This window comes from Pseudomonas sp. NFACC24-1, from assembly GCF_900115235.1.
In the GTDB taxonomy this organism is placed as follows: domain Bacteria; phylum Pseudomonadota; class Gammaproteobacteria; order Pseudomonadales; family Pseudomonadaceae; genus Aquipseudomonas; species Aquipseudomonas fluorescens_AA.
Window position 1 is genome coordinate 1 of sequence record NZ_FOVS01000022.1, and the last position, 57,671, is coordinate 57,671.

Sequence of the window (57,671 nt, forward strand, 5' to 3'; positions counted from 1 at the left end):
AGGTATTGCGCAGTGGGCACCTCGGCATGGATGCCGAGGTAGCCGCGCTGGGCCATGGATGGCCCTTCGCGGCGGCCCACGGAGTAATGCCGGAGTGAGGGCACACCGAGCCTAGGCGAGGTGCCGAGTGGTGGGGCAAAGACCTTTTGGTTACTTTTGGGGCGTTTGCCAAAAGTGACCCGCTGTAAGAGCGGAACCGTCAGCAGCCGTTACCGCAGAAATGGATATGTACTCAATCAGACCGCCATCGCGAGCAAGCTCGCTCCCACAGTTGGGCCGAACTCAGTACCCGTTGGACTCATAGTCCGGGGTAAACGCAAACCCAACCACCCGCTCAACCCCCGTCTCCAACCGCCCATCCGGCAAGAGCCGCAACCACCGATACCCCGGCGCCTGCGAGCCCACCGCAAAATCCTCACTGCCCGGCTCAAACTGAATACAGGTCGAAGGCGAAGCCAACAACCGAACCCCCTCACGGACCCGGTCAACCTCCTGGTGCACATGCCCCCACAACACCGCCCGCACCTGTGGAAACCGATCCAACACCGCAAACAAAGCCTCCGGATTACGCAACCCAATAGGCTCCATCCACGCACACCCAATCGAAACAGGATGATGATGCAGACACACCAGATGATGCCGCTCAGGCGCCTCGCTCAACGCATTGGCCAACAGAATCAGCTGCTCCTCGGCCAAAAACCCCGGCACCGAACCCGGCACGGCCGAGTCCAGCATCGTCACCCGCCAATTGCCGATGTCCACCACCGGATCGAGCAACGTGCTCTTGACCGCCGCCTCGAGCATCACCCGCGGCTCGTCATGGTTGCCGGGGATCCACCGCGCCGGCGCATCGATTCGGGCGGTCAACTGCCGAAACGCCGCGTAGGACTCCAGCGTGCCATCCTGGGACAGATCCCCCGTGGCGAGCATCAGGTCAATGCCCGGCTGCTGCTTGAGCACCAGATCGATGACCGCCCGCAAACTGTCACGGGTATTCATGCCCAGCAACGAGGCATCGGCCTCGGCGAACAAATGGCTATCGGACAGTTGGACCAACAACGCCGCATCGGCAGTGGTCAAGCTGGATACGCTCGGCAAATCGCTTTCTCCCAGGCGCAATCACGCCGTTGCATGAAGCCGCAATTATGCTGGGGGACGATCGAAAGGGGAAACCCGCGAACCGGAACCGGTTCACAACTACCGAACGACTTCGAACTCGTGGCCCAGCGCCAGGCAATGACTCAGCCACTCGCCCAGGAACAGGTTCAACTGGGCCTTTTCGTCCGGCTGGTGCATCGAGGCATTGGGGTAAGGATAGATGCCACGGAAGCGTCGTGCATGCTCGGCACTGACGACTTCGGCCATGCGCGCATCGTGATAGACCTGAACCTCCAGCTGCGGCACCGGCAACCAGGGCAGGCTGTGTTCCTGGCGCACCTGCAAGGTGGTGGTGTAGGGACAGGTCTGCAGCACTTCCAGGGCCAGTACGCCGAGCATCTGGTCGCCGTGGGTCACGGCGATGCGGCGCGGCAAGGGGTCGTTGCGCATGTCCGGCAACAAGCGCATCAGGCGGGCGTAGTTGGCCTCGCAGGCGGCCTGCAACCCCACCAGATCGACGCGATAGCGGTCGCGCAGCTTGTTCAGGACCATAGCCCCCTCACTTCATCGCGATTCAAGGCCAGCCATTGCAAGGCAATGATGCTGGCCGCGTTGCAGATACGCCCGTCGCGCACGGCTTGCAAGGCATCTTCGTAGGCCCAGACCTTCACCCGAATGTCTTCGGCTTCTTCCAGAAGGCCATGCAGGCCGCCTGCCCCCGTGCTGTCGCAACGCCCCAAGAACAAATGTACGAATTCGTTGCTGCCGCCTGGCGATGGAAAATACTGAGTCATCGGCCAAAGCGCAGCGAAGACAAGCCCAGCTTCCTCCTGCGCTTCGCGATGAGCAACTTCTTCCGGTTGCTCATCCTTGTCGATCAGGCCGGCCACCAGTTCCACCAGCCAGGGGTTGGTGGTCTTGCCAATGGCTCCCACGCGAAACTGCTCGATCAACACCACTTCATCGCGCTGCGGGTCGTAGGGCAGCACACACACCGCGTCATGACGCACGAACAATTCACGGCTGATCTCACGGCTCATGCCACCGGCAAACAACTCGTGGCGCAAGACGAGGCGGTCGAGCTTATAGAAACCCTTGAAGCAGGTTTCACGCTTGACGATGTCCACGGTGTTCGGTGCGGCGTTGGCGAAGTCGGTCATGACAATCCTCGTGTGCAATGGATCAATACGAGGTTCCAACCTCGGCTTCGCGCCATCCTAACGCGCCCGTACCCTTTGATGCAGCCCCTTTCCGGTGATCGGGATGGACGGCTGCGCTGAAAATCACTCTAATGAGCTTAGTGGCGAACTGATTGCCTTGCCGACAGTCGAAGCGGGTAACTTTTTGCCTTTCCGTGTTTCATGAAGGACGCCCATGTCGCTTTTCAAAACCGCCTCCGTGGCTGCCATTGCCCTGACCCTGGGCGCTTGCCAAAGCCTGTTCCAACCCAACTATCGCGCACCGCTGGAGACCACCCGCGACGCTTCGGAACAACTGCAACCCGGCTGTGCCAGCGCCGACTGCCCATTGGTGAACATCGATACCCTGCACTTTCCCACCGAGCCTGCCTTGGACGGCATCGTCGAAAAACGCCTGCTGCAAATGACCCGCACCCAGGACGCACCGGTGGCACCGACGCTGGCGGCCTATCGCGAACAGTTTTTGCGCAACGCCGCACCGCGCAACAGCAGCTATTTGCAGGCCAAGGTACGCGAGCAACATGACGGCCTGGTGATCATCGAATTGTCCAGCTACCTGGACACCGGCGGTGCCCACGGCACGCCAGGGCGCGGCTTCATCAACTATTCGCGCCAGCAGCACAAGGTACTGACCCTGTCGGACATGCTGCTGCCAGGCCAGGAAGAAGCCTTCTGGAAAGCTGCGCAAGTCGCCCACAACAGCTGGCTGATCAGCACCAAGCTGGATCAGGAGCCCGAGTTCCTGAAACAGTGGTCATTCCAGAAAACCCCGCACGTGGCGCTGACCTACGGCGGGGTGATCCTCAAGTACGAAGTGAGCACCATCGCGCCGTACGCCCTGGGTCACATCGAACTGAAGATCGCCTATCCTCGCCTCAATGGCATCCTCAAGCCCGAGCTGTTCCCCGGCCGTAGCTGAAAGCCCGACCCAACAGCAGTTGCAGCAACCCTGCCAGAACCAGCGACGGCAGGGTTGCACCGACATCCGGATAGAGGTTGGCCAGCACGTGATAAGTGCTCACCCCACCCAGCCACGCCAACAGGGCCGGCCAGCGCAACGCGGCTGACACCACTTGGCTGCTGCGTTTGCGCAGGATGAAGTGGTCCACCAGCACCACGCCGAACAGCGGCGCGAACACCGAGCCGATCAGCAACAGGAAGTTCTGGTATTGCGCCAACGGTGCGAAGCAGGCGATCAAGGTGCAGATGACGCCAATCGCCAAGGCCAGGTGCTCGACCTTCAACCCCGACAGCATGCCGCTGGACACTGCCGCCGAGTGGATGTCGGCGAAGGCATTTTCCGACTCATCCAGCAGAATCAGCAGCAACGGAATGCCCAGCCCGGCACCGGCCAGGGCCAGCAGCAACGCATTGACTTCACCGCTCGGCGCGAAGGCCAGGGTGTAGGCCACGCCCAGGCTCATCAGCCAGAAATTACCGATGAAGAAACCCACGGCAGTGCCGCCAAAGACATTTTTGGCGCGCTGGCCGAAACGTGAGTAGTCGGCGATCAGCGGCAACCACGACAGCGGCATGGCAATGGCGATGTCAAACCCTACCGCCAGCGGCATCGAACCATCGCCCGCCTGGGCCCACAGCGCCGCCAGGTCGGCCTTGGCAAACAGGTTCCAGGTCAACCAGATGCAGGCCGCCAGCAGCAGCCAGATGCCCCATTTGCGCAGGACCTTGCGCACGAAGGTCAACGGCCCACTCACGGCAAGCAGGGTCGCCAGGGCGCCGAAGAACAACGTCCACAGCAGCGGGTTGGAGCCCAGGCTGCCTTCGTTGAAGGCTCGCGCGCCGAGCAGGCTGGCGGCATCGCGCATGACGATGATTTCGAACGAGCCCCAGCCGATCAATTGCAGCAAGTTCAACACCGCCGGCACGCTCGCGCCCTTGCCGCCCAGGCTGAGCTTGAGGGCGGCCATGGCCGACAGGCCTGTGTCACTGCCGATCACCCCGACCGCCGCCAGCAACAGGACGCCCACCAGCGTGCCGAGGAAAATCGCCAGCAACGAATCGCTCAGGCCCAGGCCCGGTGCGAGCAAGGCGCCGACTTGCAGGACCATCAGGCCGATGCCGAGGGAGAACCACAGGGAAAACAGATCGCGGGCGCCGAAGACGCGTTTGTCGGTGGGGATCGCGATGTCGGGGGAATAGGTGTTCAAGAGAAGTATCTCGGTGAAAAGGGGTTGCAAGCTTCAAGCTGCAAGCATCAAGAAAAAGCGGATTGCGCTTTTGCTTCTAACTTGCAGCTTGCCGCTTGGAGCTTGCCGCTTAAACTTTCTTATAAAGCTGACTACCTTCCTTCTTGAACCGCTCCGCCTGCTCCGCCAAGCCTTGGGCAACGTCGACATCCACCGCTTCAATGCGCTGGTTGGCGGCGTACTCGCGCACTTCCTGGGTGATTTTCATCGAGCAGAATTTCGGCCCGCACATCGAACAGAAATGCGCCACCTTGGCCGAGTCCTTCGGCAGGGTTTCGTCGTGGTACGAACGGGCAGTGTCCGGGTCCAGGCCGAGGTTGAACTGGTCTTCCCAGCGGAACTCGAAACGCGCCTTGCTCAAGGCGTTGTCGCGGATCTGCGCACCCGGGTGGCCCTTGGCAAGGTCGGCCGCGTGGGCGGCGATCTTGTAGGTGATGATCCCGGTCTTCACGTCATCCTTGTTCGGCAAGCCGAGGTGTTCCTTCGGTGTGACGTAGCAGAGCATGGCGCAACCGAACCAGCCGATCATCGCCGCACCGATACCGGAGGTGATGTGGTCGTAACCCGGCGCGATGTCGGTGGTCAGTGGGCCGAGGGTGTAGAACGGCGCCTCGTCGCAGCACTCGAGCTGCTTGTCCATGTTCTCCTTGATCAACTGCATCGGCACGTGGCCGGGGCCTTCGATCATGCATTGCACATCGTGCTTCCAGGCGATCTTGGTCAGCTCGCCGAGGGTTTCCAGCTCGCCGAACTGCGCTTCGTCGTTGGCGTCGGCAATCGAGCCCGGACGCAGGCCATCGCCCAGCGAGAAGCTGACGTCGTAGGCCTTCATGATTTCGCAGATGTCTTCGAAGTGGGTGTAGAGGAAGTTTTCCTTATGGTGCGCCAGGCACCACTTGGCCATGATCGAACCGCCACGGCTGACGATCCCGGTGACGCGCTTGGCGGTCATCGGCACATAGCGCAGCAACACGCCGGCGTGGATGGTGAAGTAGTCGACGCCCTGCTCGGCCTGCTCGATCAACGTGTCGCGGAACAGCTCCCAGGTCAGGTCTTCGGCCACGCCGCCGACTTTTTCCAAGGCCTGGTAGATCGGCACGGTGCCGATCGGCACGGGCGAGTTGCGGATGATCCATTCGCGGGTTTCATGGATGTGCTTGCCGGTGGACAGGTCCATGACCGTGTCCGAACCCCAGCGTATGCCCCAGGTCAGCTTCGCCACTTCTTCTTCGATGGACGAACCCAGCGCGCTGTTGCCGATGTTGCCGTTGATCTTCACCAGGAAGTTACGGCCGATGATCATCGGTTCCAGTTCGGTGTGGTTGATGTTGGCCGGGATGATCGCGCGGCCACGGGCGATTTCATCGCGCACGAATTCCGGGGTGATGACTTTCGGCACGCTGGCGCCGAAGCTGTGGCCGGCGTGTTGTTGGTCCAGCAGGCCGGCGGCGCGGGCCACTTCCAGCTTCATGTTTTCGCGGATGGCGACGTATTCCATCTCGGCGGTGATGATGCCTTTGCGCGCGTAGTGCATCTGGCTGACGTTGGCACCGGGCTTGGCCCGACGTGGGTTGTTCACGTGGGCGAAGCGCAGCTTGGTCAGCTCGGGATCGGCCAGGCGCTCCTGGCCAAAGTTGGAACTCAGGCCCGCCAGGCGTTCGGTGTCGCCACGGGCTTCGATCCACGAAGAACGCACGTCGGCCAGGCCCTTGCGCACGTCAATGATCACGTTCGGGTCGGTGTACGGGCCCGACGTGTCGTACACCACAACCGGCGCGTTGATTTCGCCGCCGAAGTCGGTGGGGGTCACGTCGAGGCTGATTTCGCGCATGGGTACGCGGATATCCGGGCGGCTGCCCTGGACATAGATTTTTTGCGAGCGGGTAAAGGGCTGGACCGATTGCTCATCGACCTTGGCCGAATCGCTGAGGTTGGTCGCGTTTTTTGCTTTTGTCGTCATCACGGGCTCTCCAGACACACATCCAGGCAGTGGATTTTTGTCGGAGCGAACCTGTAGCGAATGGACACGTCCCTGCACGAAAGTGCGGACGCTGTGCTTGCTGCTCGAGTGCGTTCAATGGTCGAACGACATCCCGGACGAAGCACAAGAGGACTCGCCGGGTGACGAGAAATCTTGTTCCCTACGCAGGCGTTAACCTGATCAGGTTCAACGGGATCCGAAATTATTCGATCTCAGCCTCATAGCAAGGCACCCCGACAAGAACCCGGCCAGTCTAGACACAACCACCACAGAACGCCATCACCCGGGTAAAAGCCGTGATGAATGGCGCATATACAGGATTGTTGCCGTGCCTGTGCGCAACTACACTCGCTACGCCGCGCCTCTTGTGCGCAAACATTCGAGAAGTAGGGATCGCCTCATGCTGCGCAAACTTTCACTGGCCCTCGCCGTGTCTTGTGCGTCCAACGGAATGGCCTGGGCTGCCGAAGCGCCCCTGACCACCAAAACCGATCTGGTGAGCGTCTATCAGGAAGCGGTGGACAATAACGCCGACCTGGCGGCCGCCCGCGCCCAGTATGGTGCCCAGAAGGAAGTGGTGCCCCAGGCCCGTGCCGGGTTGCTGCCGAACCTGTCCGGCGGTGCGGAAGTCGCCAATGTGCGCACCGATATCGACCAGCCTGCCGCGGTCGCCAACCGCAGCGCCCGCTCCTACCAGGCCACGCTGTCCCAACCCTTGTTCCGTGCCGATCGCTGGTTCCAGTTCCAGGCCGCCAAGTCGGTGAATGAACAGGCCGCACTGCAACTGTCGGCCACCGAGCAGAACATGATCCTGCAAAGCGCCGAGAGCTACTTCAACGTGCTGCGCAGCCAGGACAACCTGGCTTCGACCAAGGCCGAGGAAGCCGCGTTCAAGCGCCAGCTCGACCAGTCCAACGAACGCTTCGACGTCGGCCTGTCGGACAAGACCGACGTGCTGCAATCCCAGGCCAGCTACGACACCGCACGCGCCAACCGGATCCTCGCCCAGCGCCAGGTCGAGGACGCGTTCGAAGCGCTGATCACCCTGACCAACCGCCAGTACAACTCGCTTCAGGGCATCGTCCACACCCTGCCGATCCTGCCGCCGACGCCGAACGACGCCAAGGCCTGGGTCGATACCGCGGCCAAGCAGAACCTCAACCTGCTGGCCAGCAACTACGCGGTCGATGCCGCCGAAGACACTTTGCGCCAACGCAAGGCCGGGCATGCGCCGACCCTGGACGCCGTGGCGAGATATGAAAAAGGTGACAACGACGCCCTGGGCTTCAGCAACCCGAACGCATTCGGTCGCGCCTACAGCGGCGACGTAGAGCAACGCACGCTGGCCCTGCAATTGAACATACCGATTTTCAGCGGCGGGCTGACCAGCTCCCAGGTGCGCGAGTCCTACTCGCAGCTCACCCAGACCGAACAGCAGCGCGAAGGCCTGCGCCGGCAGGTGGTGGAGAACACCCGGAACCTGCACCGTGCGGTCAACACGGACGTGGAGCAGGTCCAGGCCCGGCGCCAGTCGATCATCTCCAACCAGAGCGCGGTGGAAGCCACGGAAATCGGCTATCAGGTGGGTACCCGCAACATCGTCGATGTGCTCGATGCCCAGCGCCAGCTGTACACCTCGGTGCGCAACTACAACAACGCCCGCTACGACTACATCCTCGACAACCTGCGTCTGAAGCAAGCGGCCGGGACGTTGAGCCCGGCGGACCTGCAGGACCTGTCGCGCTACCTCAAGCCCGACTACAACCCCGACCGCGACTTCCTGCCGCCGGACCTGGCCCAGGCAGCGTCGCAGCAGTTGCGCTCGCGGCCGGCGCAATAACGACGATAGCCTTGATGCTGATCGTTCCCACGCTCTGCGTGGGAATGCCTCCACGGACGCTCCGCGTTCGGCTCTGAAAGGGACGCAGAGCGTCCCGGGCTGCATTCCCACGCAGAGCGTGGGAACGATCACCGTCCAGCGAGCAACCGCCCCAACCCCTCCAGCAACCGCTGCAACGCGCCCTGGTTGCTGCGCATCACCTTCAACCCCGCCTCGGCCATGCGCTGGGCATCCCGGGGCAGTTCGAACAGACGCTGCACCGCCAGGGCCAGGCTTTCGGCATCTTCCACTTCCGCCAGCGCTCCGGCAGCGCGTAGTTGCGCGGCGATTTCGAGGAAGTTGAACAGGTGCGGCCCGCTGAGCACCGGTTTCGCCAGGGCCGCCGGTTCGAGCAGGTTGTGCCCACCGTTGGGCACCAGGCTGCCCCCGACGAACGCGCTGTCGGCCAACGCATAGAGAAACAGCAGTTCGCCCATGGTGTCGCCGAGCAGCACCGAAGCCTGGGCGGTAACCGGTTGGCCGCTGGAGCGCCGCACCGTGACCAGGCCTTCGTTTTCACACAACTGGTGCACCGAGTCGAAACGCTCGGGATGACGCGGCACCAGGATAAGCAGCGCATCGGGATAACTGTCGAGCAACCGGCGGTGAGCCGCCAGTACCACTTCGTCTTCACCCTCATGGGTGCTGGCGGCGATCCACACCGGGCGTTCGGTTGCTTGCCACTGGCGGCGCAAGGCGCTGGCGTCTTCGAGCAACTGCGGGTCGATGGTCAGGTCGAATTTGATGGAGCCGGTGACCTCGACGGTTTCCACCCGGGCGCCCAACTGGCGAAAACGCTCGGCTTCGGCTTCGGTCTGCACGGCGAACAGGCTCATCTCGGCGAGCATGGGCCGGGTGAGCTTGGGAAAGCGTGCATAACCCCGGGCCGAGCGCTCCGACAACCGCGCGTTGGCCAGGGCCACCGGAATGCCGCGCCTGGCGCATTGGTGAATATGATTGGGCCACAGCTCGGTTTCCATGATCACCGCCAGGACCGGGCGGGCCCGGTCGAGAAAACGCTTGGCGGCACAGGGCAAGTCGTATGGCAGATAACAGTGCTGGATGCGCGGCTCGCTGGCGAACATCGCCTGGATCCTTTCCGAGCCGGTGGGCGTCATGCAGGTGACGGTGATGGGCAACTGTGGATAACGTTGCAGCAAGGCGCGGATCATCGGCGCGGCGGCAATGCTCTCGCCCACCGACACCGAATGCACCCAGATACCCCCCGGCACCAGGGTCGGCAGGCCCCAGGAAAAACGCTCGCCGATGCGCCGGGCATACGCTGGCGCCTTGCGGGCCCGCAACCACAGCCGAATCGCTACCAGTGGCAGCCCCAGATAAAACAACGCGCTATAGAGAGTTCTGTTCATGGCGGCGGAGTTTATCGGTTTTTCAGCCGATCGCCTGCAACTGCACGGCAAAACGTTCCGCCAGCCAACGGGCCGCCGGCCCCAGGGGTTCGTCGCGGCGCCAGACCAGTTCCACCACCAGGGCCGGCGGGGTCCATTCGCTGCTGAGTTCGACCATGTCCCCCAGGTACGCCGGGTACTGCACCACGTGCCGTGGCAGCCAGGCCCAGCCCAGGCCACTCCTCAACCACTCGGCCAACACATAGAAACTGTCGGCCCGCCAGACCTGCGGGCTGGCCTGCTCGCTGCCGGGATAGACGCTGGACTGGGTCGCCATCAACAACTGGCGGTGCCGGGCCATTTCCCGGCAGGTCACATAGCCATGGTTCGCCAAGGGATGGTCCCGGCCGCACACCGTGACCATTTCGACGCTGCCCAGTACCCGGCGCTCCAGCGCCTCAGGGATCTGGTCGTGATAGAACAGCAAGCCGAGGTCGGCGCGCCGCTCCACCAGTTTGCGCGCCACGTCGCCCTGGGCGGCGCTGGCCAGTTGCACTTCGAGGGTAGGAAATTGCTCGGCCAGGGCCGCCAGACTGTCGATGACCGGTTGATAGGGCATGGCTTCATCCTGGGCCAGGCGCAGCGACGGCTCCTGCCCGCGCATCAAGGCCAGGGCCCGACCGTTGAGGCGCTCGCACTGGCGCAGCACTTCCCTGGCTTCTTCGAGCAGGGCTTCACCCGCGTCGGTGAGCCTGGGCTGGCGGCCGCTGCTGCGCTCGAACAGGCTCACCCCCAAGTCGTCTTCCAGCATGGCGATCGCGCTGCTGATGGCCGATTGCGCCTTGCGCTGGTCCCGGGCCACGGCGGAAAACGAACGTTTCTCGGCGACCCCGACAAACAGCCGCAATTGCTCCAGGTTCCACTGTACGTTCATGGCTCAACCTATCTCCATTACAGATAGGTAATGACTTTACCGCATCTGGGCGATCTCTAGAATGACCCCATCGAAAGACGCCACCGTCAAAGAGGAACCGCCCATGAACGCCTACTACTACCTGGCCATCGCCATCTGCGCCGAAGTGATCGCCACCGTTTCGATGAAAGCGATCAAGGGCCTGACCACACCCCTGCCCTTGCTGCTGGTCGTTGTAGGCTACGGCACCGCGTTCTGGATGCTGACGCTGGTGGTGCGCACCGTACCGGTGGGCGTGGCCTATGCGGTCTGGGCCGGGCTGGGGATCGTCATGGTCAGCGTGGCGGCGCTGTTCATCTACGGGCAGAAACTGGACGTACCAGCGATGCTGGGGATGGCGCTGATTGTGTTGGGGGTGGTGGTGATCCAGCTGTTTTCCAAGACGGCCGGGCACTGAAAACACACCGGTCATTAAACTGGAATACTTTGTGGAGAGGGGATTTATCCCCGCTGGGGTGCGAAGCGCCCCCTTTTTCAAGGCAACTGGCATATCGTGCTGTCAGGTTCTGGGGCTGCTGCGCAGCCCAGCGGGGATAAATCCCCTCGCCACAGTTGGACTGACCTTGAACAGGGGGATCAGACGCATCTCATCGAGTCTGTATACTGCGCCCTCGTCTTGAACACTGAGGTCGCTGCATGCCATCCGTTATTTCCACCGACATCCTGATTGTCGGCGCCGGAGTCGCCGGCCTCTGGCTGAACGCGCGCTTGCGCCGCCTGGGGTTTTCAACCGTGCTGGTGGAAAGCGCCAGCCTCGGTGGCGGGCAGAGTGTCAAATCCCAGGGCATCATCCATGGCGGCGCCAAATATGCCTTGCATGGCGCCCTGACCGGGGCCTCGGAAGCCATCGCCGACATGCCGCGCCGCTGGCGCGAAGCCCTGAACGGTGATGGTGAACTGGACCTGTCCGGCGTGCGCATGCTGTCCGATGCCCATTACCTCTGGTCCCCCGGCACCCTGGCCGGCAACCTCACCAGTTTCTTTGCCAGCAAGGCCGTGCGCGGACGGGTCGACCAGGTCAAGGGCGACCAATTGCCGCCGGCCCTGCAAGACAAGCGCTTCAAAGGCAAGGTCTATCGCCTGGCCGAGTTGGTGGTGGATGTTCCCAGCCTGATCGAGCGCCTGGCGGAACTGGCCGGCGACAGCCTGCTGGCCGGGCAGCGCATCGAGCCACTGCGCGAAGCAGGTGAATGGGTCGGACTGAAGGTCGACGACCGTGAGATTCGGGCCCAGCGCATTGTCTTCAGCGCGGGCGCGGGCACCGCTGACCTGCTCAAAGCCCTGGGCCTGGACAAACCGGCCATGCAGACCCGGCCGTTGCACATGGTCCTGGCCAAGGGGCCGAGCCTCAAGCCGCTTTACGCCCATTGCCTGGGCGGCGGACCGAAGCCACGCGTCACCGTCACCACCCACCCGGCCGCCAATGGCCAATGGGTCTGGTACCTGGGGGGCGACCTCGCCGAAGGCGATGCCATCGCCCGCGAGCCTGCCGAGCAGATCGCCGTCGCGCAGAAAGAACTGGGCCAATTGCTGCCGTGGATCGACCTCAGCACCGCGCAATGGGCCACGTTGCGGGTTGACCGCGCCGAACCGTTGCAGTCGGGCCTGACCCGCCCGGATAACGCCTTCCTCGCCGAGCAGGATCGCCTGCTGGTGGGCTGGCCGACCAAACTGGCCCTGGCCCCGGACTTCGCCGATCGGGTGATCAACGCGCTGCAACGCGATGGCATCCAGCCCAGTCACCCGGCTCCGCTGCCGGACCTGCCGAAGCCGCCCATGGGCGTGCCTGCCTGGGAGCAACTGCTGCCATGAGCCAAGCGACCCTGCATGACCTCTATCGCCCTCTGGGCCATGACGGCCCGCGGGTTTCGCCCTTGGGCCTGGGCACCGTCAAGCTGGGCCGCGACCAGGGCGTCAAATACCCCAACGGTTTTCAGATCCCCGATGACGACGAAGCGCGCATGTTGCTCAAGCTCGCGCGCGACCTGGGGATCAATCTGATCGACACCGCACCGGCCTATGGTCGCAGCGAAGAACGCCTCGGCCCGCTGCTGCGCGGCCAACGTCACGACTGGGTGATTGTCAGCAAGGTCGGCGAAGAATTCAGTGACGGCCAGTCACGCCACGACTTCAGTGCAGCCCATACCCGATTCTCGGTGGAGCGCAGCCTCAAGCGCCTGGAAACCGACTACATCGACCTGGTCCTGGTGCATTCCGACGGCAACGACCTGGCGATCCTCAACGACAGCGAGGTCTACCCGACCCTGGCGGCGCTCAAGCGCGAAGGCAAGATCGGCGGCTTCGGCTTTTCCGGCAAGACCGTCGACGGCGGCTTGAAGGCCCTGGAGCAAGGCGATTGCGCAATGGTCACCTACAATCTGAACGAACGAGGCGAAAAGGCGGTCATTGACTACGCCAACGAGCACGGCAAAGCGATCCTGGTGAAAAAAGCCCTGGCCAGCGGCCACGCCTGCCTGAGCCCTGGGGTAGACCCGGTTCGTGCCAGTTTCGAACTGTTGTTTGAGCATCCTGGGGTCGCCAGTGCTATTGTCGGCACCATCAATCCGCTGCACCTCGCCCATAACGTCGCGACCGTAGCCACGGTCCTGCGTAAACACTGACGCCGCCCTACGCGGCCTGAAGGAAGGAGCCGACATGCCGCGTACGCTCATCAGAAAGAATCCGAGTAACTTCAAGACCCTGCCCCTGTTCGTCGAAGCGACCCCCGAAGGCCTGACTTACCAGAGCGTCGGGATGCCGCTGAATTTTGCCCAGACCTTGCAGCGCCGCCGTCCTGTCGCGGTGGCCGATGCCGAGCGTTTTTCCCTGGAGCTGGCGAATCTGGGCGTCTCGGTGCGCCTGACCCTGCATTGGCAGAACCGCGACTATTGGGTGCTGGTACGCCAGCGTCGGCAGGATCGCGGCGACGTGGTGCTCAAGCTGATTTCCGGCTACGTCCCGGCCCACGAACTGAACCTGCCGCTGCTCACCGCCATCAGCGAGATCGCCGAAGAATGCCTGCTGGAAACCCCTGAAGGCTGGCTGGGCGGGCGCTTCAACGACACCTGGCTGCCAGCCCCCTACGCCACGGCCTTGCACTACCGCGAGGCCTTGCCGTTTCGCCTGACGCCCCTGTCGGGCTCGGCCCGCCCGGTGCGCAGCGCCAATCTGCAACTGATCGAACGGCCACGGGCCTACGTGCACCTGCCGACGGCATCGCTGCAATTGATCTATGACTTGCGCCTGGACGTGCCCAAGGAAGCCAAGTCCCTGAGCCTGTTTCACGTCGATGAGCGCCTGGAGGGCGACCAGTTGGTGGCACGCCTGGACCGCAAGCGACCGGACCTGTACCTGATGCCGCTGCAGGATGGGCAACCCTTGCCCGAGCTGTATACCTTGAAAAAGGATCAGCTACACCCGGCCAGCACCCGTGGGCTGTACCTGGCGGAAAGTTTCGCCCGGCAGGACGGCTGGCTGGTGCGTGACGAGCGGATTCGCTGGAAGGACTGGCTGCGCCAGCAAGGGCTGACGCCACCGGGCAAGGAGTCGGGCCTGACCCGACTCAAGGGCAAGGCCCGGCAGTTGCTCAAGAAGATCGTGCCGCGCAAGGTGGCTCGTTAGGCCTGCTGCCCATTTCCTGGCTGGACAGTGGGCCCTGTGGGAGCGAGCTTGCTCGCGATGGCGTTGGATCACTCAGCCTCGATTTGGCTGACACACCGCTATCGCGAGCAAGCTCGCTCCCACAGGTTCTGCGCTTTGCCTGACACATCAGTTATTGCGGATCTTCTCCACAATCGCCGTCGTCGAGCTGTTTTCCACCAGCCCCAACACCTTCACGGTGCCGCCGTAGGCCGTGACGATGTCCGCGCCGACGACCTGGTCGATCCCATAGTCACCGCCCTTGACCAGCACATCCGGCTTGACCTGGCGCAACAGGTTTTCCGGCGTGCCCTCGCTGAAGCTGATCACCCAGTCCACCGCGCCCAGGCCGGCCAGGACCGCCATGCGCCGGTCGACGCTGTTGATCGGACGGCCCGGCCCTTTGAGACGGCTCACGGAGGCATCGTCATTGACCGCGACGATCAAGCGATCACCCTGGGCCCTGGCCTGCTCGAGGTAGGTCACATGGCCGGCGTGCAGGATGTCGAAGCAACCGTTGGTGAAGACGATGCTTTCGTTGTGGGCACGGGCATCGTCAACGGCCAGCAGCAGTTGCTCCAGGCCCAGCACGCCCCGCTCGGAGCCTTCCTCGCGCTGGATGGCGCGGCGCAGCTCGGGGGCGCTGATGGCTGCCGTGCCGAGCTTGCCGACGACAATGCCCGCCGCCAGGTTAGCCAGGGCGACCGCATGGGGCAGTTCCTCGCCGGCAGCGATCGCCGCGGCCAGCGTGGAAATCACGGTGTCGCCGGCACCCGTCACGTCGAATACTTCACGGGCACGGGCCGGCAGGTGCAACGCAGGGTGACCGGGGCGCAGCAAGGTCATGCCATGCTCGCCACGGGTCACCAGCAAGGCGCCAAGGTCGAGGTCTTGCATCAGCTGCGCGCCTTTGCTCACCAATTCGTGCTCATCGACGCAGCCGCCGACGATGGTTTCGAATTCGCTGAGGTTCGGCGTGATCAGGCTGGCGCCACGGTAGATGGAAAAATCCTTGCCCTTGGGATCGGCCAGGACTGGAATGCCACGGGCACGGGCGGCCTGGATCAGCGCCTGGTGATTCTTCAACGCGCCTTTGCCGTAGTCCGACAACACCAGGACCTTGACGCCTTCGAGCAAGTTGTCGACCTCGGCACCGAGGGCCAGGGGGTCGGTGGCGAAAGGTTCTTCGAAGTCGATGCGCAGCAGTTGCTGGTGACGGCTCATGACCCGCAGCTTGACGATGGTCGGCTGGTGCGCAACGCGCTGGAATATCGCACGGACGCCTGCGCCCTTGAGACTGTTGGTCAGGCTGTCGGCGGCCTCGTCGTCACCGGTCACGCCCACCAAGGAGGCCGGTGCGCCGAGGGCAGCGATGTTCAAGGCAACGTTGGCGGCACCGCCGGGGCGATCCTCGATGTGCTCGACCTTGACCACCGGTACCGGCGCCTCAGGGGAAATCCGTGAGGTTCCGCCATGCCAGTAGCGGTCGAGCATGACATCGCCGACCACCAATACAGGGGCTTGATCGAATCGCGGCATGGACAACTTCATGGAGCATCCCACATACAAAATGAACAGGGCCGCGATATTAGCACAGGGTTGGCGAAGGCTTGTCCATGGCTGCAACGCGAAGCCAGGACGTTCGCTCCATCAGATTTGCAACAACGCCGAGAGCTGCGCACAGGCCTGGGCCAGCTCCACCTCGCTGGTATCGATCGCGCAGTCTGGCGCAAGGGGGGCCTCGTAGGGGCTGTCGAGCCCGGTGAAGTTCTTGATCCGCCCGGCACAGGCCTCGCGGTACAACCCCTTGGGGTCACGCCGGGCGCAGACGTCAAAAGGTGTACTCACATAAACCTCCACGAAGGTGCCCTCGGGAAACAGCTGCCTGGCAGCTTCCCGGTCGGCACGAAACGGGGAGATGGCCGCAACGATGACGATCAGGCCGGCGTCGACCATCAGGCGCGCGACCTCGGCAATGCGGCGGATATTTTCCTTGCGGGACTCGGCATCCATGCCCAGGCCCCGGCACAACCCCTGGCGCAGGTTATCGCCATCGAGCAGGGAGGTATGCAAGCCCTGCTGGTTGAGCTGCACTTCCAAGGCATTGGCCAGGGTCGACTTGCCCGCCCCCGACAGTCCTGTCAGCCAGATGCAGCACGGCCGCTGGGCTTTGATGGCCGCCCGATCCGCCGGCGTGAGCGCCTGTGCATAAGCACGAATCTGCGCCTGCTGCATCGGTACGTTTGACGTTTCATTCATAACCAAGCATCTCGTAATCACGTTGGTACACCCGCCGCACCAGTCGACGGGTCCGCACTGAGCAAATGTCCCTGACCGGCACCGTGGCGCGTTGCCAGCTGTGGTTCACATGGGGCAACCTCGCCACCACCCCAAGGTGTTCGCACACACGCTGATAGTCCCGGTCCAGGTATTCCTGGTAACCGATGAAGTCCATCGCCAGGTGACCGAGGGAATCGATAAGGAAATCCGTCTGGGCAGCGAAATGCAATTGCCGGTTGATGTTCTCCGGGTGCAGCCATCGGGCGACGAAATCATCGAAGTCACGGTATTGGCCCACCATTTTCTGCGCCGCCTGGTCGCGCGCGCCCAGCGTATTGCCCCGCAGGAAAGCATAGGCTGAATACGCACGCTCCAGCGGATCGCGAACAAAGGCAAATTTGAAACTGGCGGCGTACTGCTGCGCAAACTGCTCTTCGTACCAATACAGCGGCAAGTGGCCCGGGCTGTAGCCATCGAAAAGCCCCACGCAAACACTGCTGCCGGCGCATTTGGGCACATGGATGAACAGGCAGGCACGCTGGGCAAACGCTTCGGGAAAACGGCAATTGGCCGACATCGACTTGTTCACGACCTGTCGATCGACAACCGACAGGCGCCCCAACAGAAAGGAACGCTGCGACTTGGGCAGCAGCTTCCAGAGATAGCGTTGCAGCATTCAAACACCCGCGCGGGAGGGATGCCCCCCTTCGATGACTGGAGTTGATCAGGAAAGTCCTGTAGCCAAACCTTAGCAGTCAGGGATCGCGGATTTATTGTGGATTGGTCAACGCAGGTAAAGTTTTCGATACAAACTCAGAGGGAGCGAGCTTGCTCGCGATGGCATCGACACATTCAACACCATCGGCGCAGACACACCGCTATCGCGAGCAAGCTCGCTCCCACATTGGTTCTGAGGTGCATGCAACCTGCGTGTCCAACACCGGACCTGTGGAAGCGAAGCCGGCCGAGAGAAACCGGCCGGCTCATAGCCTGAGGTCCGGAACTCAGGCGATATTCTGGGCGGGAGCGTCCAGCCCCATGGCATGAAGACGCGAGTAGTAGCCGCTCTGCGCCAAGAGCTCACCATGGGTCCCCCGTTCGACGATCCGGCCCTGGTCCATCACCAGGATCAGGTCGGCCTTTTCGATGGTCGACAAACGGTGGGCGATGACCAGGGTCGTACGGCCTTTCATGACCTGATCCAACGCGGCCTGGATATGCCGCTCGGACTCGGTGTCCAGCGCCGAGGTAGCCTCGTCGAGGATCAGCAGCGGCGCGTTCTTCAACAACGCCCTGGCAATGGCCAGGCGCTGGCGTTGGCCGCCGGACAACAGCACGCCGTTTTCGCCCACCTCGGTGTCCAGGCCATGGGGCAACTGCTCGATGAAGTCCATCGCATAGGCATCCCGGGCCGCCTTTTCAATGTCGGCCCGTGGCGCACCGGCCAGGTCGCCGTAGGCGATATTGTTGGCCACCGTGTCGTTGAACAGGGTGACATGCTGGGTCACCTGGGCGACATGACGACGCAGGTTACGCAGGCGGTAGTCTTCGATTTCCACGTCATCGAGCAGGATCTGGCCGACCTCGTGGTGATAGAAGCGTGGGATAAGGCTCGCCAGGGTCGACTTGCCGCTGCCCGAACGCCCCACCAGCGCAACCATTTGCCCGGGCGCCGCACTGAAGCTGATGTCCTTGAGTACTTCGCGGTCAGCACCGGGGTAGGTGAAACTCAGGTTGCGCACGTCGAGACGACCGCTGACCCGTTCCTGCTCGACCGTCCCCCCGTCGACCTCCGGCTCGACATCCAGTTGCTCGAAGATGCTCTCGGCACCGGCCACGCCTTTCTGGATGGTGGAGCTGACTTCCGAGAGCTGGCGAATCGGCTTGGGCAGCAAGCCGGCAGCCGTGATGTAGGCCACCAGGTCACCGGCCGTCGCGTCACCGCGCAGGAACAGCACCAGGAACATCAAGGCCGCCATGGCGGTGTAGATCACCAGTTGCAGCATCGGCGTATAGACCGCGCCGGTACGCGTCATGCGCAATTGCTTGTCGGTGTTGCCCTGGCTGGCGTTGGTAAAGCGCTGCTCTTCATAGGCCTCGCCGCCGAAGCTGCGCACCACCCGGTAGCCCTGGATGGTCTCGGAGGCAACGTGAGTCACGTCGCCCATGGCCACCTGGATCTTTTTGCTCTGCTTGCGGAATTTCTTGCTGGTGCTGCTGACCATGACCGCGATCAGCGGCAGGATCGCCAACATCACCAGGGTCAGCTTCCAGTTCATCCACACCAGGTAGGCGAAGAGGAACACCACGGTGAGACCTTCGCGGATCACCACCTTGATGGCATCGGTGGCCGCACCGGTGACCATGGTCACGTTGAAGGTGATCCGGGAGATCAGGTGGCCGGAGTTATGGGTGTCGAAGTAGCGATTGGGCAACACCAGCAATTTCTTGAACAACTCGACCCGCAGGTCATGCACCAGCCCCAGGGAAACCCTGGCCAGGTAATAGTTGCCCAGAAACGACCCCAGGCCCTGCCAGGCAGCGATCAGAATGATCAGCAGCGGCACCGCCATCAGCAGTTTCAAGTCCTTGAGGTACGGCACGTTGGGAAAGAGCACCGCATCGGGGTTGCTCAAGCCGTCGACGAAATATTTGAGAATCCCGGCCAGCATGGGCTGGGTCGAAGCAAATATCACGAAACCCAGGATACTCAGCAGAAAAATGCCCGCGTAGGGTTTGACGTATCCCAGCAACCGAAAATAGATCTTCAGGCTGGAATCCTGTTCCGCTTTGGGCGGTGCGTCACTCATCGTCGGGCTCACTGGTTAGGAAGAACGCGGAATTTTATCACAGCCACCGGCATTGGCCTGCGCCCAGGTCAAAACGCTGGCCAGGCCAATCGGCAGCCAGGTAATGAACCATTCGGCGCGGGGGGTTCCGGTCAGGCTCGCGGCGTCGAACTGCATCGCCAGGAACGAAAACACCCACATGCCGAGCACGCCCCGGCCCAGCAGGCTTTCCCGGGCGCGCCAGGCTTCGCGCAACACCCCGAACCAGACAATGCACCACAGCAGCAGCCCCGGCAGCCCGAGTTGAATGGCGACATGGCTGAACAGATTGTGGGCGTGATCGAACTTGAGGCCGTGGCTGATAACCCGATAGTCGGCCGCCACGCCAAGACCACCCCATGGGCGCTCGGCAATCATGTGCAGGCTCGACATGAAAATCTCGGGTCGATAGGAAGCACCGCGCGCCATGACCAACGGCTCGAGCAACCAGAAGGTCAGCATGGCCAGCACCAAGGTCGTGGCGGCGATAATCCGGACCCGCTGGTCCCGGCAATAGATCGGCATGGCCAATACGCTGAGCAGCAAGGCCAGCGCAGCGCCGCGACTCTGGCTCGCCACCACGAACATTCCCAACAGCCCCAAGGCCACGACCCAAAGCACTTGCAGCCCCATATGACGCGGCATCCAATGCAACATCCAGATCGCCGCCAACCCGATCACATAGCCGCCGAGGATGGGATGGGACAACTCCCCCAGCCCTTGCAGACGCGCATTCCAGGGATGATTCGTATACCCGTAGAAATGGATGATGGCCATCAACGCCGTCAGCGCAAGCCCCAGGCCACCCCATTGCATGATGCGAATCACGCGTTCGGGCTGACCGTTGGCAAAAATCGGGAAAAACAACAGGAACGCCAGGATGTAGATCAATCGCTTGGCTTCGCGGGCAGGCTCTGCCACTTCAGCCCAGGCCAGTGTCACCAGGGCCCAGGCCATCAGCGCCAGCAACGCCGTGTAGATCACGCGCTGGGCACGCCATAACTCTGCCAGCCGGTGACGGGCCGGCCAGGCAAAGACGATCACCGGCAGCCAGACAAATGCAACTAACCCTTGTTGATAAATCTTGTTGGTCGGTGCCAGGGCTATCGCCAGCAAAAACCATAACAAGCCAAAGGCCATCCAGCCCTGCGCCCAACGTGTTGCCTGCATCTAACGCTCCTAAACGGTCTACCAGCCAAACCGGCATGGTGAAAACAAAAACTTTTGGGCATCATGGCCCGCCACGGCACCGGTTCTTTCAACAAGGTTTCCCTACGATGCAATCCTCACGGCTTCCCCAAGCCGCTTTGAATCAATTGATTGAAGGCGCCACTATTCTGGAGGCCGACAGCTACGGCCCAAAAGTCTATCTGCTGCAGGATGGGAATATCCTCAAGCTGTTTCGCCGCAAGCGGCTTTTTTCTTCGGCCCTGCTAAGGCCTTATTCAACGCGATTCATCAATAATGCAGCCCGCCTGCAGAAGCTCGGCGTACCGACCCTCGAAGTGCTGGCCTTCTACAAACTGCAAAAACCCGGGATGACCGCCGTACTGTATCGACCACTTCCCGGTAAAACCCTGCGTCAATTATCGAATCAGGAAAATTTCAGCTGGCAGCATACTCTTCCAGCACTTGTCGAGTTGATCCGCAGCCTGCATGCCAGCGGTATTTATTTTCGCTCGCTGCACTTGGGCAACATCGTTGTCACGCCTGAAAACCAACTGGGGCTGATCGATGTAGCCGACATGCGCTTCCTGCGCTCGCCGCTGCCACGCTACCTGGCACGTCGCAACCTACAGCATTTCGCTCGTTATATTGCCCGGGAGAACCTGAACGGGAGCTTTCCGATGCAAGCATTGGAAAACGCCCTACTGGCTGCCTGAAATCAATTGCCGCGCGACCTGACTGAAGCTCGACCAGGCCTCGTCAGGGTTCAGTGCCCGGTACTGGGCCGCTGCGACCGTATCGGCCGAAGCCAGCGCCGCTCGTTCGATCGCCTCGCTCCAGCCGTTTTCGTCGTTGGGCGTCGCATACCAACCGGTGTCGCCCAACTGTTCACGAAAGACCGCGAGTTCGCTGGCCAGCACCGGGACACAAGCCAGGACAGCTTCCTGAAGGGTCAGCCCAAGCCCCTCGTCCAGGGACGGGATCAGCACCCAGTCAAATGCCCGATAGAGCGTCGCCACATCCTCCAGATGCCCGACCAGCAAGATCTTGTCGACAAGGTCCGGCCGGGCGATCCGCGCTTGCAGCGCTTCGCGCCGCGGCCCCTCGCCGACAATCACCAGGCGCCAATCGGGATGGTGGACCGCGGCCCGGCCAAAAGCCTCCAACAGACAGGCGAACCCCTTGCTGTCCACCAACCGTCCCACCGCGCCAAATATGCGTATCTGCGGGCCAGGCAAACCCAGTCGGGCACGTGCCGCTTCGCGAGGCAACAGCGCAGCCTGGAATTGCGCCGGATCGAAGGCGCTGCGCAGCGCAGCGACCTGCATGCCCAACTCGTCCTGGAGCGACGTCGCCAGGGTCTGGGAGACCGCTGCCAGGGTCAGGCGGGAGGCGGGAAAGCCGCACAACAGTTCGCGACCCGCAGGATTGAGCCGTGTCGCACCATGGAAAATCACCACCACGCGGATCTGCGGCATAGCCTTGAGGACGGGCAACAAGGTACGGGCCACGCCGATGCCATCGAGCAATACCACACGCGCATCGCTGTCGAGCAACGCCCGACGGAAACGACTGTGCATCAGGGGTTTGAGCAGGCGCCAAACGTGTCGGCCCTTGAGCCGGGCCGATGTCATATTCCACTCGAGCGTCGCCCCGACATCAATCTGGCAGGCAGCCGCCGACCCCTGCAAGAGCCATGTCTTGACAGGCATCGCTGGTTCCATCCGCGAGAGAATCTGATTATGGACCTTGTGTACCGAAGCGAACGGTGCACCGCCCGCCCACATGACATTGATAATGCTCATCGAGCAGCAAACCTTTTATCGCGGACCAGGATTCATGCTTCGCGGCATTCAGTAGTTGATAAGCCAACCAATACAGACTCCGAGCAAGAGAACCAAGGACAACTTGATCTGCTCGCGGCGCTTGCGGCGAGCCTTGCGCTGGCGCTCCACGGGCACTTCCACATGGACCCCGAATCCGGTGTGCAAAACAGCATCCCCTTCGAGCGTGACTGCCGTCAAGTTCAACTCGGCGTAACGAAGCGACAAGGCTTTTTCACCGCCGAAACCGGCGAAAGGGGCACAGAGCCGATACTCCTTCAACCGTCGCAGGCCGGGATTGAGAGAGAAGCTTTGCCATTCGGGTTTATCTGAAATCAATGGGTAACAGGGCACGCCGCCGATGACTTCACGTTCGCCCAAGCGAATGTAGGGACTGTGTACGCACAAATCGTAGACATAGTTGCGCAACCACACCTGAAGAATATCCGGTCGCTGCTCCAGGATCGTGCGCGAATCTTCCACGAAGGCCGGGCGATAGAACGCCCAGTCGTCCTCACAATGAAAGATATAAGCCGTCTTGACATGCTCGTACGCAAGGTCGATCGAAGCCAGTTGCCCCAGCTTCGGTCGATTGACGAAAGCCGTCGTGCGGTCCTTCCAGTGAGCGGGAATGACGGCATGCACGCCTTCGTCGCCGGCATCTTCGGTAATGAAGACCTCACGGATCGGCGCGGTGTTGAAACGGTCGAAGCTCTCCAGGGTCTGCTTGAGCAGATCGAGCCGGCCGCAACTGGTTACCACCAGGGTAATGTCACTATCGTCGGAAAACTGCACTGAAATACCATTTAGTCAAACGCCATCTGAACACCGGATGGCTCAACGGTTCGTATCAAACGCCCAGCTTCAGGCGCAATGTCTCCAGCAGACTCAACGGGGCACGAGGCCGCAGCGGCGGCTCCAGTGCTTCAACGATTTTCTGCCCGATGCGCGCGAAACTGAACTGTTCCTGCGCCAGCTTCTGGCCGTTGTGCGCCACATTGCGCGCCAGCTCGGGGTCGGCGCGCAGCCGGGAAAGTTTTTCCTGGAGCTGCGGGATGTCACGGTACAACACCACGTTATGCATGTCCTGCAACCCCAGCGCCCGCGCCTCGTCGATGCCCTGATCGAATGCCAGCAGTACACAGCCGCAGGCCATGGCTTCGAAATTCTTGATCATGAACTCGCCCATGCCCACGTCGGCACTGACGAAAAAGCGGATACGGTTGAGGGTCTCGCAATACTCTTCGCCGGACTTGGTCCGGGTCACGACCAGTGGCTCAACCTGGCCCAGCTCATCCAGCAGCGCCTTGCGACCACTATAGGCAACACTGTTGGTGCTGCCGACGAAGGCCAACTCGATATCCCGTTCACGCCCCTGATCCTGCAATAACGACTGATCGTAGCCCTTGGGTACGAATACCGCATCGAAACCTTCGCCGCGCAGACGTTCGGTCACCATGAAGCCGGAACTGATCACCCGCACCCACGGCAGGCGACGGTAATGCGCGCTGAATTTTCCGGTGTATTTGCACGGAATGTAATTCTGATAGGCATCGTGCTCGAGGATCACCAGGTTGGGGATCGTGCGGATGAAGCCGGCCTGACGAATTTCCTGCTTGAAACGCAGGAAAAATATGATCCGGTCATAACGCGATACGTCCACATGCTGGCGGAAATACCCCCGCAGGTTGCGTTGTTCCTTGCTGTCGAGCCAGCGCAGGTCGCACTCGCAATGAGCGGCCACGCCTTCGTAGAGTCGGTCCAGGATGGCCCGCTGTTCTTTCTGCACCAGAAACAGAACTTTCATCGTTTTCCTTGCGGCACCGAACGACTTGATAAATAACCGGAGGCCGGTTTGCGCCGTAGCGCAAAGACGCCCCGCCTTGGGCCTCTACAGCCGCCAGAACAGTTCATGGCGACGCACAGCCTTGCGAAAAAATTCGTTCTCGCCGTACGCCGAGCCCGTGCGCCCCGCCAGCAGACGCTGGATGCCACGGCGCAGGCGACGCTTGAACGGCGCGCGCGGTTGCAGGTCATGCATCATGCCCAACGCCATGGCCTTGTCGCGCTGCCCAGGCAAGGCCAGCGGCAGGCTGACAGGATGCATCGGCCGGGCCGGGTCGAAATACGGCGGCAACGCAATGCCCGCACCCGCATCACCCATGGGCCAGCGGTCATTGTCGTGCAGGTGATTGGCATAACCCAACAGCGTGGTCGGTTGCCACTCCAGGCCTTCGAGGGCTTGCAGGACAGCATGATGGGCGCAGAGATGATCGGGGTGCGGATCAAGGGTCGGGTGTGGCAATACAATGACTTCGGGGCGCGCCTTGAGCAGCAGCTCGCGCAGGTCTGCCAGCAGGTTGTTCCAGGTTGGCGCACCGTCGGCATCGCCGGGCAGGGCGAACGGGTTCAACTGGCGGAACAGCCGGGTATCGCTCAGACCCGCCTCGCGAGAACCCTGGGGCTGGCTCGGCGCGGCTTGCATGGCCGCCAGTTGCAAGCAGAAATAACCCAACTGCACACAGTGCGCTTCAGGCACACCAGCCCAGCGGGGTACGGCGATGCTGTCCCAGGCTCGCAAACGGCCCTTGAGTCGCGCGGCTTCGACGCTGTCCAGGCCCATCTTCCGATAATGCCCGGCTTCGATTTCACCCACTGTCAGCGTCACGATCCAGGCCTCGTCAGCCTGGCTGTACAAACCGTAGGCAGCCAGCTCCGCATCATCGGCATGGGGAGCGATGACCATCACCCGCTGATGCCGTACTGGCGGCGGCGTGAAGGACCACAGCGTCGGCTCGCCCAGCAAACGGCAATGACGCCCGCGCAAGCGCAGTTCGCCCCGGGACAACGCCGGGCCCTGCTCGCTGAGGTTGAGATAGCGCAGGCCATTGACCCCGCGCTCGAAGGTTTGAAGATCCCTTTCACCCCCCGACAACTCGACGAGCGGGTCGATGAAACGTCCCAACCAAGTGCTCTTGATCCGCACTGCGAGGATCAACGTCGCCCCGTCATCCAGAATCACGCCTTCGTCCAACCGAAGCCGCCCGGCATTCAAATGCACCTTGGGTTGCTGGGTGAACGGCGGGAAGCTGTATTGGTAATCGTCCCGGGGCGAATAGAACAGGTGATCGGCGAACCACGCCTCGTGAGCGATCCAGCCCAGCACCGCCAGTACCAGGGGCAGCCACCAGGCCACCCCGACGCCCAGCGACACCAACACCACAAGGGCAAGTAACAACCCCACGCGCTTGTTGCGACGGTGGCGCCTGAGTAACTGTTGCTTGCGACTCATGGGTGGGTTCATACGGTAAACACCGGCACGGGGTTGCACCAACGGTCCTTGTATTCCCGGTCCGCCCGGCCGAATGAAAAACGCAACGGCTTGCCGGCGGCACGGGCGTGTTCCCAGGCGCTTTGGGTGTTGAGGAAGCTCAACACGCTGCCGGGGCTGAATTCGCGGGTCTGCGGGTCGACGCCACCATTGATGTACTCGACGCTGATCCACTCGGGCGCTTCGACGCGATACACCAACTGGATTGCAATCGGCGCATCGTTGAGAAAGATCACCGAGCCGATCAGCCATTCGCGCAACAACTCGATCACCTCGCCCATGCGTTCGGCGCCGGTGGCCGCAAAGCCCCAGCGACGCAGGAACAGGTCGCAGTAGATCGAGGCCAGCTCGGCGCTGGAAAACTCGCCGACCGGCCGCACCACCCCGCCCGCCTCTTCCAGCAAACGCAGTTCACGGCGCTGGTTGTAGCGAAATTTCTTGGACAGTTCTTCCGGCGTGCGGGCCATGGCCAGTTGTTCCTGCTGCAACTTCAAGCCGCTGAAGCGCCCCTCGTTGAGGGCCGACAGGTAGCGTCCACGATGACGCAACGGGGCTTGTGCATCGGGCGCCGCCGGCAGGATCAGCTCGGCATTGCCCAGGTCGAACAGGCCCTTCTTGCCGCTGCGCTTGAGCACGTCTTTGGACAGCGCCAGGTCGCGGCCCCAGGTCGGTATGGCCGCCTTGAGCTCACCATCCTGCTCGAACGCCAGGTAACGCACGGGAATCCCGGCCAGGGCCGCCAGGCGCTCGACCACCAGGGGATGAGTGGCCACGCTGCCGCCAAAACGCTGCCAGGCCTGGGCATAAATCGACGCATCGACGGCGGTCCAGCCACGCTCGCGCCAGCCTTGGAATCGGTTGAGCATCAGGCCCTCGGCGCCAGTTCGGTGACTTGGGGCAAACGCCAGAATGCCTCGCGTACGGCGCGATCCGAAAAACGTTCGCGCAAGCGATCGAGCATCAGCTCGGCGCATTGACGACGCTGCAGATCGTCCATGGCCGCCAGGTGTTGCAGCCCTTGGGCCATGTGCTCGGCGTCGCCCAGCGGAAACAGGATGCCAACGCCTTCGACCACTTCCTTGGCCCCACCACAGGCCGTGGCCAGCAACGGTACCCCGGCAGCCATGGCTTCGAGCAGCACCATGCCGAACGGTTCATGGTCGGAGCTCAGGGCGAACACATCAAAAGCACGGAAATAACGGCGCGCCTCTGGCACCTGGCCGAGGAACAGCACACGATCAGCAATGCCCAGCTCTCGGGCCAGCGCCTTGAGATCCTGCTCCAGGCGACCTTTGCCGAGAATTGCCAACTGGCTGTTGAGCGGCAGATGCCCCAGCGCCGCAGCAAAGCCGCGCAACAGTGTGGCCTGGTCCTTGTCCGGGTGCAGACGGCCTACGTTGCCGACAATCCAGGTGTCCGTATCCAGCCCCAGCGTATGCCGCGCCTCCTCCCGGGAGACCAGGCTGGCCTGGACGGCATCAAGGTCGATGCGGTTGTAGAGGGTCTGGATCCGGGCAGCCGGCCATTTCGGCAGGCAGCGGCGCATGTCGTCACGCACCGCATCGGAAACCCCGAGCAGGCTCAGGCGCTTGCGGTAAACGTGGGCGAACAACCGGCGAGTGCGCCGCTGGTAGTCCCCGAAGGCATGGTGCACACCGATCACCGGCAAGCGAGTACCCAGCAGGGCGATGTAGATCGGCTTGAAGCGATGGGCAATGCAGAAACTGAAGTTGCGCGAGGCAGCGATCTTGCGCAGATCGCCAATGGCGCCCAGCTTCAGGCCACGAATGGCGCTGGAGCTGTATTCCATGAACAGCACCTCGTCCGAGGCACAGGCGGCAGCGACCTCGGCATCGGCCACCCCGGTGAGAAACACCGTGGTCACGCGATAGCCAGTGCCCGCGAACAAGCTGGCGTACTGACGGGCGCAGTCCAGGAACGGCCCGTCATAACCGTGGCAGAACTGCAGCACATGTCGCTCAGCCGAGCGTGTCATAAGCGTCCACGCCGTCTTTGACCACCAGGATGTCTTCCATGATCAGGTACTGCAGGTCGGAACCGAAGAACATGTTCAGCGCGTCGGTCGGCGAGCAGATCATCGGCTCGCCACGACGGTTGAGCGAGGTGTTCAGCGACACGCCGTTGCCGGTCAGCACTTCAAGGGCCTTCATCATGTCGTAGTAGCGCGGGTTGTATTCGCGCTTGAGCACCTGGGCCCGGGAGGTGCCGTCTTCATGGACGACTTCCGGCACGCGGGTCTTCCATTCTTCGGCCACTTCGAAGGTGAAGGTCATGAACGGTGCCGGGTGATCGACCTTGATCATCTGCGGCGCAACGGTGTCGAGCATCGACGGGCAGAAAGGCCTCCAGCGCTCGCGGAACTTGATCTGTTCGTTGATCCGATCGGCCACGCCGCTGGCGCTTGGGCACCCGATGATCGAGCGACCGCCCAAGGCACGCGGGCCAAACTCCATGCGCCCCTGGAACCAGGCCACCGGGTTGCCGTCGACCATGATCCTGGCGATGCGCTCGGGGGTGTTGTCGATCTTGCGCCAGGCCGGCTTGCTCGGATGACGGGCGCACGCGGCGATCACGTCTTCGTTGCTGTAGGCCGGGCCGAGGTAGACGTGTTCCATCTTCTCCACCGGCACGCCACGGGCGTGGGACACATACGCCGCCGCCCCCACGGCCGTACCGGCATCACCGGAAGCCGGTTGCACGAACAGCTCCTTGACGTCGTCACGGGCGATGATCTTCTGGTTCAGCTTGACGTTCAACGCACAGCCGCCGGCGAAAGCCAGCTTGCCGGTTTCCTTGAGCACGTCGCCCAGGTAGTGGTCGATCATTTGCAGCGCGAGCTTCTCGAACAGCGCCTGCATGCTCGCCGCGTAGTGGATGTACGGCTCGTCGGCGATGTCGCCTTCGCGCTTCGGTCCGAGCCATTCGATCAGCTTCGGCGAGAAATAGAAGCCCTTGCCCTTCTCTTTATAGCGGCGCAGGCCGATCACGTTGGCGTAATCGGTATTGATCACCAGCTCGCCGTTTTCGAACGAGGCCAGGCGCGAGAAATCGTACTTGCTGGCATCGCCGTAGGGCGCCATGCCCATGACCTTGAATTCGCCGTCGAGCATTTCAAAACCGAGGAACTCGGTGATCGCGCCGTACAGGCCACCCAGGGAATCCGGGTCGAAGAATTCCTTGATCTTGTGGATCTTGCCGTTTTCGCCATAGCCGAAGAAGGTCGTGGCGTATTCGCCCTTGCCGTCGATGCCCAGGATCGCGGTTTTTTCCTGGAAGCCCGAGCAGTGGTAGGCACTGGAGGCGTGGGCCAGGTGGTGCTCGACCGGCTCGATCTTGATTTTCTTCGGGTCGAAGCCCAGTTGCTCCAGGCACCAGACGATCTTGCGGCGATAGCGCTTGTAGCGACGGTTGCCCATCAGGATCGCATCGAGAGCCCGATCCGGGGCGTACCAGTAACGCTTGGCGTAGTGCCAGCGCGCTTCGCCGAACAGGCTGATCGGGGCGAACGGAATCGCCACCACATCGACGTCGGAAGGCTTGATGCCGGCTTGTTCCAGGCAGAACTTTGCCGACTCGTAGGGCATGCGGTTCTTTGCATGTTTATCGCGTACGAAGCGCTCTTCCTCGGCCGCCGCGATCAGCTTGCCGTCTATGTACAGCGCTGCGGAAGGATCATGGCTAAGGGCGCCGGACAGGCCAAGAATCGTCAATGCCACAGGGTCTAGCCTCTTATGTCTGCATACGGGCGACAAGCGCCGCGAAAAATGGATGTGCCCGCGCGCCAGGGGCGCGGGGCAGCTAAAGGGCGGGATTATAGCTTAAAAGCGATCTTAAGCCTCTAGCGGTGAAAGGGGAGCTTGGGGCGTATTGTTTAGAGGGACCACGGCAAGCCGGCTCCTGGGACTTGTGGCGAGGGGATTTATCCCCGCTGGGTTGCGCAGCGACCCCAAAACCAGTTGGACGCAATCAACCTGCCCCCCCTGGGCGGTCGATTTGGGGCTGCTTGGCAGCCCAACGGGGATAAATCCCCTCGCCACAAAGGCTGTATCCGACTGCCGAAGTACGTTGCTCGCTAGGACGAGGTGCTATCGACCGTTTTGGGCACCCGCTGATCGATCACCCGATACAACGCACTGTCCTGCGGCCAATTACGCATGAACCGCGCCCGATCCCGGGCGTAGGCCGGGGCGAAGCTGGCCTGGGTGCGGTGCTGGCACATCGAGTCGAGGTCGATCAGCGCCCAGCGGTCGTGCTGCCAGAACAGGTTATGGCCCTTGAAGTCGCCATGGCTGATGCGCTCGCGGATCAGGTCGGCGAACAAGCGATCCAGCGCCAGCAACTCGGCTTCGGGGGCTTCACCGCTCTGCACGTAAGGGCCGAAGCGCTCGATGATGTCCGGCCCCGAGAGGTGCTCGGTGACCAGGTAGGCGCCACGGCGCAGCCACAGGAAACGCTTTTCCAGCAAGGCCAGTGGCTTGGGCGTGGCAATGCCAAGGAAGGCCAGGCGATGGCCTTCGCGCCAGGAATGCCAGGCCCGGCTCGGGCGCCAGAAGCGCTTGAGCCAGTGGGCGAAGCTCTTGATGTTGTAGCGTTTTATCACCAAGGTGCGACCGTTCGCCTCGACTTTGCCGACGCTGGCCGCGCCGCCGGTCTTGTACACATGGCCCAGGTCGAGCAGCGCATCGGCCTGCTCCAGCACCGGCGTCATGGCCGCTTCTTCATCGCGCCGGATCGCCCGCAAACCGAACGCCCCGCGCTGTACGCTGAACAGGCTGCATTCGCGCCCGACTTTTTCGAGGAAGTCCTTCAGGCGCCAGGCCTGCACCTTGTCGATCTGCTTTTGCAGCGCCTCCATGGGTAGCGCGTGTTCGGCGTTGCCCAGCAGGTAATACACCAACAGCTCTTCATTGAACGGCTGGAGGGCTTTGGGAAGCTGGGCGAAAAACACCCCCAGGTTTTCCAGGACTTTCTGCCGCGACAACGGTTGCCCCGGGGTTTCGGCGCGGATGCCGGCACCGTCGATCAAGTAGAGCTTGCCATCGTGGCGCAGCAGATTGTCCAGGTGCAGGTCTTCCTGCCACAGGCCTTTGCCGTGCAGTTGCGCAATGGCGCCCAGGGCTTCGGCCAGCACCGCCGTCTGTTCGTCGGCCAGCAACGGCAGCTGTTCGACCCGTTGCCAGGCATCCCCCAGGCTCTCGGCGCCTTCGAGCAATTCGAACAACAACCAGCCGCCTTCAGCCTCGTTCAAGCCATCGGCGAGCAGCAGCGGCGTCGTCAGCCCTTGCTCCGCCAGCAAGCGCACGCCTTGCAGTTCCCGCTGGAAGTGCCGGGCAGCCTTGCTGCCCACCAACAATTTGGCCAGCACCGGCCGACCTCGCCAGATGCCCGCCCCGACATAGCGCTGCCCCGGCAATACTCGCAACAGCGAGAGCAACTGCAATTTCGCCGGGCCGGCGGCGTCGGCCAGCTCCAGGCTCAATGGCAGGCTGGGGCTGCGACCGGCATTCTTCAATTCGGACAAATGCATCAACGGGCTCCCTTGTGGCTGCGCCGGGCACTCAGGCGCTCCATCCAGCTGTCGACCAGCGCGGCGTCGAGCGGTTGAGCCAGATAGACAGACAACAGCTGGCGTACATCGGCCTCGCTCCAGATGGACGCGCGCCGCAACAACGGCTCCAGGTCCTTGACCCGATCACGCTGACCAAACAGCAGCGGCCGGGTCTTTTCCAAATCGATCAATTGCGCTTGATACCCGTCGGCGGTGGCTTGCAGAAAGATATGCTTGGGATAGAAGCAACCGTGCACCTGATGCATGCCGTGCAGGCGCCGCGCCAATTGCCCGCAGGCGTCGAGGACGGTGGTGCGCTGCGTCGCCGTCAGGCTCGGCCAGCGTTGCAACAGCGAGTCCAGGTCGTCCCAGCCATCCAGGGCCCGGGTCAGCAGGATCGCCCGCACCTCGCCTTCCACCTTGCGCTGACCATAGAACACCGCTTGCAGGGCCGGAATCCCCAGCTGCCGATAACGGCTGATGTTGCGAAACTCCCGGGAAAAACTCGGCTCGCCAAAAGGGTGGGACCATGTCCGGGTCAGGTAATTGCTTTGACGCTTGAGGTAATAACCCTGCCCGTCCAGCTCCAGCCGGAACACGCTGCTCCAGCCATCGCCCGAGGTGTTGGGTTCGTCCACCGCATCCAGTTGCCGCGCCCACAGGGCCTCGAAGCTGTCCAGGCCATGGCGTTGCAACAACGCTCGGTCTTCAGCGGCCAGAAAGTCAGTCATTCACGCCCCTCGAAAAATCTCACCACGTGACGGATACGTTTCTTGTCACACGCATCGAGCCGGTCGCGCTGGCGGTATTGCAGGTAAAAACGCAGGCGCTGCGTGGCCGACAAATGGTATTTGGCCACTTTATCCAGGCACGCCAAGTCCTTGGTGATGCGGTACTTGAGCCAGAAACCACGCCAGAAGTCCCCGTTCGGGCAGTCGATCAGAAACAACCGTGAGCGGTCGTCGATCAGCAGGTTGCGCCACTTCAGATCGTTATGGGTGAAGCGGTGGTCGTGCATGGTCCGCGTGTAGCCGGCCAGTTGCCGGCTGACATGATCGACCCAGGCACGGTCCGCCAGCCGCGAATCGTGACGCTCGGCGAGCGCCGAGAGGTCTTCGGTGTGGGGCAGTTCACGGGTGATCAGCGCACCACGGGCATAGGTCGCACCGTTTCGCTCCAAGCCCCAGCCCACGACTTCGGCGGTGGGGATGCCCCATTTGGCAAAGCGCTTGAGGTTCTGCCATTCGGACTTGACCCGTGGCTTGCCCAGGTAGCGCCGCAAGCCTTTGCCGGCACCGACGTAGCGCTTGACGTAATAGTTCACGCCGTTGCGCTGTACCCGGATCACCTCTGACAACGGGTCACGGGTCAAACGCTCCCCTTGCAACGCGAACACCGCCTCAAGGCTGCCAAAATCCTCCGTCAGCTCGACGTATTCCGGCTCCAGATTCCAACCCGACATCAGAGCGCGTCCCCGTACCGCTGCTTGCGGGCATACAGCTTGCCGGCCTTGTCTTCGAGCCAGGCCAGCAACGAAGCCTCTTCGGCGAGGATCCGCCGCAGCGGCTGCTGGAAATACCCCTTGAGAAAACGCAGCTTGTCGCGGCGGGTCAGGCCAATGTCCAGCGCCGAGAAATACAGCGCCGCCAGGTCCTTGTTGCGCCAGCGAGTGGTGATGGCGGGACGGGTCTGGGCGCGGTGCAGGTCGATCACCGAGAGTTTGAAATCCCCAGGGGTCACCGGCTTGTCGGTGTGCAGCAGAAAGTGGCAGATATAGCAGTCGCGATGATTGACGCCGGCGCGGTGCATCATGCCGGTCATGCGTGCCACTTCGGCGATCAGCGCACGCTTGAGCGTCGGTTGTGGCGGCTGCTTGACCCAGTCGATGCTGAAATCTTCGAGGCTGACGGTCGGCGCCAGCTCTTCGGTGATGATGAACGAGTGCTGGTCCGCCGGGTTGCTGCCCTTCTCGCCGTAGGCGACAGCGGTCATGGTCGGCACGCCGGCTTCCTGCAAACGCTGGATAGCCTTCCACTCCTGCCCTGCACCGAGGACCGGCAGCTTGGCGGTGAACAAGTTCTTGAAGATCTCGCCCCAACCGATGCCACGGTGGATCTTCACGAAAAAGCCGCGACCGTCCACCTCCGTGCGCAAGGTGCGCCGGGCTTCCAGTTCACGATAGACCTCGCCCTTGAGCGCTTCGACTTCGGTGAACGCATCGCGCCCGGCCCAAAGGCTCTTGAACGGTTCGGCCAGCATCAACTTCATTGTGCGTGCTCCGCCAATATCACATCGGCCGCGTGCTGCGGCATGCTGTAGAGGTCGGCCGTCTCGGCGAAGGCCAGACCATTGCGGCTCCAGGCCGCCCGGGCATCGGCATCGTTCAACATGCGGCCCAGGTATTCGTTGAGCTGGGCTTGTTCGAACGGCTCATCCAACACCAGGCCACTGTCGGCCTCGGCGATGTAATGGGCGTACCCACACACCGCGCTGACCAGTACCGGCAACCCGGCCACCAGTGCTTCGAGCAGTACGGTGCCGGTGTTCTCGTTGTACGCCGGATGGATCAACAGATCGGCGCCCAGCAGGAAACGCGGGATGTCGCTGCGGCCCTTGAGGAACCGCACGTTGTCGCCCAGCCCCAGCGCGGCGCTCTGCAGTTGGAATACCTTGGGGTCGTCCTGGCCAATTACAAATAGCCGGGTGCGTTTTCGCAGCTCGGCTGGCAACGCGGCCAAGGCCTTGAGGCTGCGATCCACTCCCTTGGTCTTGAACCCGGAGCCAATCTGCACCAGCAGCAGGTCGTCGTCGGCCAGCTCGAATTCGGCCCGGAAGGCGGCGCGAATCTGATCGGCATCGGCGGGCCGGCGGCGGTCCTGGGCGATGCCTGGTGGCAGCAGGTGAAAGCGTTCCAGCGGTGTGTCGTAGTGCTTGATGAACAGCGGCTGCTGGACCTCGGAAATCATCAGTACGTCGGTTTTTGCATCCTTGGCGAACACGGCCCGCTCGTACTCGGCGAAATGCCGGTAGCGGCCCCAGCGCCGGTACAGCGAGTTGCGCAGGTTCTGCGCCTTGTCTTCGAAACAGCCGTCGGCGGCGTAGTACACGTCCAGGCCGGGCATTTTGTTGAAGCCGATCAAACGGTCCACCGGGCGCTTGGCCAGGTCGGCCTCCATCCACGCGCTGAGTTTCTCGTTGCGGCGATGATTGAACAGCGCCTTGACCGGCGCCACCAGCACCTCGAAGCCGGGCGGCACGTCACCTTCCCAAATCAGCGTGTAGACACGGATCTGGTGACCGCGTCGCTGGCATTCCAGGGCGATGCGCATGAAGTCACGCTGCAGGCCACCGAAGGGGAAGTACTTGTAAAGGACAAAAGCCAATTGCATCAGCGCGGCTCCTCAGCCAATAACGTGCTCAGGTGGCTGGCAACACGCTCGGGGTTCAGACGCGTGAAGCACAGGGGCTGCTCGCGTTTCAGGTCAAACCGCCGGGCATCTTCGGCGGTCGGCGGATAAGTGCAATGTTTCTGCATGCATGGTGCGCAAGGGAAATCACTGGCGAGGTGAATCTGGCCCTTGCCATAGGCACCGGTCAGCACCGGGTTGGTCGGGCCGAGCAGCGAAATGGTCGGCACGTCCAGGGCCGCGGCCAGATGCCCGAGGCCGGTATCCACGGCCACGCAGGCCTGGGCGCCGGCAAGTACCTTGCCCATGCCGCCGAGGTTCAGCTTCGGCAGTACCAAGGCGTTGCGCAGCCCGCTGGCGATGCGTTCGGCCCGGGCCTTTTCGGCCGGGTTGCCCCACGGCAGTTTGACGACCACGCCGAACTGCCCCATGCGCTCAGTGAGCTGGCGCCAGTAAAGTTCGGGCCAATGCTTGGACTCCCAGGTGGTGCCGTGCAGGAACACCACGTAGGGGTATGGGCGTGGCAACTCCACCAGCCGGTCGACATCGAGGCCATAGTTACCCAGCGTCTGCGGCAAGTCATACCCCAGCGCCACGGCAAACAGCTGGCGCACGCGCTCGACCGCATGCTGCCCACGGGCCACCGCCAGGCGTCGGGAATAAAAGCGCGCCGCCAGGGGCTCACGCGCCGAGTTTTTATCCAGACCGGCCACTGGCGCCTTGACGTAACGGGTCAGCCAGGCGCTTTTCAGCAGGCCCTGGGCGTCAATCACCAAGTCATATTTTTCGGCGCGCACGCTCTGCTTGAAGCGTCGCCATTCGCCGCTCTTGATGGTTTGCCAGAGGTTCTTGCGCCATCGCCGGATCGCCACCGCAATGACCTTGCCCACGGCCGGGTGCCAGGTGGGGATTTCGGCGAAGCCTTCTTCCACCACCCAATCGAACTTGATGCCCGGAATCGCCCGTGCCGCATCGGTCAGCGCCGGCAGGGTGTGGACCACATCCCCCAGCGAAGAGGTCTTGATCAGCAATACCCGCAAGTTACCGAACCTCCACGGGGGTGCCCTGCAAACGCTCCAGGGCCTCGTTCACCGACGGAGGCATGAGCTGGCGCAGGCAATTGTAATGGCCGAAACGGCAGGTGCGGTCGAAGCACGGGCTGCATTCGATGCCCAGGCGCACGACTTCGACCTGGTCGGCCAGCGGTGGCGTGAAGCCTGGCGAGGTGGAACCGTAGACCGCCACCAACGGACGGTTAAGGGCTGCGGCCACATGCATCAGGCCCGAGTCGTTGGACACCACCGAATCGGCGCAGGACAACAGGTCGATGGCCTCGGCCAGGGACGTGTCGCCACTGAGATTCACCGACTCTTCCCGAAGGCCCGGGATCAACCGCGAGCGGATGTCCTCGCCCACGGGGTGATCTTTTTTCGAGCCGAACAGCCAGACTTGCCAGCCTTCGCGAATCTTCGCCTCGGCCACCTGGGCGTAATGCTCCGCCGGCCAGCGCTTGGATTCGCCGAACTCGGCCCCCGGACACAGGGCCAGCACCGGACGGTCCAGGCTCAGGCCGAACTTGGCCAGCGCTGCGCCACGGGTCACCGGGTCGATCCGCAGGCTCGGCCGCGGATACGGTTTGGGCAACTCGGCCTCCGGCGCGTAGGCCAGGGCCATGAAACGTTCGATCATCAGCGGGTAACGGTCTTTATCCAGGGCGCGCACGTCGTTGAGCAGGCCGTAGCGAAACTCGCCACGCCAACCGGTGCGCTTGGCAATACCGGCAAAGAACGGTACCAACGCCGATTTCAACGAATTGGGTAACAGGATCGCCTGGTCGTACTGACCGGCCAGGGATTTGCCGATGCGTCGACGGGTCGCCAGTTCCAGCACGCCGTGGCCGAGCGGAAAGCTCAAGGCCTTGCGCACTTCGGGCATGCGCTCCAGGATCGGCCGGCTCCACTCCGGGGCCAGGACGTCGATTTCGCACTGCGGATGACGCTGTTTCAGGCACTGGAACAGTGTCTGCGCCATTACCATGTCACCGACCCAACTGGGCCCAACGATCAGAATATTCATGTGCTTTCCAAAAACGATACGGGGAGGCCTACGCCTCCCCGCCTCGAGAATCACTGTGGCTTAGGTCGTTGCCTGTTGCCCTAATCTACAACACACCGCCAATCTACTGTGGGAGCGAGCCTGCTCGCGATCAGGCCTGCCCATTCAACATCCATGTCGCCTGACATTCCGCCTTCGCGAGCAAGCCCGCTCCCACAGGGGGCCTGCATAGGTTTCAAGTACCGTGCAGCACCACAAATCCACTGTGGGAGCGAGCTTGCTCGCGATCAGGCCTGCCCATTCAACATCCATGTCGCCTGACACTCCGCTATCGCGAGCAAGCTCGCTCCCACAAGGGGCCTGCATAGGTTTCAAGTACCGTGCAGCACCACAAATCCACTGTGGGAGCGAGCCTGCTCGCGATCAGGCCTGCCCATTCAACATCAATGTCGCCTGACACTCCGCTATCGCGAGCAAGCTCGCTCCCACATTACTTGAAGCTTCAGCTCAGCCCCAGTTCCCGCCAGATCCTCAATACCTGCCGACGCTCATCCACGAACTGGTCGCCTGCAATCACCCCGGCATCTTTCTGCAAGGCCTGGCGGTGGGCGGCGGAGCGGTAGGCTTTGTAGGCTTCGCGCAACAGCGTGGCATCTTCGGCCGGCATCAACCCGAGCTCTTGCAACCCGTCCAGGATGCGGATGTTATCGGTGTAGCGCACCAGCGATGGATGCTCTTGGGACCACGCCAGGGCCGCGTATTGCACCATAAATTCAATATCGACGATACCTCCGGCATCCTGCTTGAGGTCGAAGGGCGCCGTGGCCTCGAAGGCATTCGCCGCAGTCCCGGCGGCGGTGGTCTTGCTGCCAAGGTTGTCGCGCATCTTGGCGCGCATCTCACTGACTTCCTGGCGTAGCGTCGGCAAGTCACGCTTGCGTCCCAGTATCTGGACCCGGACCTCCTCGAACGCTTGGCCCACATCCTGGCTGCCCACCAGCACACGGGCTCGCACCAGCGCCTGATGCTCCCAGGTCCAGGCTTCGCTCTCCTGATAACGGGCAAACGCCCCAAGGGAGCTGACCAGCAGCCCCGACGCCCCGGAAGGCCGCAGACGCATGTCCACTTCATATAGCTGCCCGGAGTTGGTCTGGGCCGTCAGCAGGTGAATGATCCGCTGACCGAGCCGGGTAAAGAACTGCGCGCCGTCGATGGGTTTCGGGCCGTCGGTTTCCGCCTGCGGGTCGCCATCGTGGATGAACACCAGGTCCAGGTCGGAACCATGCCCCAATTCCAGGCCACCGACTTTCCCATAACCGACAATAATGAAGCCCGGATCGCACAGGCTGCCGTCGGTGCGCAGTGGCACGCCGTGCTTGGCGGCCGTCTGGCGCCAGGCCAGGGCCAGCACTTGCTCGAGAATCGCCTCGGCCAGCCAGGTCAGGTAATCGCTGACCTTCATCAGCGGCAGGCTGCCGGCGATTTCCGAAGCCGCCACCCGCAGGCGGTGCGCCAGCTTGAAATGCCGCAACGCCTCCATTTGCTGCTCCAGGTCATCCTCGGGAATGCGCGTCAGGCGCTCACGCAACTCCGCGGCCAACTCCGGTGCCAGGGGCGGCTTGAACAGCCGACCTTCGTTGAGCAGCTCATCGAGCAGCAACGGAAAACGGGTGATTTGCTCAGCAATCCACGGGCTCGCCGCGCACAGCGTCAGCAAGCGCCGCAGGGCACCGGGGTTTTCCGTCAACAACACCAGGTAGGCCGAACGGCGAGCCACGGCCTCCACCAAGGGCAGTACCCGCTCCAGCACCAGGTCCGGATCGGCATGCTCCACAGCCTGGGCCAGCAGGCGTGGAATGAACGCATCCAGGCGCTCGCGCCCCAAGCGTTGCATGGCGCGCAACTGCGGGCTGGCGCGCAGGGCGGCCAGGGCCTTGAGGGCTTTGGGCGCATCGGCGAAGCCGCCCTCTTCCAACTGACGGCACGCCGCCCCTTCATCCTGGCTGTCTTCCCACAACGGCAACCATTCGCCGCCCACCACCACTTCGCTTTCGCCGCCCTCGTCTTCATCCGGGTCGGCGATGACCTGGCCGAAATGCCAGGCCACGCGTCCGCGCCAATACATCAACTGCTCATGAAAGGCCGACCAGTCGGCGAACCCCAGCATGAATGCAATGCGTGCCTGATCCTGCGGGCTGTCCGGGAGCATCTGGGTCTGGCGGTCGGCGATGGCCTGGATCGCATGCTCGGTATAGCGCAGGAACTCATAGCCCTGGCGCAGCTCGTCGATCACCTTGGCCGGCAGGTAGCCCTGGCCCTCCAGGGTGCTCAACACTTTGAGCAACGGGCGCTGCTGCAAGCTCAAGTCCCGACCGCCATGGATCAGTTGGAACGCCTGGGCAATGAACTCCACCTCGCGAATACCGCCCGAGCCCAGCTTGATGTTGTCGGCCATGCCCTTGCGCCGCACCTCCTGCTGGATCAGTTGCTTCATGGTGCGCAGCGCTTCGATGGCGGAAAAATCCAGGTAACGCCGATAGACGAACGGGCGCAGCATGTCGAGCAATTGCGCGCCGGCCACCTGGTCGCCCGCCACCACCCGCGCCTTGATCATGGCGTAGCGCTCCCAGTCGCGGCCCTGGTCCTGGTAATACTGCTCCAGGGCATTGAAGCTCAACACCAGCGCACCCGCCGAACCGTAGGGGCGCAGGCGCATGTCGACGCGGAACACGAAGCCGTCGACGGTCATCGGGTCCAGGGCCTTGATCAGGCGCTGGCCAACGCGGATGAAAAATTCCTGGTTATCCAGCGGCCGCTTGACGCCCACGGTTTCGCCGCCCTCGGGGTAGGCGAAGATCAGGTCGATGTCCGACGACAGGTTCAGCTCCACGGCACCCAGCTTGCCCATGCCCAGGATGACCATCTGCTGCGGCTCGCCGCTGCGCCGTCCGGTGGGCGTACCGAATTGCTGGCTGAGGCGCTGGTACAACCAGTGGTAAGCCTGGTCGATGCAGGTGTCGGCCATGTCTGAAAGATCGCGACAGGTCTGGACCAGATCGGCCTGACGGTTCAGGTCGCGCCAGATGATCCGTACCTGCTGGCGGGTACGCTGGCGGCGCAGGACGCGCCCCAGTTCGTCTTCGGTTTCGGCGGCCAGCACGGCGGCGGCAATCTGCGCGCGCATTTCACCGGGCGCCAGGCTGCGGTCCAGTTCGCCGCTGCGTACCAGCTCCAGCAGCATCGCCGGGTCACGGACACTCTGCTCGATGACAAAGTCGCTGGCGGCGGCAATACGGCTGAACGCTTCCCAGCGTTGCGGGGTCCAGGCCGAAAGCCCGCGATCGTCGTCGAGGGAGGCGACCGCCGCACGGAACGACTGCTCGGCACGGCTGACCAATGACTGGAGAATGGCCGGTACCATTTCCGGTATTGGGGCAAGCGAAGGCAGGCTCATGGTCTATCCTTGATCGGCGCGGGAGAGGCTGGATGTAGTGTTTTTTCACAAGACACTACCTGATCGACTGTCGAACAAAGATGATAAATAGCTGAAAATCTGATTTTATTGGCAGCCGGCATCAAGTTTTTACCTGTTCGTGTTGGCTAAAGACCAACGGTAACGATTATTCTCACAACGAAATGAGGGGCCATACGCCGCTCATGTGTAGTTTTACTACTCGTCTATACATTCGAAAGGCTGAAACGGCCGACGATTTGTAGTAAAACTACACGCCGCCGAAACAACCTTCGGCAATCCAAGAATTTATATCGTCTGCCCACAAGGCCAGTCGCAAACTCAGGCAACCGATTCTGGTAGCCTTTCCGCCCTGGAGCAAGCCATGCAAGACCTCGATCCCGTCGAAACCCAGGAATGGCTGGACGCCCTGGAATCGGTTCTCGACAAAGAAGGCGAAGACCGTGCTCATTATCTGATGACCCGTATGGGCGAACTCGCGACCCGCAGCGGCTCGCAACTGCCCTACGCCATCACCACGCCGTACCGCAACACGATCCCCGTTACCCACGAAGCACGCATGCCTGGCGACCTGTTCATGGAACGCCGCATTCGCTCGCTGGTACGCTGGAACGCGTTGGCCATGGTCATGCGTACCAACCTGAAAGATTCTGACCTGGGCGGTCACATCTCCAGCTTCGCCTCCAGCGCGACGCTGTATGACATCGGCTTCAACTACTTCTTCCAGGCCCCGACCGACGAACACGGCGGCGACCTGATCTACTTCCAGGGTCACGCATCGCCAGGCGTCTACGCCCGTGCGTTCATGGAAGGCCGCATCACCGAAGACCAGATGAACAACTTCCGCCAGGAAGTGGACGGCAACGGCCTGTCCTCGTACCCGCACCCTTGGCTGATGCCGGACTTCTGGCAGTTCCCGACCGTGTCCATGGGCCTGGGCCCGATCCAGGCGATCTACCAGGCGCGCTTCATGAAGTACCTGGAAGCCCGCGGTTTCATCCAGCCAGGCAAGCAGAAAGTCTGGTGCTTCATGGGCGACGGCGAGTGCGACGAGCCGGAATCCCTGGGCGCGATCTCCCTGGCCGGCCGCGAGAAGCTGGACAACCTGATCTTCGTCATCAACTGCAACCTGCAGCGCCTCGACGGCCCGGTTCGCGGCAACGCCAAGATCATCCAGGAACTCGAAGGCGTGTTTCGTGGTGCCCAGTGGAACGTCAACAAAGTCATCTGGGGCCGTTTCTGGGACCCACTGCTGGCCAAGGACGTCGACGGCATCCTGCAACGCCGCATGGACGAAGTCATCGACGGCGAGTACCAGAACTACAAGGCCAAGGACGGCGCGTTCGTCCGCGAGCACTTCTTCAACTCGCCTGAACTCAAGGCGATGGTTGCCGATCTGTCCGACGACGAGATCTGGAAACTCAACCGTGGCGGCCACGACCCGTACAAGGTCTACGCGGCATACCACCAGGCGGTCAATCACAAAGAACAGCCGACCGTCATCCTGGCCAAGACCATCAAGGGTTATGGCACCGGTGCCGGCGAAGCGAAGAACACTGCGCACAACACCAAGAAAGTCGATGTCGACAGCCTGAAGCTGTTCCGCGACCGCTTCGACATTCCGGTCAAGGACAGCGAGCTGGAAAACCTGCCGTTCTTCAAGCCCGAAGAAGGCAGCGCCGAAGCCCGTTACCTGGCCGAGCGCCGTGCCGCACTGGGCGGTTTCGTGCCCCAGCGCCGCGCCAAGAGCTTCAGCGTCCCGACCCCGCCACTGGAGACCCTCAAGGCGATCCTGGACGGTTCGGGCGACCGTGAAATCTCCACCACCATGGCCTTCGTGCGGATCCTCGCGCAATTGGTCAAGGACAAGGAAATCGGCCAGCGCATCGTCCCGATCATCCCGGACGAAGCCCGTACCTTCGGTATGGAAGGCATGTTCCGTCAGTTGGGCATCTACTCGTCCGTCGGCCAGCTCTACGAGCCAGTCGATAAAGACCAGGTGATGTTCTACCGCGAAGACAAGAAGGGCCAGATCCTCGAAGAAGGCATCAACGAAGCGGGCGCCATGAGCTCCTTCATTGCCGCCGGTACTTCGTACTCCAGCCACAACCAGCCGATGCTGCCGTTCTACATCTTCTACTCGATGTTCGGCTTCCAGCGTATCGGCGACCTGGCCTGGGCCGCTGGCGACAGCCGTACCCGTGGCTTCCTGATCGGCGGTACCGCCGGCCGCACCACCCTCAACGGTGAAGGCCTGCAGCACGAAGACGGCCACAGCCACATGCTGGCCGGGACCATCCCGAACTGCCGCACCTATGATCCGACCTACGGCTACGAGCTGGCGGTGATCATCCAGGACGGCATGAAGAAAATGACCGAAGAGCAACAGGACGTCTTCTACTACATCACCGTGATGAACGAGTCCTACCAGCAGCCAGCCATGCCGGCCGGTGTCGAGGCAGGCATCGTCAAGGGCATGTACCTGCTGGAGGAAGACACCCGCGAAGCGGCGCACCACGTCCAGTTGATGGGCTCGGGCACCATCCTGCGCGAAGTGCGTGAAGCCGCGAAGATCCTGCGTGAAGAGTTCAACGTCGGTGCCGACGTCTGGAGCGTCACCAGCTTCAACGAACTGCGTCGCGACGGCCTGGCCGTAGAGCGCAGCAACCGCCTGCACCCTGGCCAGAAGCCAAAGCTGAGCTACGTCGAAGAGTGCCTGAACGGCCGCAAAGGTCCGGTCATCGCCTCTACCGACTACATGAAGCTGTTCGCCGAGCAGATCCGCCAGTGGGTTCCTTCCAAGGAATTCAAAGTGCTGGGCACCGACGGTTTCGGCCGTAGCGACAGCCGCAAGAAGCTGCGTCACTTCTTCGAAGTCGACCGTAAGTTCGTTGTGTTGGCAGCCCTGGAAGCCCTGGCTGACCGCGGCGATATCGAACCTAAAGTGGTGGCCGAAGCCATCGCCAAGTTCGGCATCGATCCGGAAAAACGCAACCCACTGGACTGCTGAGGAGAATTTTCGTGAGCGAACTCATTCGCGTACCTGACATCGGCAACGGTGAAGGTGAAGTAATTGAACTGTTTGTGAAGGTCGGCGACCGTATCGAAGCCGACCAGAGCATCCTGACGCTTGAATCGGACAAGGCCAGCATGGAAGTGCCTGCGCCGAAGGCCGGTGTCATCAAGAGCCTGAAAGTGAAGCTGGGCGATCGCCTGAAAGAAGGCGACGAACTGCTGGAGCTGGAAGTCGAGGGCGCCGCTGCGGCGCCTGAAGCGGCCGCTCCCGCCGCTGCCCCGGCGGCGGCTGAAAAGCCTGCCGCCGCACCGGCCGCCGAAGCAGCTCCCGCTCCGGCCGCTGCGCCTGCCGCGGCCACGGTCCAGGACATTCATGTCCCGGACATCGGTTCGTCGGGCAAGGCCAAGATCATCGAAGTGCTGGTCAAGGTCGGCGACACCGTCGAAGCCGATCAGTCGCTGATCACCCTGGAATCCGACAAGGCCAGCATGGAAATCCCATCGCCGGCCGCCGGTGTGGTGGAAAGCGTCGAGATCAAGCTGGAAGACGAAGTCGGCACCGGCGATCTGATCCTGAAGCTCAAAGTGGCGGGTGCCTCGGCACCTGCTGCGCCAGCCCCGGCCGCTGCACCTGCCGCCAAGGCTGAAGCAGTGCCAGCGCCTGCCGCCGCGCCTGCCACCAAGGCCGAAGCTGCGCCTGCCCCTGTCGCCGCCGCGCCTGCGCCAAGCGGTGCCAAGGTGCACGCCGGCCCGGCGGTGCGTCAGTTGGCCCGTGAATTCGGTGTCGAGCTGTCGGCCGTTGGCCCAAGCGGCCCGCACGGTCGTGTGCTCAAGGAAGACGTGCAAGCCTACGTCAAGGCCATGATGCAGAAGGCCAAGAACGCACCGGCCGAAGGCGCCACCGGCGGCGCGGGCATCCCGCCGATCCCGGCGGTGGACTTCAGCCGCTTCGGTGAAACCGAAGAAGTGGCCATGACTCGCCTGATGCAGATCGGCGCGTCGAGCCTGCACCGCAGCTGGTTGAACATTCCACACGTGACTCAGTTCGACCAGGCCGACATCACCGAGCTGGAAGCTTTCCGCGTCGCGCAGAAAGCCGTGGCGGAAAAGGCCGGCGTGAAGCTGACCGTGCTGCCACTGCTGCTCAAGGCCTGTGCGCACCTGCTCAAGGAACTGCCGGACTTCAACAGCTCCCTGGCCCCAAGCGGCAAGGCTGTGATCCGCAAGAAATACGTGCACATCGGCTTTGCCGTCGACACCCCGGAAGGCCTGCTGGTACCGGTCATCCGCAACGTCGACCAGAAGAGCTTGCTGCAACTGGCTGGCGAAGCCGCTGCCCTGGCCGAAAAAGCCCGGAACAAGAAGCTCACCGCCGACGACATGCAGGGCGCCTGCTTCACCATCTCCAGCCTCGGTCACATTGGCGGCACCGGCTTCACGCCGATCGTCAACGCGCCGGAAGTGGCGATCCTGGGTGTTTCCAAGGCCACCATCCAGCCAGTCTGGGACGGTAAGGCCTTCCAGCCGAAGCTGATGCTGCCACTGTCGCTGTCCTACGATCACCGTGTGATCAACGGCGCCGCCGCTGCACGCTTCACCAAGCGCTTGAGCGACTTGCTGGGCGACATCCGCACCATCCTGCTGTAACACCGGGCGGCCCTCCCTTGGGGAGGGCCATTCGGAGCACCGTTTTCCGAGCGCCACGCTCGTACCTCAACCCCGTCCGTTTGGCGGGGCTTTTTTTGCCTGGCATTCGAGCCAGGTGCATGGGTGTTGTATGTGGCGGCCGCATCGCGAGCAAGTCGCTCCCACAGTGGATTTGCGGTGCTCCTGTGGGAGCGAGCTTGCTCGCGATAGCGGCATTTCCTACCCCGCAAGTTTTAAATGACTACAGCCCCTATTAGTCATTGCCCACAACTTGCGCCCCCTTCCCCGTCGATATTTATGGCGCGCCGGGCTTTAGCATCAAAACCGCCAAGGCCACTTGATGCTTGCACCCACCGACTAAAACTTCGAATGGATTCGAATATGTTCAAACCTACCGTCGGCCCCATTGTCGGGCACACGACCACTGACCATGCCCGGATATTCCTGCGGGGCGATCACGGCAACAACCGGGTATTTGCCGGTATACGACACCGGCGTCGAGGAGACACACGCTGGTCAAAAGGGCACTTTGTCCAATTGAAGGCCTACCGCGACATGTCCGATGTGATCGTGTTGAAAGACCTTCAACCCGACACCGCCTATGAATACCAGGCCGGCTGGCTCAGCCCCTTGAGCCCGACCCATACCGTGGAAACCATCCAGGAACTGCCACTGCAATGGCCTCGGAACACCTATTGCTTGCACACGCCGGCCGACAAACCCGATACGCCACGGGCTTACATCGTCGGCTCATGTCGCTACTTGCGGATCGCCGCCAGCACCCCGTTGTTCCCCAGCCTTGGGGATCGCACCTTTGCCGGCATCAATCGCATCGTCGAACAGGCCGACCCACCGATCAGCGCGGTGTTAATGACCGGAGACCAGGTTTATCTCGATGACTTGAATATCATCGGCCCGGACCGAAGCTATAGACACATCCTCTTCAGATACCGAGCGGTATTTACCCAGCCGCACATCAGCAAGCTGATGTCTGGCACGCCGACCTACATGATCCTCGACGACCATGAAATCGAAGACAACTGGCCCGCCAGGAAAACCGGCCACGACGACGTCCTGTATGCCAATGCCATGAGCGCCTATGGGCTTTACCAGGCCAGCCATGGGCCCGCCCATGAACTGTCGAGCGACGGAACATTGAACAGGTCGTTGACCCGCTACTGGTACACCTTTGCCCATGGCGATATCCACTGGTTCGTCACCGACAGCCGGACGCAACGCAACCTGTCGGCGGACGATCGGCGCATCCTCGACGCGGACCAGGAGCAATCCCTGCTCGAATGGCTCCTCAGCAGCCCCGCCCGGGTCAAGCTCGTCGTCACCAGCGTGATGTTTTTCCCTGACCGCCAGCGCAATGACGGCGATGCCTGGCAGGCCTTCCCGGAACAACGCTTGCGCCTGTTGGAAACCATCCGCCGCCACCGGATCAAAAACGTGGTGTTCATCTCGGGTGACGTTCACGGCTCGATGACCAGCCGCCTGCGTCACACTCAGGATCCTGATTTCGAGGTCAACACCGTCGTTTCCTCGCCGTTCTACAACAGCAAATTGCTGCCTTTTGCAAAAGCCGCGGATTTTATTTTCCACAGGCCCATGGCCCGTACGGACAGCGGGGAGTACCGCTATGAACTGACCAGCGCAGTGGTGAGCCAGGACAACTTCGCCCGCCTGCAGGTCACGGCGCAGAGCCTTCATGTCACCTTCCACGACCGTGACGGCGAGCCCTTGCAGACGATCGATATTGCGCTGCGATGAACTTCCATGCCCTCTGATCGGCTGGCGACTGGAGAAATCCCTTTGTCGGCCGATAAAAGGTTTATAGCACTTGGCCTTCATCTCTCTTGTCAGCCAGTGCCGCAATGATGCAACCTTGCGCCAATCCGTAATAACGAGGGCGTCAGCCCGGCGCGATCAGCATTTTCGAAGCGAGTTTCCCCATGAAAAGCCAACCCGATGCCGCCAGCCGTATGGCGGCCGAGGTAGTGACGCAGTTACCGGTGCCCGCGCGGCTCGGTATGCTGCGTTTCGAACGGCTGAATGAAGCTAGCTGGGCGCTGTTGTTTCTCGATCCCAATTGCGAGCGACACTTCGGCCTGCCGGCGGTGGAACTGTGCTCGCTGGTCAGCTCGCCGTACGCCAGCCTGATGGAGCCCGAAGCGCGCTATCAATTGCACGACGCCATCCAGCAGCAACTGGCCCAGGCCGCGCATTACCAGATTCGCTACACGCTCCACACCGCCAAGGGCCCGATGAATGTGCTGGAGACGGGCGAAGCCTACAGACAGCACAATCGTCATCTGCTGCGCGGTTACCTGCTGGTGGTGGACAATTTGCTGCAAAGCGAACCCTCCCTGCCGGCCCTGGACCTGGAAACCCAGAACTCGCGCCTGCAGATCGCCCTGGAACTGAACCAGCGCGCCCAGCAAGAGCAGCTCCAGCACCTGGACCGGGTACGTGCCCAACAAGACCTCATCCTGCTATTGACCCGCCAACGCTACAGCGCCAACAACTCCCTGCTCGAAGCGGCCGAACTCATCACCCGCAGCGCCTGCGACATCTACCAGATCGACTGCGCCAGTATCTGGAACCTGGATGACGGCAAACTGGTGCCGATTTCCGCCTACAACCGCGCCTCCCAGGAGTACTTCCTGCCGGCAGTCATCGACGCCAGCGAGTTTCCCGACTACATGGAGGCGCTGCAGACCTGTCGTGCCATAGACGCCCACAATGCGATGCGCGACCCACGCACCCGGGAGATGGCCGAGAGCCTGCGCGCCCGCGACGTCAACGCCATCCTCGACGCCAGCGTGCGCATCGACGGCCAAGTGGTGGGCGTGCTGTGCCTGGAACAAGTGGGGGCCACCCGCGCCTGGCAGTCGGATGAGATCGCCTTTGCCGGCGAGCTCGCGGACCAGTTCGCCCAGGTCATCAACAACCACAACCGCCGCACCGCCACCAGCGCCCTGCACCTGTTCCAGCGCGCCGTGGAGCAAAGCGCCAACGCGTTCCTGCTGGTCAATTGCGACGGAGTGGTGGAGTACGTCAACCCAAGCTTCACCGCGATCACCCAGTACACCACCGAGGAAGTCCACGGCCAACGCCTCTCGGAACTGCCGGCCCTGGAGAACCTCAGCGAGCTGCTGTTCGACGCGCCCTCGGCGCTGGCCCAGAGCAACAGTTGGCAGGGCGAGTTCAAGAGCCGGCGCAAGAACCTGGAACCCTACTGGGGCCAGTTGTCGATTTCCAAGGTCTACGGCGACAACCGCGAGCTGACCCACTACATCGGCATCTACGAAGACATCACCCAGACCAAACTGGCCCAGCAGCGCATCGAGCGCCTGGCCTACACCGACAACCTGACCAACCTGGGCAACCGCCCGGCGTTCATTCGCAACCTCGATGAGCGCTTTGCCCGGGACAGCGACTCGCCCATCAGCCTGCTGCTGGTGGACATCGACAACTTCAAGCGCATCAACGACAGCCTCGGTCACCAGACCGGCGACAAGCTGCTGATCAGCCTGGCCCGGCGCCTGCGCAACAGCCTGAGCCCCAGCGGCAGCCTGGCGCGATTCGCCAGTAACGAGTTCGCCGTGCTGCTGGACGACACGAGCCTGGAGGCCGGGCAGCAGATCGCCAGCCAATTGCTGATGACCCTCGACAAACCGATGTTCGTCGACAACCAGTTGATCAGTGTGACCGGCTCCGTAGGCCTGGCCTGCGCGCCGCTGCACGGCCGTGATCCGCAGACCCTGATGCGCAACGCCGGCCTCGCCCTGCACAAGGCCAAGGCCAACGGCAAGCATCAGGTCCAGGTGTTCACCGAGGCGCTGAATGCCGAGGCCAGCTACAAGCTGTTCGTCGAAAACAACCTGCGTCGCGCCTTGACCCAGAACGAACTGGACGTGTTCTACCAGCCCAAGTTGTGCCTGCGCAGCGGCCGTCTGCTGGGCATGGAGGCACTGCTGCGCTGGAACCATCCGGAAAAGGGCATGATCCGCCCGGATCAGTTCATCAGTGTGGCCGAAGAAACCGGCCTGATCATTCCCATCGGCAAATGGATCGCCCGCCAGGCCTGCCGGATGAGCAAACAGCTGACCGCGGCCGGCCTGGGCAACCTGCAAGTGGCGATCAACCTGTCGCCCAAGCAGTTCTCCGACCCGGACCTGGTCGCCTCCATCGCCAGCATCCTCAAGGAGGAACAACTGCCGGCCCGGCTGCTGGAACTGGAGTTGACCGAAGGCCTGCTGCTGGAGGCCACCGAAGATACCCACTTACAGCTCGACCAGCTCAAGCGCCTGGGGCTGACCCTGGCCATGGACGACTTTGGCACCGGGTACTCATCCCTGAGCTACCTGAAAAAATTCCCGATCGACATCATCAAGATCGATCGCAGCTTCATCCATGAGATCCCGGACAACCAGGACGACATGGAAATCACCTCGGCGGTGATCGCCATGGCCCACAACCTGAAACTCAAGGTCGTGGCCGAAGGCATCGAAACCGCCCAGCAATTGGCGTTCCTACGGCGTCACCGCTGCGACGTCGGCCAGGGCTACCTGTTCGACCGTCCCATCCCCGGCGCGGAGCTGGTCGAAAAGCTCAAGCGCTACCCGCGTGGGCCGCTCGTATAACTCAAGCTTCAAGCTTCAAGCTTCAAGCTTCAAGCAAACGATGGCACACTCTCACCACTTGTAGCTTGCAGCTTGCGACTTGCAGCTGCCTCCCTAAGAGGACTGATAATGGTCTTGCGCTCGGAAATCCTGGTGAATAAAAACGTGCTTCCTACTCAAGAACAAGCCCTGCCTGGCCGTGAAACCCCGATGACTGTGCCGGACAAACACTTCGTCCTCGACGCGCCCCTGCTGGGCCCATTTGCCATGGACGTGGATTTCGCGATCTTCGGCCTCGGCTGCTTCTGGGGCGCGGAACGCAAGTTCTGGCAGCGCGAAGGCGTGGTCAGTACCGCGGTGGGTTACGCCGGTGGTTTCACCCCGAACCCGACGTACGAAGAAGTCTGCTCGGGCCTTACCGGCCACAGCGAAGTGGTGCTGGTGGTCTACGAACCAGCGAAAGTCAGCTACGAACAACTTCTGAAGATGTTCTGGGAACTGCACAACCCGACCCAGGGCATGCGCCAGGGGAACGACATCGGCACCCAGTACCGTTCGGTGATCTATGCCACCACCCCGGACCAACTGGCGGCGGCCAAACACAGCGAGCAAGTCTTCCAGGCCGAGTTGACCAAGGCCGGAAAAGGCACCATCACCACCGAAATCGAAGAAGCACCGACGTTCTACTTCGCCGAGGCCTATCACCAGCAGTACCTGGCGAAGAACCCGGAAGGCTATTGCGGGATTGGCGGGACCGGCGTGACCTGCCCGATCTGACTGTCGGGCCCTGAAAAGCTTCGCGAGCAAGCCCGCTCCCACAGGTCTGGCGGCGTACACGACTCTTGCGTACGCCTCAGATCCAGTGTGGGAGCGGGCTTGCTCGCGAAGGCGTCCTTCCAGACAACCTGAATACATTGGCTCAATGATCAGCTCTCAGCGATCAGCCAATCCATCTGCCACCCGCCCTGGGTCTGCCCCAGCTTTTTCGACAGCCACGGCAGCAGCTCACGCAACTCTTCTTCCAGCCCCCACGGCGGATTGGCAATCGCCAGGCCGGAGCCGTTCAGGCTGTTGGGCGTCGCCAGTGGGTGCACGAGCAGCTCCACGCGCAACAGCTTCGGCGCTCCCGTGCCGGCCAGGTCCTGGTAGAAGCGACGCAACATCCGCTGGTCCTTCACCGGGTACCAGATGGCCGCCACCGTCTGGCGCATCCGGCCAATGGCCTCCTTGAGCGAGGCGGCGCAGCGCTGCATCTCGTCAAGCTGCTCGAAGGGCGGATCGATCAGCATCAAGGCACGCTTTTCGGCCACCGGCAGCAACGCCCGCGACACATGCCAGCCTTCACCCAGGTGCACCGCCACGCGACGGTCGCCTTTCATGTTGTCCTTGAGCAACACGCCGTCTTCAGGGTGTTTTTCGTTGAGCAGCACACGGTCCTGGGGACGAGTCAGGCGCCGCGCCAGTTCCGGCGAGCCCGGGTAGTAGCGCAGTTGCCCGTCCGGGTTCATCTCGTGCAGCACCTTCATGTAATCGGCAGTCAATGGCGGCAGGTCGCCCTCGCCCCACAACCGCGCAATGCCTTCCAGGTACTCACCGGTACGGTTGGCCTGGTCACCCTGCAAGTCGTACAGCCCGATGCCCGCGTGGGTGTCTAGGTAGGCGAAGGGCTGTTCCTTGCGCGACATCAGCGCGATGAGGCGGGTCAAGGTCAGGTGTTTGAACACGTCGGCGTGATTGCCGGCGTGGAAGGCGTGGCGATAATTCATGGCGGCTCCTGCGAAGGGCAACGAGTTTACCTTGAAGCGCGTCGAACGTCAGGGGTTGGCAGCCCGGCGGACACGCCACGATCAGCCCAGCTCCCGCAGCAAGTACGCCTGCAAGGGCGCCTTTGGCGCGACAACCGGCTTCGATCGCTCAAGAAAGTGAGCAATCTTGCGCCGCAGGATGCGCTGGTCGACGCGCTCCCACAGAGACGGATGCTCCTGGCCAAGCCAGGTGAGCAAGTTATCCACCAGACAATTCGTCGGGATCTCGGTCATGGCGTCCAGCAGCGCCACCGGCACTTCCCACCAAGGAAAAGTCTGGACCGGCCGCTGGGCATTTCCCATGAGCTCAAGGGATTGAGCGTTGATCAGGCAACGATTGATGACAGGCAGGAGCTCCCCGCCATCCACCGCCGTCGATTGGAGGATCGGTCCCATGAAGCGCCCATCCCAAAAACGCAGGAAAACCGGCTTGCCACCCGGCAACAGCACCTGCGTCACACCACGCAAATGCTCGGCAAGGGTTTCCTGGCTGGCACACGACACCGCCAGCCAACCCCAATCGAGCGAGTCGGCGGTCGCTATCCAATCAAGAAACCCACAGTCCGCGCGAACAAGCCCTACATAGGGCATGACCGCTTCCCACTCGGCGTACGGCGTGTCGGCCCAGATCGCCGTGGGTGTCGCGGCCATCGAACGGCGCCAGGCCGCCAACGCCCCAGCGCTGCTGGCATTGCTGAAAATGGCGAAAAGTTGCTCGGACGCCTGCAACGGATGGCGTTCAAGCCAGGCGCGGGGCGTTTGGCCGCTGTTCATGGGCGCTCCTGTGTGTCGACAGTTTTGTGAAAGACCGATGGCCCTGCGCAAACGCCGTTTCTGCACCGCTCGCACTCCTCGCAGAACGGCGCCGAGCCTTGGAAGCTGAGGATTTGCGCCAGGGAAAGCCGAGGGGCCGGCGCAGCGACCTGCTGCCCGGAGCTGACCGGCCAACCCGCCTCCGCCCCCATGACCGCCATCGGCGCCCCACCGACCTCGATCGGCACGCTGCTGAAAATCCCGTCGGCACCAATGTTGATCCAATGACCGCCAGCCTGGAGGGTCACACTGGCGCCAGCTTCCAGGACCACTTGCTGGCCGGCGCTGACATGAAACTGCCGGCTGGCGTTCAGGACCTGGCCGGTCACGCGAACATGCCGCTCGCCGCCCACCAGCAGATGATCGTCCTGGCGGACTTCAGCCTGGCGCCGGCCATGGGTAACGCGCTGCTCATCGGCCTTGAGTTCGTGCCGTGCCGTACCGGTGACGACGATGCTGCGCTCGTGATCGACCTGCACCCGCTGGTCGTGCAGCACGTGCTGGGTCCAGTTGCGCTGGGCCCGCAGGTAGATTTCCTCGGCCCCCTTGCGGTCCTCGATACGCAACTCGTTATAGCCTCCCCCACCGGGACTGCTCTGGCTGCGCCAAATACTGCGGGTCTTGTCCGCCGGCAGGTCCAACGGCACCGGGTTGGCGCCGTTGGGCAGGCAACCCACCACCAATGGCTTGTCCACGTCGCCATCGATGAACCCCACCAAAACTTCCATGCCGACCCGGGGAATCAGCACTGCACCATAGTGATCATGGGCCCAACCCGAGGCCACTCGCAGCCAGCAACTGGAATGTTCGTCGCGCTGGCCGTCGCGATCCCAGGCCAGTTGCACCTTGACCCGCCCGAATTCATCACAATGGATCTCGCTGTCCACCGGCCCGGTCACCACCGCTGACTGATAACCGTGGGCACGGGGCTTTTCAGGGTGCAGGGGCGGCCGAAAAAACACGTCCCACGGTGTGGCGAGAAAAGTGTTTCTGTAGCCCTGGAATTCGTCCGGGCCGGCGGCGGCTGTTTCTTCCAGCACCTGGGGTTGACGGCCATGATGGTCGATATGCGTCAGGAGCCAGAGATCGTTCCACTGCTCCCTGGGATGGCCCTTGATGCGCACGAAATGTCCGCTGACGAAAGCACTGTCATCGCTGCTGCCCTGGGCCACGCGATGATCGGCGCCGTGACGCTCAAGGGCACGCCGGGTCAGGTGCTTGCCATCGTCCCGGTCGCAGAACCCACCGGGGTAGCGATAGTCTTCGAGCGCTGGCAACTGCCGATTGTCGAGGTGGGTTTGCAACAACAGGCCGGGCTTGCGGAAGTCGTAGTCGCGCAACGTTACGGCCGTGGCGCGGGTCTGGAGCCGCACCGCCAGACGCTTGATGGCCGGCGCGTCGGCAGCCATCCCGCTGTCCGCCAGGTACAGCGTCGAGTCGGGCAGGCGGGGAAACCCGGTCTGATCGTCGCCGAACACCAGCAGATGGCCGTCAGGGCGGTGCCGAAAGTGATAGTGGATACCGACTTCGGCACAGATCCGCTCGATGAACGCCAGGTCGCTTTCGGCGTACTGCACACAGTATTCACGCTCGGGATAGTGCCCTGCGAGGATGAACTGGAAGGCCCCCTCCAGGACCCCATGTTCCTTCAACACCCGGGCGACGATATCGGGCACGCTCAAGTGCTGGAAAATCCGCTGGTTGATACGGTGGCGCAAGTAGGCCAGGCGCGGCACCAGACTGACCTGGTAACGGGTCAGGCGTCTGCCTGAATCGCCTTGGGCTACGCTATAGACCTGACCGTGCACGCCCCCTCCCCGGCCATCGAACCGCAGGAATGCCTGGCGATGCAGAAGTTCTTCCAGTACCAGGTCGCAGCGCTCGCTGACCAGTTCCACGTCAAAGCGATAGGGCTGGCTGATGGTTTCCGTGCCCTTGAACTCCAGTACCTTGAGTTCATTCGGCCCGCTGTCGAGCGTCAGCGTGAAACGCGGTGGATTGGCAGGCGGGAACATCCGATGTGCCTCTGCTGAATGGAGGCGGGGGATTCTGCACGAGCAGTAGGGGACGTGTATGGGAGGTCAGGAAAAACAGATTTGCCCTACATCCACGAAGGTAAAAGCTGCAAAGCGTGATGCATTTTCCGATAGACATTCGAAGCATCGCCGCCGTCCTACACATGAATCAGCAGTTTCTTGCAACGATCTGACGGCGGATGGTTCCTGATGCGGCAATCGGAGCTCTGGAACGGCCAGGACGCTGTGTCCGGGCTCTATCTCTATATAGCTCGCGAGCCCAGCGGTAGGAGCTGTCGAGCGGAGCGAGGCTGCGATCTTTCTCCAGACACTTGAGCCTCAAGTGAAAGATCAAAAGATCGCAGGCTTCGCCAGCTCCTACAGAACTCAGCGGGCTCAAAGCCCCACTGAAGACCTTACTGGTTCAGACGAAAATCTTTTTCCGCCGCGTCGAAGCGCTGCAGCATACCTGCGGTAGGCGAGCCCATCTTGCTGACCAGGTAGATGGCCAGGCTGGCGAAGATGAAGCCCGGGATGATTTCGTACAGGCCCAGCAGCGCGAAATGCTTCCAGACGATCACGGTGATTGCACCCACCAGAATGCCGGCGAGCGCTCCATTGCGGGTCATGTTCTTCCAGATGACGGAGATCAGGACAACCGGGCCGAAGGCAGCACCGAAACCAGCCCAGGCGTAGCTCACCAGACCCAGGACGCGGTTTTCCGGGTTAGCGGCCAGGGCAATGGCGACCAAGGCCACCAGCAACACCATGGCACGACCGACCCAGACCAGTTCCAGCTGGGAAGCACTCTTGCGCAGGAAGGTCTTGTAGAAGTCTTCGGTCAGGGCGCTGGAGCACACCAGCAACTGGCAGCTCAGGGTACTCATCACCGCCGCCAGGATGGCCGACAGCAGTACACCGGCAATCCATGGGTTGAACAGCAGTTTTGCCAGCTCGATGAACACGCGCTCTGGGTTCTCGGTCACGGGGCCGGCCACATCGGGGTGCGCCGAGAAGTAAGCGATACCGAAGAAGCCCACGGCCACGGTGCCGCCCAGGCACAGGATCATCCAGGTCATGGAGATGCGACGGGCATTGGCGATCGACTTGACCGAATCCGCCGCCATGAAGCGCGCCAGGATGTGCGGTTGGCCGAAATAACCCAGGCCCCAGCCCATCAGCGAGATGATGCCGATGAAGGTGGTGTTCTTGAGCATATCGAACGAAGTAGGGTCTTTCGCTTCGATGGCCAGGAAGGTGGTGTCCACGCCGCCAGTGGCCAGCAGAACGATGATTGGCGTGAGGATCAGCGCGAAGATCATCAGGGTCGCTTGCACGGTGTCGGTCCAGCTCACGGCCAGGAAACCGCCAACGAAGGTGTAGGCGATGGTCGCGGCAGCACCGGCCCACAATGCGGTCTCGTAGGACATGCCGAAGGTGCTTTCGAACAGACGGGCACCGGCCACGATGCCGGAAGCGCAGTAGATGGTGAAGAACACCAGGATCACTACCGCAGAGATGATCCGCAGCAAGCCGCTCTTGTCTTCGAAGCGGCTGGAGAAGTAATCCGGCAGGGTCAGGGCGTCACCGTTGTGCTCGGTCTGCACCCTCAGGCGGCCGGCCACGAACAGCCAGTTCAGGTAGGCACCGACGATCAGGCCGATGGCGATCCAGCTTTCCGACAGGCCAGACATATAGATGGCACCCGGCAAACCCATCAACAACCAACCGCTCATGTCGGAAGCACCGGCGGACAATGCCGTGACCACGCTGCCCAGGCTGCGACCGCCCAGGATGTAGTCGGAAAGGTTATTGGTGGAGCGGTAAGCCATCAGGCCGATCAGGACCATGGCTGCGATGTAGATCACGAAAGTGATCAAGGTGGGATTACTAACACTCATGAGTTACGCCCTGGCTTTGTTTTTATGGTGCGGTGGCAGTTGGAAGCGCCGACAACGCAGACGTTGTAGCGACGATTTGCAGTCCCGCGAATTTATGACTGATGTTTCCCCAGGAAAGCCATCAGCCGATGCCCCTCGGCTTGGAGCCGGTTGCACCTTGGCCGCGAATGCTATTCAACAAATCAAATAAGGTGCAACCAGTTTCGCTCGAATAAGTTGCACCTGATCGGTTTTATCGCAAAATCGTCGTTTTTTGCTCCCTTTTAGTGCGGTCCGCAGGGCATCACTAGAAGCCAAAGCACTAAGCCGGTGCAGGATTGGCGGGCACGCCCTGGCTTCCGGATGAGCTGCCTGTCATTTCAAGAAAAAAAGGGTTGCACCCGGTTGCACCTCAATCATCGCGCAGCTAATCTTGCCGCCAGCTGATGCCACGCCATACGTGGTAAACATGAGGATAAAAATATGGCTACCACCACCCTTGGGGTCAAACTCGATGACCCGACCCGCGAACGCCTCAAGGCGGCCGCAACCTCGATCGATCGCACGCCGCACTGGCTGATCAAGCAGGCAATTTTCAATTACCTGGAAAAACTCGAGGGTGGTGCAACCCTGACCGAGCTGAACGGTTCACCCCGTGCCGACAGCGATGATGCCGGCGACGTACAGGTCGACCATGCTCACCAATGCTTCCTCGAATTTGCCGAGAGCATCCTGCCGCAATCGGTCCTGCGCGCCTCCATTACCGCCGCTTACCGTCGCCCTGAGCCGGAAGTGGTGCCGATGCTGATCGAGCAGGCCCGCCTGCCAGTGGAAATGGCCGAAGCCACCAACAAGCTGGCGGCTTCGATTGCGGAAAAACTGCGTAACCAGAAAAGTGCCGGCGGCCGTGCCGGTATCGTTCAGGGCTTACTGCAGGAATTTTCCCTGTCGTCCCAGGAAGGCGTAGCCCTGATGTGCCTGGCCGAGGCGCTGCTGCGCATCCCGGACAAAGGCACTCGTGATGCGTTGATCCGCGACAAGATCAGCACCGGCAACTGGCAGCCGCACCTGGGCAACAGCCCGTCGCTGTTCGTCAATGCCGCCACTTGGGGCCTGTTGCTGACCGGCAAGCTGGTCGCCACCCATAACGAAACGGGCCTGACCTCCTCCCTGAGCCGCATCATCGGCAAGAGCGGCGAACCGATGATCCGCAAGGGCGTCGACATGGCCATGCGCCTGATGGGCGAGCAGTTCGTCACCGGCGAAACCATCGCCGAAGCCCTGGCCAACGCCAGCAAGTTCGAAGCCAAGGGTTTCCGCTATTCCTACGACATGCTGGGTGAAGCGGCGCTCACCGAACATGACGCCCAGAAGTACCTGGCCTCGTATGAACAAGCCATTCATTCGATCGGCAAAGCGTCCCATGGCCGTGGGATTTATGAAGGCCCGGGCATTTCCATCAAGCTCTCGGCCCTGCATCCGCGCTACAGCCGCGCCCAGTACGAGCGCGTCATGGACGAACTGTACCCGCGCCTGCTGTCGCTGACCCTGCTGGCCAAGCAATACGACATCGGCCTGAACATCGACGCCGAGGAAGCCGACCGCCTCGAA

The 57,671-nt window shown here is 62.2% G+C and carries 44 protein-coding genes and 1 riboswitch (1 of these 45 running past the window's edge); of the genes, 13 read left to right on the top strand and 31 right to left on the bottom strand.

Annotated elements, in window-relative coordinates:
• Nucleotides 1–282: 282 nt before the first annotated feature.
• From cpdA to BM317_RS19745, 3 genes are all read right to left on the bottom strand, one after another.
• Nucleotides 283–1,098, bottom strand: coding sequence for a 3',5'-cyclic-AMP phosphodiesterase (gene cpdA, locus BM317_RS19735; RefSeq protein ID WP_092475922.1), 816 nt, complete (start codon nt 1,096–1,098; stop codon nt 283–285).
• 99 nt (nt 1,099–1,197) lie between these two features.
• Nucleotides 1,198–1,650, bottom strand: a complete 453-nt coding sequence (locus BM317_RS19740; RefSeq protein ID WP_024618006.1) for a DUF1249 domain-containing protein — start codon at nt 1,648–1,650, stop codon at nt 1,198–1,200.
• Nucleotides 1,641–2,258 (bottom strand): NUDIX domain-containing protein, encoded by a 618-nt coding sequence (locus BM317_RS19745; protein WP_060739445.1) that lies wholly within the window; start codon nt 2,256–2,258, stop codon nt 1,641–1,643. Before BM317_RS19745 ends, BM317_RS19740 begins: the two co-directional genes overlap by 10 nt.
• A gap of 214 nt (nt 2,259–2,472) precedes the next feature.
• On the opposite strand from BM317_RS19745, the gene BM317_RS19750 reads away from it, so the two are divergent.
• Nucleotides 2,473–3,216, top strand: coding sequence for a DUF3298 domain-containing protein (locus BM317_RS19750; RefSeq protein WP_092176004.1), 744 nt, complete (start codon nt 2,473–2,475; stop codon nt 3,214–3,216).
• Here BM317_RS19750 and cytX read toward each other — a convergent pair.
• Complete coding sequence (gene cytX, locus BM317_RS19755; protein ID WP_092475800.1) at nt 3,185–4,465, bottom strand: putative hydroxymethylpyrimidine transporter CytX; 1,281 nt, start codon at nt 4,463–4,465, stop codon at nt 3,185–3,187. The two genes, BM317_RS19750 and cytX, sit on opposite strands and share 32 nt — an antisense overlap.
• A gap of 109 nt (nt 4,466–4,574) precedes the next feature.
• Nucleotides 4,575–6,464 carry a phosphomethylpyrimidine synthase ThiC gene (gene thiC / locus BM317_RS19760; RefSeq protein ID WP_092443845.1) on the bottom strand — a complete coding sequence of 630 codons (1,890 nt, stop codon included), beginning with the start codon at nt 6,462–6,464 and terminating at the stop codon, nt 4,575–4,577.
• 161 nt (nt 6,465–6,625) lie between these two features.
• Nucleotides 6,626–6,731: riboswitch (TPP riboswitch) on the bottom strand.
• Nucleotides 6,732–6,885: 154 nt separating this feature from the next.
• Here thiC and BM317_RS19765 point away from each other — a divergent pair.
• The gene (locus tag BM317_RS19765) at nt 6,886–8,325 is read left to right on the top strand and encodes a TolC family outer membrane protein (RefSeq protein ID WP_092475803.1); all 1,440 of its coding nucleotides are present in this window, start codon (nt 6,886–6,888) and stop codon (nt 8,323–8,325) included.
• Between the two features lie 128 nt (nt 8,326–8,453).
• Here BM317_RS19765 and waaA read toward each other — a convergent pair whose 3' ends face one another.
• Nucleotides 8,454–9,734 carry a lipid IV(A) 3-deoxy-D-manno-octulosonic acid transferase gene (waaA, locus tag BM317_RS19770; protein WP_092475805.1) on the bottom strand — a complete coding sequence of 427 codons (1,281 nt, stop codon included), beginning with the start codon at nt 9,732–9,734 and terminating at the stop codon, nt 8,454–8,456.
• 22 nt (nt 9,735–9,756) lie between these two features.
• Nucleotides 9,757–10,647: a LysR family transcriptional regulator gene (locus BM317_RS19775; RefSeq protein WP_092175990.1), complete on the bottom strand. Its 891-nt coding sequence runs from the start codon at nt 10,645–10,647 to the stop codon at nt 9,757–9,759.
• A gap of 103 nt (nt 10,648–10,750) precedes the next feature.
• Between BM317_RS19775 and BM317_RS19780 the strand changes: the two genes are divergently transcribed.
• The 4 genes from BM317_RS19780 (at nt 10,751) to BM317_RS19795 (ending at nt 14,307) form a co-directional block, all read left to right on the top strand.
• Entirely contained in the window at nt 10,751–11,083 is a 333-nt protein-coding gene (locus BM317_RS19780) for a DMT family transporter (RefSeq protein ID WP_092175987.1), read from the top strand.
• Between the two features lie 239 nt (nt 11,084–11,322).
• Nucleotides 11,323–12,498, top strand: a complete 1,176-nt coding sequence (locus BM317_RS19785) for an NAD(P)/FAD-dependent oxidoreductase (RefSeq protein WP_092475807.1) — start codon at nt 11,323–11,325, stop codon at nt 12,496–12,498.
• Nucleotides 12,495–13,307, top strand: coding sequence for an aldo/keto reductase (locus tag BM317_RS19790; protein WP_092475810.1), 813 nt, complete (start codon nt 12,495–12,497; stop codon nt 13,305–13,307). Before BM317_RS19785 ends, BM317_RS19790 begins: the two co-directional genes overlap by 4 nt.
• A 34-nt stretch (nt 13,308–13,341) precedes the next feature.
• Nucleotides 13,342–14,307, top strand: coding sequence for a hypothetical protein (locus BM317_RS19795; RefSeq protein ID WP_053117832.1), 966 nt, complete (start codon nt 13,342–13,344; stop codon nt 14,305–14,307).
• A 147-nt stretch (nt 14,308–14,454) separates the two neighbouring features.
• Here the strand turns inward: BM317_RS19795 and hldE are convergent, their stop codons facing one another.
• The 5 genes from hldE to BM317_RS19820 form a co-directional block, all read right to left on the bottom strand.
• The gene (gene hldE, locus BM317_RS19800) at nt 14,455–15,876 is read right to left on the bottom strand and encodes a bifunctional D-glycero-beta-D-manno-heptose-7-phosphate kinase/D-glycero-beta-D-manno-heptose 1-phosphate adenylyltransferase HldE (RefSeq protein WP_092175976.1); all 1,422 of its coding nucleotides are present in this window, start codon (nt 15,874–15,876) and stop codon (nt 14,455–14,457) included.
• A 99-nt stretch (nt 15,877–15,975) separates the two neighbouring features.
• Nucleotides 15,976–16,584: an adenylyl-sulfate kinase gene (gene cysC / locus BM317_RS19805; protein ID WP_092175973.1), complete on the bottom strand. Its 609-nt coding sequence runs from the start codon at nt 16,582–16,584 to the stop codon at nt 15,976–15,978.
• Entirely contained in the window at nt 16,577–17,281 is a 705-nt protein-coding gene (locus BM317_RS19810; RefSeq protein ID WP_092175969.1) for a sulfotransferase family 2 domain-containing protein, read from the bottom strand. Before BM317_RS19810 ends, cysC begins: the two co-directional genes overlap by 8 nt.
• Nucleotides 17,282–17,609: 328 nt before the next feature.
• Complete coding sequence (gene msbA, locus BM317_RS19815; protein WP_092175964.1) at nt 17,610–19,415, bottom strand: lipid A export permease/ATP-binding protein MsbA; 1,806 nt, start codon at nt 19,413–19,415, stop codon at nt 17,610–17,612.
• A gap of 15 nt (nt 19,416–19,430) precedes the next feature.
• Entirely contained in the window at nt 19,431–20,603 is a 1,173-nt protein-coding gene (locus tag BM317_RS19820) for an O-antigen ligase family protein (RefSeq protein ID WP_092475813.1), read from the bottom strand.
• Nucleotides 20,604–20,710: 107 nt separating this feature from the next.
• Between BM317_RS19820 and BM317_RS19825 the strand changes: the two genes are divergently transcribed.
• Nucleotides 20,711–21,316 carry a BUD32 family EKC/KEOPS complex subunit gene (locus tag BM317_RS19825; RefSeq protein ID WP_072407163.1) on the top strand — a complete coding sequence of 202 codons (606 nt, stop codon included), beginning with the start codon at nt 20,711–20,713 and terminating at the stop codon, nt 21,314–21,316.
• Here the strand turns inward: BM317_RS19825 and BM317_RS19830 are convergent.
• From BM317_RS19830 to glnE, 15 genes are all read right to left on the bottom strand, one after another.
• On the bottom strand, nt 21,302–22,405 hold the full coding sequence (locus tag BM317_RS19830; RefSeq protein WP_092475816.1) for a glycosyltransferase: 1,104 nt from the start codon (nt 22,403–22,405) through the stop codon (nt 21,302–21,304). The two genes, BM317_RS19825 and BM317_RS19830, sit on opposite strands and share 15 nt — an antisense overlap.
• 48 nt (nt 22,406–22,453) lie before the next feature.
• Nucleotides 22,454–23,218, bottom strand: a complete 765-nt coding sequence (locus tag BM317_RS19835; RefSeq protein ID WP_072407168.1) for a hypothetical protein — start codon at nt 23,216–23,218, stop codon at nt 22,454–22,456.
• Nucleotides 23,219–23,273: 55 nt separating this feature from the next.
• Nucleotides 23,274–24,230 (bottom strand): glycosyltransferase family protein, encoded by a 957-nt coding sequence (locus BM317_RS19840; protein WP_092475820.1) that lies wholly within the window; start codon nt 24,228–24,230, stop codon nt 23,274–23,276.
• Nucleotides 24,231–24,314: 84 nt separating this feature from the next.
• Nucleotides 24,315–25,715 (bottom strand): PIG-L deacetylase family protein, encoded by a 1,401-nt coding sequence (locus BM317_RS19845; RefSeq protein WP_092475823.1) that lies wholly within the window; start codon nt 25,713–25,715, stop codon nt 24,315–24,317.
• 8 nt (nt 25,716–25,723) lie between these two features.
• Complete coding sequence (locus BM317_RS19850; RefSeq protein WP_092175944.1) at nt 25,724–26,620, bottom strand: antimicrobial resistance protein Mig-14; 897 nt, start codon at nt 26,618–26,620, stop codon at nt 25,724–25,726.
• Complete coding sequence (locus BM317_RS19855) at nt 26,620–27,750, bottom strand: glycosyltransferase (RefSeq protein ID WP_092175940.1); 1,131 nt, start codon at nt 27,748–27,750, stop codon at nt 26,620–26,622. Before BM317_RS19855 ends, BM317_RS19850 begins: the two co-directional genes overlap by 1 nt.
• Entirely contained in the window at nt 27,734–29,491 is a 1,758-nt protein-coding gene (locus tag BM317_RS19860) for a carbamoyltransferase family protein (RefSeq protein ID WP_072407178.1), read from the bottom strand. Before BM317_RS19860 ends, BM317_RS19855 begins: the two co-directional genes overlap by 17 nt.
• 356 nt (nt 29,492–29,847) lie before the next feature.
• The gene (locus BM317_RS19865; protein ID WP_092475826.1) at nt 29,848–31,302 is read right to left on the bottom strand and encodes a lipopolysaccharide kinase InaA family protein; all 1,455 of its coding nucleotides are present in this window, start codon (nt 31,300–31,302) and stop codon (nt 29,848–29,850) included.
• On the bottom strand, nt 31,302–32,054 hold the full coding sequence (locus BM317_RS19870) for a lipopolysaccharide kinase InaA family protein (protein ID WP_092175931.1): 753 nt from the start codon (nt 32,052–32,054) through the stop codon (nt 31,302–31,304). Before BM317_RS19870 ends, BM317_RS19865 begins: the two co-directional genes overlap by 1 nt.
• Nucleotides 32,051–32,785, bottom strand: a complete 735-nt coding sequence (locus BM317_RS19875) for a lipopolysaccharide kinase InaA family protein (protein WP_092475829.1) — start codon at nt 32,783–32,785, stop codon at nt 32,051–32,053. Before BM317_RS19875 ends, BM317_RS19870 begins: the two co-directional genes overlap by 4 nt.
• On the bottom strand, nt 32,785–33,591 hold the full coding sequence (gene rfaP, locus BM317_RS19880; RefSeq protein WP_092475832.1) for a lipopolysaccharide core heptose(I) kinase RfaP: 807 nt from the start codon (nt 33,589–33,591) through the stop codon (nt 32,785–32,787). The genes BM317_RS19875 and rfaP overlap by 1 nt, the downstream gene beginning before the upstream one ends.
• Entirely contained in the window at nt 33,588–34,712 is a 1,125-nt protein-coding gene (locus BM317_RS19885; RefSeq protein ID WP_092175919.1) for a glycosyltransferase family 4 protein, read from the bottom strand. Before BM317_RS19885 ends, rfaP begins: the two co-directional genes overlap by 4 nt.
• A complete protein-coding gene (waaC, locus tag BM317_RS19890) occupies nt 34,712–35,770 on the bottom strand; it encodes a lipopolysaccharide heptosyltransferase I (protein ID WP_092175915.1) in 1,059 nt (352 codons plus the stop codon). The genes BM317_RS19885 and waaC overlap by 1 nt, the downstream gene beginning before the upstream one ends.
• A gap of 1 nt (nt 35,771) precedes the next feature.
• The gene (gene waaF, locus BM317_RS19895; RefSeq protein ID WP_092175911.1) at nt 35,772–36,806 is read right to left on the bottom strand and encodes a lipopolysaccharide heptosyltransferase II; all 1,035 of its coding nucleotides are present in this window, start codon (nt 36,804–36,806) and stop codon (nt 35,772–35,774) included.
• Between the two features lie 481 nt (nt 36,807–37,287).
• On the bottom strand, nt 37,288–40,239 hold the full coding sequence (gene glnE, locus BM317_RS19900; RefSeq protein ID WP_092475835.1) for a bifunctional [glutamate--ammonia ligase]-adenylyl-L-tyrosine phosphorylase/[glutamate--ammonia-ligase] adenylyltransferase: 2,952 nt from the start codon (nt 40,237–40,239) through the stop codon (nt 37,288–37,290).
• Between the two features lie 382 nt (nt 40,240–40,621).
• Between glnE and aceE the strand changes: the two genes are divergently transcribed.
• The 5 genes from aceE to msrA all read left to right on the top strand — a co-directional run bounded on the left by aceE (nt 40,622) and on the right by msrA (nt 50,324).
• Nucleotides 40,622–43,267 (top strand): pyruvate dehydrogenase (acetyl-transferring), homodimeric type, encoded by a 2,646-nt coding sequence (aceE, locus tag BM317_RS19905; protein WP_060739476.1) that lies wholly within the window; start codon nt 40,622–40,624, stop codon nt 43,265–43,267.
• 11 nt (nt 43,268–43,278) lie between these two features.
• A complete protein-coding gene (gene aceF / locus BM317_RS19910; protein WP_092475839.1) occupies nt 43,279–44,919 on the top strand; it encodes a dihydrolipoyllysine-residue acetyltransferase in 1,641 nt (546 codons plus the stop codon).
• Nucleotides 44,920–45,300: 381 nt separating this feature from the next.
• The gene (locus BM317_RS19915; RefSeq protein WP_092475843.1) at nt 45,301–46,692 is read left to right on the top strand and encodes an alkaline phosphatase D family protein; all 1,392 of its coding nucleotides are present in this window, start codon (nt 45,301–45,303) and stop codon (nt 46,690–46,692) included.
• A 182-nt stretch (nt 46,693–46,874) separates the two neighbouring features.
• Nucleotides 46,875–49,568 carry a putative bifunctional diguanylate cyclase/phosphodiesterase gene (locus tag BM317_RS19920; RefSeq protein ID WP_092475846.1) on the top strand — a complete coding sequence of 898 codons (2,694 nt, stop codon included), beginning with the start codon at nt 46,875–46,877 and terminating at the stop codon, nt 49,566–49,568.
• A gap of 108 nt (nt 49,569–49,676) precedes the next feature.
• Nucleotides 49,677–50,324, top strand: coding sequence for a peptide-methionine (S)-S-oxide reductase MsrA (gene msrA, locus BM317_RS19925; RefSeq protein ID WP_092173488.1), 648 nt, complete (start codon nt 49,677–49,679; stop codon nt 50,322–50,324).
• 149 nt (nt 50,325–50,473) lie between these two features.
• Here msrA and BM317_RS19930 read toward each other — a convergent pair whose 3' ends face one another.
• From BM317_RS19930 to putP, 4 genes are all read right to left on the bottom strand, one after another.
• Nucleotides 50,474–51,313, bottom strand: a complete 840-nt coding sequence (locus BM317_RS19930; protein ID WP_092475849.1) for a 23S rRNA (adenine(2030)-N(6))-methyltransferase RlmJ — start codon at nt 51,311–51,313, stop codon at nt 50,474–50,476.
• 81 nt (nt 51,314–51,394) lie between these two features.
• The gene (locus tag BM317_RS19935) at nt 51,395–52,126 is read right to left on the bottom strand and encodes a DUF4123 domain-containing protein (RefSeq protein WP_170842366.1); all 732 of its coding nucleotides are present in this window, start codon (nt 52,124–52,126) and stop codon (nt 51,395–51,397) included.
• Nucleotides 52,123–54,180 carry a type VI secretion system Vgr family protein gene (locus BM317_RS19940; RefSeq protein ID WP_092173497.1) on the bottom strand — a complete coding sequence of 686 codons (2,058 nt, stop codon included), beginning with the start codon at nt 54,178–54,180 and terminating at the stop codon, nt 52,123–52,125. Before BM317_RS19940 ends, BM317_RS19935 begins: the two co-directional genes overlap by 4 nt.
• Before the next feature lie 416 nt (nt 54,181–54,596).
• Nucleotides 54,597–56,081, bottom strand: coding sequence for a sodium/proline symporter PutP (gene putP, locus BM317_RS19945; protein ID WP_092173502.1), 1,485 nt, complete (start codon nt 56,079–56,081; stop codon nt 54,597–54,599).
• Between the two features lie 462 nt (nt 56,082–56,543).
• On the opposite strand from putP, the gene putA reads away from it, so the two are divergent.
• Nucleotides 56,544–57,671: the 5' end (the start) of a trifunctional transcriptional regulator/proline dehydrogenase/L-glutamate gamma-semialdehyde dehydrogenase gene (gene putA, locus BM317_RS19950; RefSeq protein ID WP_092475852.1), read on the top strand. It continues 2,826 nt past the right edge of the window; the window shows 1,128 of its 3,954 coding nt (coding positions 1–1,128); it begins with the start codon at nt 56,544–56,546; its stop codon lies beyond the right edge, outside the window.

Bases quoted from the DNA above. Each gene is read 5' to 3' on its own strand.
- BM317_RS19830 (WP_092475816.1), bottom strand. From the start codon at position 22,405: ATGAGCATTATCAATGTCATGTGGGCGGGCGGTGCACCGTTCGCTTCG.
- BM317_RS19845 (WP_092475823.1), bottom strand. From the start codon at position 25,715: ATGAGTCGCAAGCAACAGTTACTCAGGCGCCACCGTCGCAACAAGCGC.
- BM317_RS19745 (WP_060739445.1), bottom strand. From the start codon at position 2,258: ATGACCGACTTCGCCAACGCCGCACCGAACACCGTGGACATCGTCAAG.
- BM317_RS19940 (WP_092173497.1), bottom strand. From the start codon at position 54,180: ATGTTCCCGCCTGCCAATCCACCGCGTTTCACGCTGACGCTCGACAGC.
- cysC (WP_092175973.1), bottom strand. From the start codon at position 16,584: ATGAATGAAACGTCAAACGTACCGATGCAGCAGGCGCAGATTCGTGCT.
- BM317_RS19780 (WP_092175987.1), top strand. From the start codon at position 10,751: ATGAACGCCTACTACTACCTGGCCATCGCCATCTGCGCCGAAGTGATC.
- BM317_RS19765 (WP_092475803.1), top strand. From the start codon at position 6,886: ATGCTGCGCAAACTTTCACTGGCCCTCGCCGTGTCTTGTGCGTCCAAC.
- BM317_RS19855 (WP_092175940.1), bottom strand. From the start codon at position 27,750: ATGACACGCTCGGCTGAGCGACATGTGCTGCAGTTCTGCCACGGTTAT.
- BM317_RS19785 (WP_092475807.1), top strand. From the start codon at position 11,323: ATGCCATCCGTTATTTCCACCGACATCCTGATTGTCGGCGCCGGAGTC.
- BM317_RS19885 (WP_092175919.1), bottom strand. From the start codon at position 34,712: ATGCAATTGGCTTTTGTCCTTTACAAGTACTTCCCCTTCGGTGGCCTG.
- BM317_RS19775 (WP_092175990.1), bottom strand. From the start codon at position 10,647: ATGAACGTACAGTGGAACCTGGAGCAATTGCGGCTGTTTGTCGGGGTC.
- BM317_RS19790 (WP_092475810.1), top strand. From the start codon at position 12,495: ATGAGCCAAGCGACCCTGCATGACCTCTATCGCCCTCTGGGCCATGAC.
- BM317_RS19840 (WP_092475820.1), bottom strand. From the start codon at position 24,230: ATGAAAGTTCTGTTTCTGGTGCAGAAAGAACAGCGGGCCATCCTGGAC.
- waaA (WP_092475805.1), bottom strand. From the start codon at position 9,734: ATGAACAGAACTCTCTATAGCGCGTTGTTTTATCTGGGGCTGCCACTG.
- BM317_RS19825 (WP_072407163.1), top strand. From the start codon at position 20,711: ATGCAATCCTCACGGCTTCCCCAAGCCGCTTTGAATCAATTGATTGAA.
- BM317_RS19865 (WP_092475826.1), bottom strand. From the start codon at position 31,302: ATGCATTTGTCCGAATTGAAGAATGCCGGTCGCAGCCCCAGCCTGCCA.
- glnE (WP_092475835.1), bottom strand. From the start codon at position 40,239: ATGAGCCTGCCTTCGCTTGCCCCAATACCGGAAATGGTACCGGCCATT.
- msbA (WP_092175964.1), bottom strand. From the start codon at position 19,415: ATGAGTGACGCACCGCCCAAAGCGGAACAGGATTCCAGCCTGAAGATC.
- BM317_RS19920 (WP_092475846.1), top strand. From the start codon at position 46,875: ATGAAAAGCCAACCCGATGCCGCCAGCCGTATGGCGGCCGAGGTAGTG.
- BM317_RS19875 (WP_092475829.1), bottom strand. From the start codon at position 32,785: ATGTCGGGTTGGAATCTGGAGCCGGAATACGTCGAGCTGACGGAGGAT.
- BM317_RS19935 (WP_170842366.1), bottom strand. From the start codon at position 52,126: ATGAACAGCGGCCAAACGCCCCGCGCCTGGCTTGAACGCCATCCGTTG.
- BM317_RS19820 (WP_092475813.1), bottom strand. From the start codon at position 20,603: ATGCAGGCAACACGTTGGGCGCAGGGCTGGATGGCCTTTGGCTTGTTA.
- putP (WP_092173502.1), bottom strand. From the start codon at position 56,081: ATGAGTGTTAGTAATCCCACCTTGATCACTTTCGTGATCTACATCGCA.
- BM317_RS19850 (WP_092175944.1), bottom strand. From the start codon at position 26,620: ATGCTCAACCGATTCCAAGGCTGGCGCGAGCGTGGCTGGACCGCCGTC.
- BM317_RS19915 (WP_092475843.1), top strand. From the start codon at position 45,301: ATGTTCAAACCTACCGTCGGCCCCATTGTCGGGCACACGACCACTGAC.
- BM317_RS19930 (WP_092475849.1), bottom strand. From the start codon at position 51,313: ATGAATTATCGCCACGCCTTCCACGCCGGCAATCACGCCGACGTGTTC.
- BM317_RS19795 (WP_053117832.1), top strand. From the start codon at position 13,342: ATGCCGCGTACGCTCATCAGAAAGAATCCGAGTAACTTCAAGACCCTG.
- BM317_RS19740 (WP_024618006.1), bottom strand. From the start codon at position 1,650: ATGGTCCTGAACAAGCTGCGCGACCGCTATCGCGTCGATCTGGTGGGG.
- BM317_RS19750 (WP_092176004.1), top strand. From the start codon at position 2,473: ATGTCGCTTTTCAAAACCGCCTCCGTGGCTGCCATTGCCCTGACCCTG.
- rfaP (WP_092475832.1), bottom strand. From the start codon at position 33,591: ATGAAGTTGATGCTGGCCGAACCGTTCAAGAGCCTTTGGGCCGGGCGC.
- thiC (WP_092443845.1), bottom strand. From the start codon at position 6,464: ATGACGACAAAAGCAAAAAACGCGACCAACCTCAGCGATTCGGCCAAG.
- BM317_RS19810 (WP_092175969.1), bottom strand. From the start codon at position 17,281: ATGCTGCAACGCTATCTCTGGAAGCTGCTGCCCAAGTCGCAGCGTTCC.
- aceE (WP_060739476.1), top strand. From the start codon at position 40,622: ATGCAAGACCTCGATCCCGTCGAAACCCAGGAATGGCTGGACGCCCTG.
- BM317_RS19870 (WP_092175931.1), bottom strand. From the start codon at position 32,054: ATGACTGACTTTCTGGCCGCTGAAGACCGAGCGTTGTTGCAACGCCAT.
- hldE (WP_092175976.1), bottom strand. From the start codon at position 15,876: ATGAAGTTGTCCATGCCGCGATTCGATCAAGCCCCTGTATTGGTGGTC.
- waaF (WP_092175911.1), bottom strand. From the start codon at position 36,806: ATGAATATTCTGATCGTTGGGCCCAGTTGGGTCGGTGACATGGTAATG.
- msrA (WP_092173488.1), top strand. From the start codon at position 49,677: ATGGTCTTGCGCTCGGAAATCCTGGTGAATAAAAACGTGCTTCCTACT.